This is a genomic window from Acinetobacter dispersus (assembly GCF_009884975.1).
Taxonomy (GTDB): domain Bacteria; phylum Pseudomonadota; class Gammaproteobacteria; order Pseudomonadales; family Moraxellaceae; genus Acinetobacter; species Acinetobacter dispersus.
In genome coordinates this window covers 1,728,898-1,785,742 of sequence record NZ_CP041970.1, presented here as the reverse complement: position 1 = coordinate 1,785,742, position 56,845 = coordinate 1,728,898, and the positions used below count along the sequence as shown (strand labels likewise).

Below are 56,845 nucleotides of genomic sequence, written 5' to 3'. Positions count from 1 at the left end.
GGGAGATATTCCAAATTTAGTATGTAAGTGGAATGCAGATCTACAGCAAATTATTTTTTATCGTAAGGATGATAGTATTACTCAAGCTGGGGATAAAATTTTTTGCAAATATACCATTACATTAATTTCAGATAGCAGTGTAAAATCGTCAGGACTAATCAAGGCTGAATTTACAAATATTGCACCTGTGGCAAAAGATACATCCTTAACGTTCAAGTATAAGGAAAAACAAAAGTTAAGTCTGAATTTATTGAACTTTGCTAACGATAATGGCGATACCGGTGAAGGTGGGGTTGGGCCAGAAAAAAATCCAAATAAATCTCAATTTTGGAAGAATCGGGAAGGGATCGAGTTACCAATTCGTTTGACGAATGTACCTAGAGATCTGAGTATCTCTGCTGATCGCCAAGGAGCCTGTCCTGAACCTGATCAAAAACTAACATGTTATGGCGGAAATATTTATGTGCAGGAAGTAAATGCATTTAACCCATTTAATTTCGATTTTAAATATCAGGTATATGATGCTGATGGTCTGTCATCAAATGTAGCGACCGTACGAACTATTAGTACGGCTACAACCACTGATGATACACGCTCTGCTAGCAGCGGTGGTGGTAGCTTTGGCTTTTATTCTGTATTTGGATTATTTGGATTATTAGCTTATCGTCGTTTTAGAAAATAAATATATCAAAGATAAAAATAGCGCCTAAATGGCGCTATTTTTATCTTAAATATGTATAGAAATAAAAAGTTAATGCTCAGCATATTTGGTGAGGTATTCTTCTCTAATATTTACACGTTCTTCAGTGCTGGCATTTTGCATACGTTTACGTAGTGTATTGCGCTCTTGAGTACTCATTTTTTGCCACACATCACGCATTTTCTGTTTTTCGTCTTCTGGTAGTTGTGTAAACCATTCCATGCGTTGTTGCAGTTGTGAGCTTTGATTGGTTGGAATTTCTTTTAAGGTTTGATAGCGTTTAATTAAAACGCGTTGCTCTTCAGGTGATAGGTCATCCCAAGCTTCTTCTGTTGCTGGTTTATTGGGCTTAGAAAATACCCAAAAGCGCTCAGAGCCAGCAAAACTGGTTTGTAATAAGCCGAGTGTACACACAACAAGTGCTAGTTTTTTAGCTGCCATGTGGAACTTTATCCTCACCCAAGACCAATAACATTTCCATATCTTCAACCATTTGTGGTGAAAGCTTTGGATTCACGACAACTTGGTTTTGTGGCTGATCTGCCAATTGCAAGGAACTCGGTAGAACAACAATGCCCATAATTGCAGCGGCAAATGCAAAACCTGTCATTTTCCAAACACTGTAATAAGAAGTTGGTTTCTTCTGGACAGTATCGAGAACATGATTCATCACCAGCATTTTGTTGTGATGCTGCTCTCTGGCAAGTTGGTCAAGTTTAGATGTTACTTGTTTGGTGAATTCATCTTTCTTCATCTGATGATCCTCCCGTATGTGGGTTTAAATGCTCTAGAGCAATTCTGAGTCCCTGAATTGCACGGTGGTAATGTGTTTTTACACTGCCTTCACTGCAATCCATAATTTGAGCTGTAGTCATCGTATCAAAGCCTTCCCATGCTCTTAGCATAAATGCTTGTTGTTGACGGACTGGTAGTTGATTGACTGCTGCTTGAATTTCTTCCATCGTCACTTCTTGATCAAGAAAATCAAAAGGGTTCGGGGTTGATTCATCTACAACATCAATAATTTCCTCGTCATCATCTAAACTAATCTTTTTGAATAATGAGAAGGGGCTCGCACGACGCGCTTCTTTACGTCTCCAGTCTTGGAGTTTGTTATTTAAAATGGTGTAGAACAGGGGGTACCATTCTTCTATATTTTTATCAGCATATGATTTATGTAAGGAAATAAAGGCTTCCTGTACTAAATCCATGGCAATGCCTTGTTGTCCTTGAGTTGCACTTTCCATCATAACCAAGGCACGACCTGTAACGTCTTGCATAAAAAAACGCAGACGTTGTTCAACCGTACTGCGATCAGTACTGGTTTCGGTTCGAGCCTGTTTCGGTGCTAAATCCATAGAGATGGAAAATCCTGTCATGGATACCCACCATTAATTCCAATTCATTAATCATATAACGTTGAAACTGGTGGGCGCGTTGACAACTTAAGCAATTATTTTTAGTAGTGTAATTGATTTTCTCAGTAAAAAAATCGTATTTAAAATAATTTAACGTTTTACTGACGTTGGCGAACCATTTCAAAAAAGCAAATTGATCCTGCAATTGCAACATTGAGCGACTCTTGCCCACCTGGTTGAGGGATGGCAACTGCTTTTGCATGCTCTAATGCATAATCACTTGCACCTTGACCTTCGTTACCTAAAATCCAAACACAAGGTTGTGTTAAATCTTGTGCATACAGACTGGTCGATTGATGTGAACTCGTCACTAAAACAGGAATTTGAAATTTTGGAAGAATGTCTGATAACTGAAAGTTTTCAAAACAATGCAAACTAAAATGGGCACCCATACCTGCTCTAAGTACACGCGGAGACCAGAGCGTTGCTGAGCCTTGCGTACAAATTACTTGTTTGATGTTTGCAGCGGCAGCTGAACGGAGTAATGTTCCAACATTACCTGGATCTTGAATATTTTCTAGGATTAAAGTATCTACATTAAAATCAATTGTCATTGATGTTTTGGGAAGATCAATAATGGCTAAGCAAGGTAAGGTGGTACCTAAAGTACTTAAATCTTTATATAGCACTTCACTAATAACGAAGACATGACCTTGGTGTAGTTCGATGACTTCTTGTAAATCAGGATGTTCTAATGCTTGTTCAGTGGTAAATAAAGAAAATAGTTTTTTCTGTTGTTGTAACCAAGCTAAACAAAGATGTGTACCTTCTAGAACAGTTTGTTGATGTTTCTTTCGAGCACTATTGAGCTCGATTAACCCACGCAAATGTTTAATTTTTGCATTGTCTTTTGATTCTAGAAAAATAACCGCCATAAGATAAACATCCAAAAGGGCATCATAGACTTATGATGCCCTGATTATAAAATTAATTAGTGGTAGCTTGTTACGCGTTCCACTTCGTTTTTAGAACCGATAATGACAGGAACACGTTGGTGTAGTTCTGTCGGTTGGATTTCCATGATACGAACACGGCCTGTTGTTGATGCACCACCAGCTTGTTCGATTAACATGCTCATTGGGTTTGCTTCATACATTAAACGTAAACGGCCTGCTTTTTTAGGATCTTTTAGGTCGTAAGGGTAAAGGAAAATACCACCACGACATAAGATGCGGTGAATGTCACCCACCATACATGCGACCCAACGCATATTGAAATCTTTTTCACGTACTGAAGTTTTTCCAGCTAAAAGCTCATCAATATAACGTTTTACAGGGTTTTCCCAATGACGTTGGTTAGATGAGTTGATAGCAAATTCTTGTGTATCCGCTGAAACTTGAACCTGCTCAGTTGTAAGTACGAAAGTTTGAGTAGTTGGATCAAAAGTAAAGAATACAACACCAGCACCCACCGTAAGTGCTAGCATGGTTGAAGGACCATAAAGTACATAGCCCGCAGCAACTTGTTCAGTACCTGCTTGCATAAAATCTGCAGATTGAGTCACAGCATTTTTAGCAGGAAGGATAGAGAAAATGGTACCAACACACATATTAATATCGATATTGCTTGAACCATCCAATGGATCAAATAATACGAGGTATTTCCCGTTTTCTTGAGCAGGGGTGAAGTCATCTAATTCTTCTGATGCCAAACCACCAACTTGTGGATGAACTTTTAAAGCATCAATCAGATAATCATTCGAGATAACGTCTAATTTTTTTTGTGTTTCACCTTGAACATTTTCATTGCCAGCGCTACCTAAAATCCCTGCCAAAGCACCTTTTTGTAATGCTTGGTCAATGGTTTGGCACGTTGCTGCAATTGTTTCGATAACTTGTGCCAACTCTGGAGTCAAATTCCCATTTTGTTGTTCTAAGTATTGGGTCAAAGTAAGGTTTGACATATTGAATAGCTCCGATTTAGCCGTGTCAAAAAATGATAAAAAAGAATGTGGCTATTCTAGATGAGATCACATAAAAATAAAAATTATCTTACTTTATTTATGTTGCTTTTATGATTACAAGCACGTGATTACATGCTATGTTGGACAGATACTAGACAGGATGTTTGGAGATTAAGATGTCAACCAAGAATTTTGAGGCAACCCCCACGCCAAGTGAACCGATTAGTCTCGACAAGATTTCTAAAGAAAATGTGAAGGATGCTTGGAAAGAGTATGAGGCAAAGCCAGAATATAAAGATTTTAATAAGCACGATATGATTGAGTCGATGCAGTCAGAATCTAAATCCCAATCATCATCTTAATTTAAGAAATAAAAAATGCCCACATGATGTGAGCATTTTTTATTTGAAGCTAAACCATTATTTTAGTAATGGTGGAACTGCTTCGTAATTGATCTCTACACGACGGTTTTCTTTCCATGCTGCTTCATCATGACCAGCATTTACTGGTGATTCTTTACCGTAGCTTACCGCTTCAAGTTGTTGAGGATTTACGCCATTGGTAATCAAGAAGCTCTCAACGGCTTTGGCACGACGCTCACCCAAGGCCATGTTGTATTCACGTGTACCGCGCTCATCGGTATGACCTGTTAAGGCAACACGAGAGTTCGCATTAGCTACGAGAAATTGGGCATGCGCTTGTAGGGTTTGATAATCTTCGTTTGATAAGTCGCTGCTGTCATAGTTGAAGTGCACAACGCGTTTCGCGAGGAAAGCTTTGTTTGCTGCAGTAACACCTTTTGAAGATGCACCCGCTAAGTTTTGTGCATTTAAAGCTGCATCTTCGCTTAGACCATCAGTACTTACAGTTGATGAACCACTTGGTGTATTGCCTGCAGTAATTTCAGCAGCAGGCTTACGGCTTGCACAACCTGTAAAAACAAGCGTTGCGGCAATCAGTGGAAGCGTTAGATATTTAATGTTCATATGATTCTCCAATCGATTAAACTTATTTTGGTGCCCAAGCTGGTTCGCGAACTTCGCCTTGTTCACTTGGTAAATTCATGCGGAAACGGCCATCAGTAGACATGACTGATAACAAACCACGGCTACCTTCACGCGTTGCGTAAACCACCATTTGTCCATTTGGTGAGAAGCTTGGTGATTCATCTAAACTGGTTGGTGTGAGAATATTGGTGATACCTGTATTGATATCTTGGATTGCAACTTTGTAGTTACTACCACTTGGACGATGTACTAGAGCAATCTTTTTACCATCAGCACTTAAAGTACCACGTGCATTGAATGCACCTTTGAAGGTGAGTCGCTTGACTGAACTGTCATCAAAACTATAGCGATAGATTTGTGGTGAACCACCACGATCCGAAGTAAAGATAAAGGATTTACCGTCTGGTGAGTAACGTGCTTCAGTATCAATCGCAGAGTCATTGGTCATGCGTTGTACTTGGCGGGTACTTAAATCCATTTGATACACTTCAGGATTGCCGTGCATAGAAGCGGTAAATAACATTGATTTACCATCTGGCGAAAAACTTGGTGCACCATTTAAACCACGGAAGCTTGCTAGAACTTCACGTTGGCCAGTGGCTAAGTCTTGCAGATAAATCGCAGGGCGTTTGGTTTCAAATGATACATAAGCAATTTTCTTTGCATCAGGTGTCCAAGCCGGAGAGAGGATTGGATCACGTGAAGAAAGTACGGTTTTAGGTTGCTCACCATCCGTATCTGCAATTTGCAAGGTATAGCGTTGAGCAGGTGTTGCCTGATTACGCAAGACATAAGCAATACGACCGCTAAAGTCACCTGCGATACCTGTCAAAGCTTGATAGATGGTATCACTGATCAAGTGTCCTGCTTGACGAACACGTGAACTTGGTACAGTTAGTACTTCATTCAATAAATATTGTTGTTTCTGTACATCATATAATTGGTAATGAATTTCGAATGTATTGGCATCAACGGCTTTCATTTGCCCGACGACGACATATGGTACACCAGCATTTTGCCAATCACCCGCTTGTACCTGATTTAGGCTAGCAGTCGCAGGTAAATTTTGAGATGCGCTGGTAAAACGGCCTGAGCGATTCAAGTCACTTTCCACAATTGGATAGATCGCATTGTCATTTGCAAATGGGATAATCGCAATTTTAGGTGCTTGTTCAGGTGCTTTGGCAATTTCGAGATGTAATTGTGCAAAAGTTGCTGTTGGAACAACTGTGCTAATTGCAGCGAAAACTGCCAACGAGAGGAGGTGTTTACGAGTCTTGTCCATAGTTACAATTACTTGCGTTCGTATTTTTGTGGCTGTTGATTATTTAACATAGTTACAGGCTTTGTGCTATTAAAAGCCTGTAACGTTAACTATTCATTACTATTTTGCAGTAAAACTTGAAGTAAAGCTTCTTGCTTCACGGCGAGCAACTGGATCATCTGGCATTGGATAAGGGGCGGCAGCACGAACAGCAGCTTCTACACTTGCCTTAACATCAGGGTCGCTTGCTGAAACAACAACAGATAAAACAGCACCGCTTTCACTTAAAGTTACACGAGCACTGGCTCGCTGGCCTGATGAACCTGACGGCATATTCCAAGCACGATAGATTTTTTGTTCAAAATCTCGCTTAGCTGTTGATGCAATCCGTTTAGCATCGGCTTTTTTCTGAGCAGCTTCTTGTTCAGCTTTTTTAGCTGCTGCAGCCTTAGATTCTGCTTCAGCTTCCGCTTTACGTTTCGCATCTGCCTCAGCTTTGGCTTTTGCATCAGCATCGGCCTTACGTTTTGCATCTGCCTCGGTTTTACGTTTCGCATCCGCGTCGGCTTTCGCTTTGGCATCTGCGTCAGCTTTACGTTTCGCATCCGCGTCGGCTTTCGCTTTGGCATCTGCGTCAGCTTTACGTTTTGCATCCGCATCAGCTTTGCGTTTTGCATCAGCATCGGCTTTTGCTTTGGCATCTGCATTTGCCTTACGTTTAGCGTCTGCTTCAGCTTTTGCCTTCGCATCAGCATCCGCTTTACGTTTGGCATCTGCCTCAGCTTTTGCTTTGGCATCTGCATTTGCCTTACGTTTAGCGTCTGCTTCAGCTTTTGCCTTCGCATCGGCATCCGCTTTACGTTTCGCGTCTGCGTTAGCTTTTGCTCTCGCATCAGCATCGGCTTTACGTTTTGCATCTGCTTCGGCACGCGCCTTTGCGTCTGCCTCAGCTTTGCGTTTAGCATCCTGTTGTGCTTGAAGTTTTGCGTTTTCGGCCGCTTTTTGCTGTCTTAATTTCGCATCTTGTTCAGCTTTTTGGCGTGCCTTCGCTTCAGCCTCAGCTTTTGCATTTTGTTCAGTTCTACGCTTCGCGTCAGCTTCTGTCTTTGCCTCAGCTTGACGTTTAGCTTCGGCATCAGCACGTTGTTTTTGTGCTTGAGCTTCTGCAAGTTTACGTTGTTCTTCCACTTGCTTGGCACGAGCAGCTTCATCGGCTTTACGTTTTTGTTCAGCTAATTTTGCCTGCTGAACCTGTTCGACTTTTTGCTTTTCAGCTGCAAGTTGTTGTGCGGTTGGTGGTGGAGGCGCTACAGGAATATTTTCAGGTAAGGTCGGATCCACATTTGGACTGACCACTTCTGGTGCTTGTTTGTCAGCCGTGACTTGCTTTTCAGGCTGCTGAAGCGATTGAGGTAAATCTTCTGGCTTCACCAAAATAGTGGTGAGTTTTTTAGGCTCTTCTGGTGGTTTACTCAAGCCTAAAAACAGTAAGCCAACAATTGCGATCGCATGAACGCCGAGTGTAAAACCCAGTGCAATCGCATTTTGTTTAAAAGGTGGCTCTTGAAATTTTTTCATAGCTTATTTTAACGGCTCTGTCAGTAAGCCAACTTGAGTGAGGCCAGCTTCTTGTAGACTCGCCATCAGTGAAACCACTTCACCATATGGACGAGATTTATCACCATTCACCAGAACAGTTAGTTGTTTATTTTCTTGTTCAGCTTGTGTTTGAGCTTCACTTAAAATAGTTTCAAGTTGTTCAAGCGAAAGGGGGTCACTACCTTTATGTTCTTGATATTCAAGTGAGAAATTACCATCTTTACTGATTGTGACCAAGGCTGGCATATCTTTAGATTCAATAGGGTGATTATTGGCTTGAGGCAAATCCACTTTGATACCACTGGTAATCATGGGTGCAGTCACCATAAAAATAACCAGTAGTACTAACATAACGTCGATATAGGGAACGACGTTCATGTCGCTTTTCAGTGGTTTTTTAATCCGCTCAAAACGTCCAGATCGTTGAATCGCCATTATGCATCATCCTGTGTCGTTCCAATCGCTTGACGCTGTAAAAGAGCAACCATTTCTTCTGCAAATAAAGCACGATCTGAATAAGTTGATTCACCTTTAGCAGTAAAATGGTTAAATGCAAGTACAGCAGGAATTGCTGCAAATAAACCAATTGCTGTTGCAATCAGAGCTTCTGCAATACCAGGAGCAACTGTTGCTAATGTGACTTGATCAACTGCAGCAAGGCCAATAAAGGCATTCATGATGCCCCAAACTGTACCAAATAAACCGATATAAGGTGCTACAGAGCCAATACTAGCAAGCGCACCTAAGCCAACTTCTAAACCACTTTGGTCACGGCTTAAACCGACACGAAGAATACGTTCAGTTCCTTCGATGGTTTGGTTGGTATCTGCTTTACGTTTCTGTAGTTTAAAAAACTCACCTAAGCCTTGGTAGAAAATATCTTCAAGGCCACGACGTTTAGAGTTAAGTTGTGCATTATTAAAAAGCGTATTTAATTCGGCACCAGACCAAAACATCTTTTGAAAATGCTCATCATCTTGCTCTGCTTTTTTAAAGCCCATGTGTAATTTAGCGATCAGGTACCAGCTATAAATTGAAGCAAATAGTAAGATCAGCATGACCAGTTGTACAACAGGACTTGCTTGTAAAATTAGGTCAGAAATGTGCAGGGAAGATTCTAAGTTAGTTGCCATAAGTTACGGTGCCAAAAGTTTATTTTAGTCCTGTGCTAATTCTTTTTGAATCAGATCACGAATTTCATCAGGAAGTCTACGTGGCATTAGATCTTTGTTTAAACATGCCAACACAACCTCACCTGAAGCCAGCAAGATTTCACCACGATAAATATTTTGTTGCAACACAAAAGATGCGGCTTTACACGAAATAACACGTGCTGTAACGGTAATTAAATCATCCATTAATATTGGGCGTACATATTTAACCTGAATCTGATGTACCACGAAGCTGTAGTCTTTTTGGTGCCAGTAGTGATCTACACCTGCTGCACGTAACCATTCGGTCCGAGCACGCTCCATAAAACGGATATGATTGGCATGGTAAACGATACCGCCAGCATCTGTATCTTCGATATAAACGCGAATTTTGAACTCAAAATGATTTGCCATGTCTTTATTACCTATTCTTGCGTACTGTGAGCAAGCACGAATGATATTGCGTCAAACGGGCTAAGGAAATAGTAATAAATAACATATTGTTGAGCTAGATAAAAAATAAGCCCTACAAAGAGGGCTTATTTGGGTAAAACTATAATTAATTGCTTAAAACTCGTTCCAGTCTTGAGAAAAAGTTTGTACGAGTTTTCCATCAGCATAAGTATTAACTAATGCGGCGCCATTAGTTGCCTGATGAATTGAGATCGTATTTTTTTGATTATATTGGTCGGTAATTTCGACATTGGCTGAATTAGGCTTAAAATCAAAAAGATCTTCAGCCGTTGAGAAATTGAAGTTAGAAGCAAAATTGACTGAAAAGACCTTACCATTGAACTCTCCGTTTATTTTTCCTTTTGCAAAATCTTCTATACGATCATTTAATATATAGTACTTAGAAATAAATTGATAATTATTTAGGGTGTATAGATAATAATCTTTATTATTATTTTTTTCTACGTATTTGAGCGTGGACTGTTCCGTTTCATATGTGTCACTGAGAAGGTCGCTATTTGGTAATGTGGAAGTATGTATTATTTTCCCATTAAAAAGGAGTGTATCTTCAGTCAAATCAATATTGAGGTTCGACAAGTTTAATTCATTTTTCTTTACAGCAGTCGTGTTATTGTTGTTAGATTGAACCGTACCCGAAATTATACCTGAGAACTGTGTTCCCTGAGAGGGAATCTTGAAGTTTTTACAGTTATTAAGTGTGACACTCTTGTCACTATTAATTTTTACTGTTCCTGTTTCACACAAAAAATCAGAGTTGCTGGTACTTTCATAAATACCTTGTGCCAGCATACCTATATAAAATAATAGATTTTCTGACGAATTTGACAAGTTGACGACAGGCTCGGTAATAATGTGAGTCGTTTCTGTTTTTTTATAATCTAGTTTCTCTTTACCATCAAAGCTGGGCTGGCTGTCATCTCCACCACCTCCACAGGCTGTTAATAATAGTGTCCCAGAGCATATAGTAGAAATTAATAATTTGTTTGACATTTCTTTCACCCTTGATATTAAATTTTGGTTGGTTTGAATGTGTGGTTTAATTTTAAGATGAAAAATTATAACAGGAAATTTTATTTTTAATATCCAGATATTTTATTTTTAAAATATTGAAGTGGTTTTAGAATAAATATCGCATTAATACGATATTTATTCTATTCAGTATTTATTCAGGTGGTGTCATACCAAACTGTAAATACGCCATATTGGTTGCAATTCGACCACGTGCTGTGCGCATCACATAACCTTGCTGAATCAAATACGGTTCAATCACATCTTCAAGTGTTCCACTATCTTCTGCCATTGCAGCAGCTAATGCTTCAACACCTGTTGGTCGCCCTTCAAAGCGTTCCAGTAACATACTGAGATAACGACGATCCAGCGTATCTAAACCTGCTTTATCCACGTTAAGCATGTCTAAAGCACGTTGAGCCATATCTTGAGTCACTTCACCCGTACCTTTGACTTGCGCATAGTCACGTACACGACGTAATAAGCGGTTGGCAATACGTGGTGTGCCGCGAGCACGACGGGCGATTTCAGTCGAACCTTCTTTGGTAATCGGAACATCCATTAAATTGGCAGAACGTGTCACGATATGGGTCAAATCTTCAACCGAATAAAACTCTAAGCGCTGCACAATCCCGAAACGATCACGTAAAGGAGAGGTGAGTAAGCCAGCTCTTGTTGTTGCAGCAACTAAAGTAAAGGGGGGAAGATCGAGCTTAATTGAACGAGCTGCAGGGCCTTCACCAATCATAATATCTAATTGGTAATCTTCCATTGCAGGATAAAGAATTTCTTCAATCACGGGTGAAAGACGGTGAATTTCGTCAATAAACAGAACATCACCTTCTTCTAAATTGGTCAGCATGGCAGCCAAATCGCCAGCACGTTCCAATACAGGACCAGAAGTAGACTTTAAATTACCACCCATTTCTCTTGCAATAATATTGGCAAGGGTTGTTTTACCTAAACCTGGTGGACCAAAAATCAAAGTATGATCAAGTGCTTCACCGCGGCCACGCGCTGCACCGATGAAGATTTCCATTTGCTCGCGCACCACTGGCTGACCAATATAGTCCACCAATGAGGTAGGACGAATCGCGCGATCAAATTGATCTTCAGGTTTTTCTGTTCCGCTTATAAGACGATCTTGCATATATCTATTACTTCATCATTGATTTAAGCGCAGCACGAATAATGTCAGCAGATTCAGTATAGTCTGCTTTAACTGCCGCCACGGCTTTTTGTGCTTCTGTTGGTTTATAACCAAGAGATTGTAATGCGGCTTCTGCTTCTGCAACAGGTGAATTTGACATAAATTGGATTTGCGTTGCTGCTGTAGTGCTTATACTGCCAGTTGATTGTGCTAAGGCTTTGAAACGATCTCTTAATTCAATCATTAAACGTTCAGCTGTTTTCTTGCCCACACCTGGAACTTTAATCAGGGTATTAATATCATCATGTTCAATGGTATGAATCAGCAATTCAATACTTAAGGTAGACAGGATACCTAAAGCCATTTTAGGACCTACACCATTTACTTTAAGTAAAGTACGGAAAATGGTTTTTTCTTGAGCATCGCTAAAGCCATAAAGTTGTTGAGCATCTTCACGAACGACTAAGTGAGTCCATAAAGTAACTTTCTGTCCTTTTTGTAATTGGCAAAATGTCGAAAGTGGTGTGTCTATTTCATAACCCACACCATTCACATTGAGTAATACGGTTGGGGCTTCTAGGGCAAACACTTCGCCAATTAAACATCCGATCATGAGTTAAATTTCACTATTTTAAAAAATTTAGTTTGAGCTTGAAAAAAGTCTTGGTCTAATTTCAACTGTTAAAAGAATCCAATTTTATTGCCTTGCAGCTCTTGCGCCAAGCTATAGGCTTGGTGGTCAGAAAACTTACTAATAATATCCAAGACTTGCATAATATTATTATAGTGGTTGTTTTGTAGATTTACCCCTGAATGTTGCAAAATCGACATTAAACGCTGTTCTTTAAAGCTTAATGTCTTATGCGGCATGGTTAAAGGGATAAAAGCATCTAATATAGTTTGCAAACTTTGATGCGCAATAATCTCTAAACCTGATTTTTGAGGATGTTCAAAAATACGATCTCTGGCAAGATTTTTCGCCGTTTGAATACCTGCTTCAATATCTGGTGAGCAATATTGTAATAAGCTACCTTTGAGTTGGCCGGTTAAAATTTCATACTGATGTTTGGCAAATGCAGTGGTCACTTCATCGACTAAACGTTTCATCACACGACCGCGTAAGGCCGCAATTTTTTGCTGCCATGTGGTATGTGGTAAATGTAATTCTTCTGGATAACCATAATCTGCAATCAGATTCAGAAAAATTGGCTCAACTTCGGCATAGTTCAACATGTTCAGAATAATGCCATCTTCTAAATCAATGAGCGCATAACAAATATCATCAGCTGCTTCTAATAAATAGGTCAGTGGATGACGGCAATAATGATAGTCGCCGAGTTGAATAAGACCGAGTTGTTCTGCCAGTTGTTTTAATATTTCTTTTTCAGATTGATAACAACCAAATTTCGCCCGTTGATGAGATGGCATATCGCCTTGTTCTTCGATGGTTTTGGATAACCACGGATATTTTAAATAAGCACCCAGTGTGGCACAGGTGAGGCGCATACCACCATCATCGGGATGGTAATCAATACGGCTGAGTAGGCGAAGTCCTTGTGCATTGCCTTCAAACTGGCGTACATCGGCTGCTTCTTCAGGTGTAAGTCTGGTCAAGAAGTCACGATGCGATGCATCATCAAACCATTCACGAATCGCATATTCGCCAGCATGACCAAAAGGTGGATTACCAATATCATGCGCCAGACAGGCTGCTTGGATAATCGCACCAACATCTGCTGGGGAAATCCACATCGGTAATTCATCTTTGATTTTTTCTGCGGCCAACATGCCGAGTGAACGCCCAATACAGGACACTTCTAGCGAGTGCGTGAGGCGGGTATGGATACCATCATGTTGTGTAAGCGGGTGAACCTGTGTTTTTCTATTCAGTTGGCGAAAGCTTTGCGAAAATATAATTCTGTCATAATCTTTGTGGAATGGGCTTCGAGCCAATTCAGTACTGCTTTTTTTACTACCTAAACGAATTGCAGATAGCAATTCTACCCAACGCATTTGTTCCATTCATCATTATTCACTATGAGTTCAGGATCATCATGCCAAAAAAAAGATTAAAGCACTAGGGTAGAGCGACACAAGTTGTCTTAATAAGGTAAATAGAGAAATTTCAGGATAAAGTAATGGTAGGTAGAGAAGAGGGAAAGTCTGTCGTGCAGGGATACATTGTGATTTCGATAGCAGAAAAGAAATAAGAGTAATGAGCTATAAATATGAAATGTGATTGCTGTATCAGCTTAAATGAATTGTTACGAATAAAGTAAAATGGATAAAGCTATAAGAAATTAAGCCATTTGCAGTAGAAAACTCTGATTTTTAAGATGGATATAGCTAGCTGAAATGAGCCTTTCACAGTAGAATATGCGCTCTTTCATAAGTCACATTGTGGTAGGTTCGTTAGACCCACCCGTGGAGCCAAAGTCAACATGTTTATCGTGGCCGGTGCATCAGCACATTCTTCTTTCAAGAAAGCTCAACTCTTAAACCGATTAACGTCAATGAGTTCTGTTCAATCTTTTGACAGCCAGTGGGTTTATTTGTTTGATCAAGCGCTCAACGAGCAGCAACATCAATCGGCATTACAACTTTTAAACGATGGTCAATCTTTCGAACTTCGCCAAGCTGCAAGTGATGAAATCCAGATTTTAGTGACACCACGTGTGGGGACAATTTCTCCGTGGTCATCTAAAGCAACTGATATTTTCCAAAACTGTAATACACCTATTCACCGTTTAGAGCGTGGTCTGTTATTTACACTGAAAGGTGTGAAAGAGATTTCGAACGAAGTGAAATTGGCATTACATGACCGTATGACAGAGAGTGTTTTTGCTCAAATTGATGATGCAAAAGCTCTATTCTCAGAAACAGCACCGAAGCCATTGAACTCAATCGATATTTTGGGTCAAGGAAAAGAAGCCTTAGTCAAAGCCAACAATGAGTTTGGCTTTGCTTTATCTGAGCAAGAAATTGATTACTTAACCGAAGCATTTACCAAGCTAGGTCGTAATCCAAACGATATCGAATTGATGATGTTTGCACAAGCAAACTCTGAACACTGTCGTCATAAAATCTTTGGTTCTGAATGGACAATTGATGGTGAAAAACAACCATTATCATTGTTCCAAATGATTAAAAATACCTATAAAGAATCTCCAACAGATGTGTTGTCGGCATATAAAGATAACGCGTCTGTGATCGTGGGTTATGACACGATGCGTTTTTATCCGAAAGCGGATGAAAATGGTCACTTCGTTTATAAATATAAGAGCCAAGCTGCTCATATTTTAATGAAGGTTGAAACACACAACCATCCAACTGCAATTGCTCCATTTGCAGGTGCTGCAACAGGTTCGGGCGGTGAAATCCGTGATGAAGGTGCAACAGGTCGTGGTGGTAAACCAAAAGCAGGTCTAACAGGCTTTACTGTTTCAAACTTAAATATCCCTGGTTTTGAACAACCTTGGGAAGATAACTACGGTAAACCTTCACGTATGGCATCGCCATTACAAATCATGATCGAAGGTCCATTGGGTGGTGCTGCGTTTAACAACGAATTTGGTCGCCCAGCTTTAAATGGTTATTTCCGTACTTTTGAACAGAATGTCAATGGTGACGTGAAAGGCTTCCATAAGCCAATCATGATTGCAGGTGGTTACGGTAACATTCGTCCTGACCATGTTGAAAAAGATGCGATTCAACCGGGTGACTTGCTCATTGTATTGGGTGGCCCTGCAATGTTGATCGGTCTTGGCGGTGGTGCAGCGTCTTCTGTAGACAGCGGTACTATGGGCGAGAGCTTGGACTTTGCTTCTGTTCAACGTGAAAACCCAGAAATGGAACGCCGTTGCCAAGAAGTCATCGATACCTGCTGGCGCTTAGAAGACTTTAACCCAATCGTGTCTGTACATGATGTGGGTGCAGGTGGTGTATCTAATGCTATGCCAGAACTTGTGAATGATCATGAGTTGGGTGCAGTGCTTAACCTGCGTAAAATTCCATCATTAGAGCCAGGTATGAGCCCGATGGAAATCTGGTCAAATGAAGCGCAAGAGCGTTATGTGCTTGCCATTCGCCCAGAGTCTTTAGAGCAATTTGAAGAAATTTGTGCACGTGAGCGTTGTCCGTTTGCGGTATTGGGTGAAGCGACTGAAGCGCGTCACTTAACTGTTGAAGATCCTTTGTTTGAGAACAAGCCTGTCGATATTCCAATGCAGGTGATTTTAGGCGGTACACCGCGTATGCAACGTTCGTATGAAACGATTGAGCGTACGGGTAACGACTTTGATGCTGCGAAAGTTGATTTAAAAGATGCGATTTTCCGTGTATTGAAAAATCCAACAGTTGCATCTAAATCATTCTTGATCACCATTGGTGACCGTTCGATTACAGGTATGGTTGCACGTGATCAGATGGTGGGTCGCTGGCAGGTTCCTGTAGCAGATGCAGCAGTAACGACTACAAGCTTGCAAGGTTTCACTGGTGAAGCAATGGCAATGGGCGAACGTCCACCTGTTGCATTGTTAAATCCAGCTGCATCTGCACGTTTAGCGGTTGCAGAAGCGATTACCAACATTGCTTGTGCCAACATCGAACAAATTAGTGATATCAAACTTTCAGCAAACTGGATGGCAGCGGCAGGTCAAAAAGGTGAAGATCAAGCCTTGTTTGAAGGTGTAAAAGCGATTGGTATGGAAATGTGTCCTGCATTAGGCATCGCAATTCCAGTGGGTAAAGATTCACTTTCAATGCGTACCACTTGGAACGATGGTGAAGACAAAGCAGTGACTTCACCAATGACCGGTGTGATCACAGCATTTGCACCTGTTCTAGATGTTCGTAAAACATTGACACCAGAATTGAAGAACTTAGCAGATTCAGTATTGGTTCGTATTGACCTATCTAAAGGCCAGTTCCGTCTAGGTGGTTCGATCCTTGCGCAGGTATATAAAGCCATTGGTTCTGTTACACCTGATGTCGATAGTTTTGATGACTTCAAAGCATTCTTTGCCTTGATTCAAGACTGGAACAATCGTGGTGTGATTAAGGCTTACCATGATATCGGTGATGGTGGTTTACTGGCGACTGTTGCTGAAATGATGTTTGCTTCGCGCTTAGGTGTTGCTTTAGAAAATCAATCAACTGAAAGTTTATTCGCTGAAGAAATTGGTGCTGTACTTCAAATCACAGCGGCGGATTGGGCTCAGTTAGAAGTTGAAGTTGCAGCATCTAGCCTGAAAGATGCCATTGCAGTTGTGGGCCGTGTCAATACAACCGATCAATTGGCTGTGAATGGTTTAACTTTAGAGCGTGCTGAATTGCAACAAGCATGGGCAGAAGTATCGCATCAGATCCAACGCTTACGTGATAACGTTGAGACTGCTGATCAAGAGTTTGCATTAATCGCAGACAAAAACCACAAAGGTTTGATTGCACAAGCAACTTATGACTTGAATGAACCTGTTGAAGCGCCGTTTATCAATACACGTCGTCCTAATATGGCCATCTTGCGTGAGCAGGGTGTTAACGGTCATGTTGAAATGGCCGCTGCTTTTGACAAAGTTGGCTTCAATACCATTGACGTACACATGAGTGACTTACTAGCAGGTCGTGTCAGCTTGAGCGACTTCGAAGGTTTAGTGGCGTGTGGTGGTTTCTCATACGGTGACGTGATGGGTGCTGGTGGTGGCTGGGCGAAATCAGTCTTGTTCAATGCGAAATTACGTGACCAGTTTGAGCAGTTCTTCCATCGTCAAAATACATTCAGCTTAGGCGTATGTAATGGTTGTCAAATGATGTCGCAACTTGCACCACTGATTCCAGGTGCAGAGCATTGGGGCCGTTTCCACCGTAACACTTCAGAAGTATTTGAAGCGCGTGCCGTGAACGTTCGTGTAGAAAAATCAGTTTCTGTATTACTTGAAGATATGCAAGGTTCGATTTTACCAATCGCTGTTGCGCATGGTGAAGGTCGTCTGGTTGCAACTGAACAGCAAATTGCTGCTTTAAATGCTGAGAACCAAGTGATCTTACGCTATGTGGATAGTTTGGGTAATCCAACTCAACACTATCCATTGAACCCGAATGGTTCACCTGAGGCGATTACAGGTTTAACCTCTAAAGATGGTCGTGCAACCGTGATGATGCCGCATCCAGAACGTAACTTCCGTGCTTTACAGCATTCTTGGAAGCCAGAAGACTGGGCTGAAGATGGTGCTTGGTTACGTATGTTCCGTAACGCACGTAAATTTATTGGTTAATTAAAATATAAATGCTTGAAAATGCCACTCTCGAGTGGCATTTTCTTTATCTCGATGCATGAATAAAATCATGGGATATTAAAAGAAAAAGACAACAGGACACTCAGAAAAATGAATCAGCTTAAAGAATTAGAGAAACTCAATAACCCAAGTTTTAAGTTGTTAATTTTCCTACCATTGATCAGTTTTATTGGAAGCTTGCTATTGGCTAAATCTGGATTCGACTTTAAGGTAATTTATATTTTTTATCTGGCTGTGGTCGTCTTACAAATTATTATTTTTATACAAGATAGAAAATTTTTGAAGGAAAAACATGCCTTTTGTCCCGCATGGGAGTGGTTTATCTTGCTCCCTATCTATGTATACAAAAGACAAAGAAATAATTTTTTAAACTTAACTTATTTTTATATTAGCCTGCTATTTTTTATACTGAATGCTGTCATAAGCGCCTATGTCAAAACCTTATAGTATTATTCAGTCGGATGAAGTGCCTGCTCGATCATTCTTTTCTGGGAACGACAAACATAAGCACTGATCCCAAAAGAGAAAATGATATATAACGATTTATGTGATTTTCTGCTCTAACTCATCATGCCCAGCAACTGGAAGTACAATGAAATCAAAAATCCATTTCCGCGAATTCGCACTGCTGATGGCATTACTCATGTCCATCGTCTCATTTTCAATTGATGCTGTTTTACCTGCACTGGGTGAAATTGGTCGTGTTTTTACTTTGCAAAATAGCAATCAGGCGCAATGGGTCATCATCAGTATTTTCTCAGGAATGACAATCGGTCAATTGATTGCAGGACCATTGTCAGATGCGATTGGGCGAAAACGGATTTTATTTACAGGCATCGTGATCTACTTTTTGGGCAGTTTATTATGCTATTCCACCCAGAGTTTTGAATGGTTTCTGCTGGGGCGTTTTATTCAGGGTGTTGGTGTTTCAGGGCCTTATGTGGCTTCGATTTCCATCGTTCGAGATAAATACAGTGGTGCCCAAATGGCACGCATTATGTCATTGATCATGATGGTGTTTATGGTCGCACCTGCAGTTGCACCGAGCTTGGGACAGTTGATCATCCATTTCTTTGGCTGGCGCGATATTTTTGTATTGTATATGGTCTATGCCATCGCTGTTGGCACGTGGGTCGCTTTAAGGCTAGAAGAAACTTTAGTGCCTGAAAATCGTTTGCCGATGCGTGTACAAGCATTTAAAGATGGCTTCAAAGAAGTGGTGAGCAATAAAACCACCATGAGTTATTTGCTATGTGCAGGTTTTTGTTTTGGCGGTTTTATTGGATATCTTGGGACTTCACAACAAATCTTTATGCAGCAATTTGGCAAAACAGGGCAGGAATTTAGTGCTTACTTTGCGCTATTAGCAGGTGTGATGGGGATTGCATCTTTTACTAATTCTAGAATTGTCATGAAGTTTGGGATGCGCCCCATCTGTATTTATGGCTTTCTTGGTCTATGTTTAATTTCATTGCTGTTCCTCATTATTCAGCTCGCTGGTGTCGCCGTTTCATTCTGGATGTTTATGCTGTATGCCTGCATTTTATTTTTGTTGTTTGGAACACTGTTTGGCAATCTCAATGCGATTGCAATGGAACCGATGGGGCATGTGGCAGGTATGGCTTCGGCGATTATTGGGGCATCTTCATCCGTACTGTCTTTAATACTCGCTTCGATTATTGGGCAGCTTTATAACGGTACCTTGATTCCGATGACCAGTGGCTTTGTGATTTTGTGTGGGTTAGCCTTTGCGATGACACTATACGAGAGAAGGCAGTTAAAAATATTAAGTTCTGATAGTTAAGTCGTTGATGCTCGGAAGATAAGAAAATATGAAAAAAGTTGTTCCAGTAATTTTAAGACATCAAAAGCATGGCTTGGAAATATTGGCTTTTCGGCATCCACTTGCAGGGATTCAATTAGTTAAAGGGACAATAGAGTATGATGAAAAATATGATGAAGCTGCAATCCGTGAATTATTTGAAGAAGCCGGATTGATTGCTGAACCAAATCCCAAGTTTATTGGAAATTTTAAACTCAAATCTAATCAGCAAGATTGGTATTTCTATTTATGTGAGGTCAGCGCAGATTTAGCTGAAACTTGGATACATCATTGTCAGGATGACGGTGGCTTAGATTTTGAGTTCTTTTGGTTCCCTTTAAATCAAAAGCCAAATGAGAGTTGGCATCAGAGTTTTCAAGAAGCATTGGCATTTTTGAGAGAAGCTAATTATTTAATATGATTACAGAGCATCGATTCTTTATATTGGTATTGCATCTTTTCTAATTGGCTCAATTCTTGCTTATCATATTTCAATAATAAATAAGATATGAGAGAGCAACATGATGAAAAATGAAAACTATTTGAGAGTAAGCCATTCAAAAGACAAAGGCTGGTTTTGGTTTGGCTTAACTGTGTTTATCCAACTGCTTTTTATCGTCGTGAGTTATCTCATCATCAATATTTCACTTTGATTGTTCAACTTTTATAACGTTATGATTGAAGTCTAATTGATTTCGATTTGAGCCATTTTAAGATGTTAAAGCTGATTTATTACGTTCCAGAATCTCATCTGGAAGCTACCAAACAAGCGGTTTTTGAAGCAGGTGCGGGCGGTATTGGTAATTACGAACATTGTGCTTGGCAAGTCAAAGGCATTGGGCAATTTAAGCCCGTAAAAGGTGCAAATCCTTTCTTAGGACAATTAGATGAATTAGAGCAGCTCGAAGAATGGCGAGTTGAAACTATTGTCTCTGAAGAAAAGGCCAGTGCTGTGGCAAAAGCTTTAAAGGCAAGCCATCCTTATGAAGAACCTGCTTTTGAGTTTATCCAGATTTTAGATATTCAATAAACTCTATTCTTTTCTAAGCATACTGCTTTGAATCAATCGAGCAATATCCGTTGTTCGTGCGCTCACCAGTTCTGCTGCACTGGTACAAGCTTCTTCTAGGCTGATTGGGCCTGAGGTTAATGAAAAAGCAGCCGTAATACCGTGGGCGTAAAGTGCTTGGTAATTCTCTCCAAGCGTTCCTGCAATCACAATGACAGGGATATTGGCTGCTTGTGCAATTTTAGCGACGCCAAACGGTGTTTTGCCATTTAAGGTCTGCTCATCAAACTTTCCTTCACCTGTAATTACCCAATCAGCGCCTTGGATTTTGGCAGCAAGTTGATTCAGTTCTGCAATGACTTCAACTCCAGATCGAAACTCAGCCTTTAAGAAGGTTTTAGCGGCAAAACCAAGTCCGCCTGCGGCTCCTGCACCAGCTTCATTACGTTGATCGACGCCAAGCAATTGAGCAGTAACGTCGGCAAAATGGGAGAGAGCTTGATCTAACTCCAACACTTGTTGAGGCGAAGCGCCTTTTTGTGGCCCAAAAATATGTGAAGCACCATTTGGGCCGCAAAGTGGATTGGTCACATCAGCAGCCAATAAAAATTGGGTTTGTTGAATCCGTGGATCGAAATTTTCTAGATTGATCTGTGCCAAGTTTTGCAGAGCAAGACCACCAGCAGGCAAGACTCGATGATCTGCATCTAAAAACTTAGCACCTAATGCAGATAAAAGCCCTGTACCAGCATCATTGGTTGCACTGCCACCCACAGTCAGTACTATTTCTTTTGCACCTGCATCTAAAGCAGCCAGGATCAGCTCACCTGTACCAAATGTACTGCTGATACATGCATCACGATCAGCAGGTTGCACCAACTGGATACCACTGGCTTGAGCCATTTCAATGATGGCGATCTTTTTAGTATCTAACCAGCCCCATTTTGCCAGTACAGGTTGTCCAAGTGGACCTTGTACCATCTGCTCACGCCATTGACCTGAACAAGCCGCTAAAACAGTTTCAATTGATCCTTCACCACCATCTGCCATTGGGCATTGAATGATTTCTGCATTAGGAAAGACTTGTTGCCAACCTAAAGCAATCGCCTGAGCAATATCATGTGCAGATAGGCTATCCTTAAATGAATCTGGGGCTATCACAACTTTCATAAATTCTTTGCAATCTAATTTTAATCTAACTTGAGCTTAGTCTGTCCGATGTTGAATATCTAGATAAATGACGAAAATAAAAAAGCCACTAAGTTGAGTAACTCAGTGGCTTGGTTTAATCAACGACTGTCGCATTAATTAAACTGAGAAAAATCAGGTTTACGCTTTTGCATAAAGGCTTGAACAGCTTCCATCATTTCAGGAGAACGTACACGTTGCATAAAGATTTCAGCTTCATCATCAACACACTGAATGATTTCAGCTAAGTCTTGTTTCATCAGTGCCTTACTTTGTTTGATCGACGCCAATGGCAATGCAGCTAAATGTTGAGCCGTTTGTTGTGCAGTGGCATAGACATCTTCAACCACATCATTGACTAGATTTGCTTTTACTGCAGTTGCTGCATCAAATTTTTTCGCCGTGAATAATAACTCGGCTGCTTTTTGATAACCTGCCTGTTTCACCAATAAACGACTTGCAGCACCTTCCGGAGACAGGCCAAGGCTGACAAATGGAATTTGGAACAGGGCAGTATTGTCTGCGAAAACGAGGTCAGCATGTAATAGCAGCGTTACACCAATACCAATTGCTACACCTTTGACCGCAATGATCAATGGCTTAGATAACCGTGCAGCAGCTTTTAACAATACAAATGGAGGTTGATCGCCAGCTTTACCTTCATGTGGCTTTTGGATAAAGCCCATAAAGTCTTTCATGTCATTACCCGCAGTAAAGTCTTGTTCTGCACCACGGAAGATCACCACACGAACGTCTTTATCCGCATCTGCTTCATCCAAAGCTTTTGCGATCCAAAGATAAAGTTCGCCATAGAGTGCATTTTTTGCTTCTGAACGGTTAATGGCTAAGGTGAGTACGCCATCTTCTAAATTTGCTTGCAAATGTTGATGAGGTTGTTGAATACAGCTAAGTGTCATCGTACTATCCTTGCTTTAATCCAGATTGATTTTTAAGTGCCCTCATTATGTCGCATATTTATCTGAATGACACAACTGATGAGTTCACAAAAAGTGAAATTACGCCTATGTACACATTTGACTATCTTGTTTTTATTGGACGTTTTCAGCCTTTTCATTTGGCGCATATGCAAACCATTGAAATTGCATTACAACAAAGTCAGAACGTGATCTTGGCTTTGGGCTCGGCTCAATCTGAACGGAATATCAAAAATCCCTTTTTAGCATCTGAACGTGAGCAAATGATTTTGTCGAACTTTTCTGACGAAGATCAAAAGCGGATTTATTTTGTGCATGTCGTTGATGTCTATAACGATGAAAAATGGGTTAAGCAGGTTAAAGATTTGGTCAATGCGGTCATTCAGCCCAATGCAAAAGTCGGGTTAATTGGTCACTTTAAGGATGAATCTTCGTATTATTTACGTTTATTTCCTGAGTGGCAGATGGTGGAACTGGATAGTTTGAAAGATTCAATTTCAGCAACACCAATGCGTGAAGCTTATTATCGTGGTGAGATTCAAACTAAATTTTTTCCTGAAGGGACAATCCAGTTTCTGAGTGAATTTCAAAAATCATCGATGTATCAACAATTGCAGCAAAAATTTAAGCACAATGACCGCTCCAATATCGATGAGTCTTAATACAAAGGGAAGATTAGGCATCTTCCCAAAAGATAATTCGATTTGAAAATGGATCGGTGATACTCAGCTCCAATGTTTCCCAATCGGTCTTCTCAATGTGAGGTTTGGCAAATTTATAATCTTTTGCATCCAATTCTGCATGAAGCAAACTGAGATTCTCCCAATAAATACGAATCGCACTATGCGGGCTAGCATCACCGAAATGCTCAGTTAAATGAATGATGCAATCCTCTTTGGAAATCTGTAGATAAAGCGGGAAGTTATCCCCAAAAGTATGTTGCCATTCCAATTGGAAGCCCAAATACTCAAGATAAAATGCTTGCGCAAGTGCAATATCAAAAATACGGAAAATCGGGGTAATAGAGCCAGATTGCATGCTTATTCCTTTTTATCGAACACCAAATTGTTGAGTCCAATAACTTTTTTGCTTGGTTGAGGCATCGACTGTACAGGCTAGCGCATAATCTGTAAATTTTGGATGCATTAAATTATGACAATGCACTGGACTGGCAAGCCATGTGGCCATCACATCATTTAAATTTTTTTGTCCACGTGCTACGTTTTCACCGCCGCCTCGCCCTTTAAATGATGTTTGTTTTAGACGGGTTCTAAAATCTTGACCTGTGCTACTCACATGTCCAAGCACACTGGACTGCGCCATATCTTCGGCATGCGCCAAGGCACTTTGATATAAGTGATTGTTCCATCGAAGTGGTGCAACTGCGGGAAAATACTGTCCACCACATTGACGTGGATGTTGCCGAATTTCATTAATTGCATCAAGAAGCACTTGTTGATATGCAGGGTTTTGTAGGTCTTGGCAACGTATTTCGGTCGCTGATTTTTGAATTTGTGCGACTATGGGAGCAGAGTCTTGAGAAGTCGTAGGTGCATTGGAATTGCATGCAGATACAAACATAAGTAAGGGTAATGATAAGAACACATTGAGATAATTCATTTTTGAAGTCTTTAGCTTATTCTTTTAATCTGTTTATCATACGCCAAGCGCGAAGCTGACAGCAATTTGCTTGAATAAAAAAAGCGAGTTTAGAACCCGCTTTTTTGTTATTACATGTGATTAAGCAGTTTGTAGTGCTTTAAGGTCTTCAAGCACTTGCTCAGCGTGTCCAGCAGCTTTGACTTTGCGATAGCTTTTGACCAATTGCTGGTTATGGAAAATAAAAGTTGAGCGTTCGATGCCCATCACTTGTTTGCCATACATATTTTTTTCTTTGATCACATCGAAATGTTTGCATAACACTTCTTCTTTATCACTGATTAAGTCAATCGTGAGTGCTTGTTTTTCAGTGAAGTTCTGATGCGCTTTGACCGAGTCGCGTGATACGCCAATAATTTGACAGTTTAACGCATCAAATTGGTCTTTTAAGCAAGAAAAGCCCACTGCTTGAGTGGTACAACCAGGGGTTGAGTCTTTAGGATAGAAATAGAGTACCAACCATTCACTGCTAGTCTCAGCCAAATTGATTTCACCTTGTGTGGTTGGGAAAGTGTGATCCGGTAATTGAATATTCTCAGACATTGTTTATCCTTCGATAAAGTTAATTTTGTTCAAGCTCAAGGGGTAAAAAAGCATATTCCTCATGATAAACAATATCGCCATGACGTACAGGAATAGCTTTGTTAAAAATTGGTCCATCAATCACGGTAGTGTGGAATTCACCACCTTCACCACATGGGTCAATGCCACGACTTTCTAATTCCTGAATATAGTCTAGGGTTAAAATTTTACCTAGATCCTCGACTTTCATACCGAGTTTAAGATTGACCGTTACAATGACACTTTTAAATCCTAGATTGATAAACTCTTCTACCACTTCTTTATGTGGGCGTAACCACAGCGGCATGCCTAATTTTAGACCCACTTGCTGAGTCACCTGATCATGCCAACAGCCATGTTGAGGCATATCCAAATCACCTGTTACCAGTACTTCAGCACCGTGTTGTTTGGCTTGATTGAGTAGCGCGATAAACTTTGTTTCATAATCAGCCCAACTTGATGACGTCATATACACAGGTAAACCAATTGCATCTGCTTGCGCACGGATAATATCCAGTGGCATTGCATGTGACCGCGAGCGTTGTCCTTGCTCTTCCAGCATCACAATCAGTCCGATCACTGTACCTGTTTGCATGGCATGGTATAAGGCGAGGGAACTGTCTTTACCACCACTAAAAGAGACGATTGACTGCCTTTGATCCGCATTGGTTTTCCACTGGTCTTGCATGCTGTTATTCAACTTATTCATGATAAAAGAGATTTTAACAAACCCTATAAACAAAGCCTGCATAAATGCAGGCTTTGTTCTGAGCAAGACAAGCTTATTTTTTCGGTGCTTGTTGCTGCTGTTGTTGAGCAGCTTTCATTGCTTCTTCAGTTAGTTTTTCAAGCTTAGTTACAAGCGGCGCACCTAGGCAAGCTTGTAAGTCTTTATTTTGCTGTTGTACAAAACCTAAAGAACTTGGGCTTTTCTTCGCGTTGATTGCACTTTGGATTTCCCATTTTTGTGCTTCAGTTACTTTACCTTGTGCATCAATTTGGCAACCACAGAACTTGCTTACTTCTGCCGCTGTTAATTTGCCGCCTTTCGCAGTTTGGTCTTTACATACATTGACCAACGCTGCTTTTACATTGGTACTTTTATACGCAGTTTGTAATGGGTTATCAGCTGCGTGAGTTGCTGTTGCAAATAATGCAGCAGCTGACATCATTGTAGAAAGAATAAGATTTGATTTAGAAAACTTCATATAATGTACCTAATTTTTTACCCTATATCGGTTATTCAGCGTAACGCGTTGGATCCGCAATACCTGCTTCGATAAAACCTTGTTGACGTAAACGACAGCTGTCGCATTTGCCACATGCACGTCCTTGAGCATCTGCCTGATAGCAGGATACCGTTTGACTATAGTCTACGCCATGTTCGATGCCTAAGCGTATAATATTCGCTTTAGATAAATGTAACAAAGGTGTTTCAATTTTAAGGGGTTTTCCTTCAACACCAGCTTTTGTTGCCAAACGGGCAAGATTGGCAAAAGCGTCAATAAATTCAGGGCGACAGTCAGGATATCCTGAATAATCAACAGCATTGATCCCAATCACGATGGCAGATGCGTCAAAAACTTCGGCTGCAGCAAGTGCATAAGATAAGAAAATAGTGTTACGTGCTGGAACATAAGTTACAGGAATGCCTTCTTGTAATTGTTCTGGGACTTCAATGTTATGATCTGTAAGTGCAGAACCGCCCAAATTGCCCAAATCAATATTAATGACACGGTGTTCTACGCCTGCACGTTGTGCAAGTGCCTTGGCTGCATCAAGTTCAGTCGTTGAACGTTGACCATACATAAAGCTTAAGGCGATACATTCATAATTTGCCTGTGCCCAAGCAAGACACGTTGTTGAGTCTAAGCCGCCAGACAATAATACGATGGCACGAGAACGCATATTATTTTCCATGATTCAACCTAAAAATAAATTTGATAAAAGCCGATCTATTTTGCAGAACGGAGATGGTAAGTATTTTAACGACCAGATTCATCATTCCATAACAGCTTATGCAACTGTAATTGGAAACGAACAGGGAGATGGTCTTCTAGAATCCATTGGGCTAAGTCACGTGCCAAAGCAGGCAGGGCAACAGCACCTTTTTCAACTGCAAAAGCAGGCGAGAACCATACTGTACTCACTTTATCTTGCAACTGGAATTGTTCAAGTTGTTGTTTAGACCACTCATAGTCCGCACGATTACAAATCACAAATTTAATCTGATCATGTGGCGTTAAATAGTCAAGATTGCTGTATAGGTTTCGATGATCTTCTTTAGAGGTCGGTGTTTTTAAATCCAGTACTTTAGAAACACGTGGATCAACTTTAGACACATCTAAGGCACCACTGGTTTCTAGAGATACTTCAAAACCGAGGTCACATAGGCGCTGTAATAAAATCAGGCAATTCGGCTGAGCAAGAGGCTCGCCGCCTGTGACGCAAATATAAGGTGTTTTATGTTGGCTTGCAGTTTCGATAATCTGTTCAAGCGATAAGCGCTCACCACCTTCAAAAGAGTAGGTCGTATCGCAATAACTACAACGTAAAGGGCAACCTGTTAAACGAATAAACACGGTCGGTAGACCAAACGTATTCGCTTCGCCTTGCAAAGAGTAAAAAATCTCTGTGATGCGTAAACCTGCCGCAGGATCTGAGACAGGAATTGCAGAAGAACGTAAGGAAGCCATAAACAGTTACCACAAAACAGTTGCTACACAAGCAGCATGTACATAAAAAACAAAATCTCTACGACCATGACTGATCGTAGAGACGGGGAACGACCAAGTTCCGCAATAAATATTATAAATTAGTCTGCACGCAATAAATCGTTTAGGCTCGTTTTTGCACGTGTTTTCGCATCAACTTTTTTCACGATGATTGCAGCGTAAAGGCTGTAAGTACCGCATTTAGATGGAAGGCTACCCGCAACAACCACAGAACCTGCTGGTACGCGGCCATAATGAACTTCACCAGTCTCACGATCGAAGATCTTGGTTGATTGACCAATGAAAACGCCCATTGAGATGACAGAACCTTCTTCAACAATCACACCTTCAACGATTTCAGAACGTGCACCGATGAAACAGTTATCTTCAATAATGGTTGGGTTTGCTTGTAATGGCTCTAAAACACCACCGATACCAACGCCACCAGATAAGTGAACATTTTTACCGATTTGCGCACATGAACCTACAGTAGCCCATGTATCAACCATGGTACCTTCATCTACATAAGCACCGATGTTGACATATGAAGGCATCAAAATCACATTTTTCGCTTGGAAACTACCACGACGAGCTACAGCAGGCGGTACAACACGTACACCCGCAGCTTTGAACTGTTCTTCAGTCCAACCTGCGTATTTAGTATCTACTTTGTCATAGAAACGAAGATCACAAGCTTCAATTGGCTTGTTGTCATTGAGTTTGAATGAAAGTAAAACTGCTTTTTTTAACCATTGGTGAACAACCCACTCACCATCGATTTTTTCCGCTACGCGAAGTGTACCGTTGTCTAAAGCAGTCAATGCTTCTTCTACAGCTTGACGGATTTCTGTTGGGCAGTCCGTTGCGCTATAGTTGGCACGGTCTTCAAATGCTTGCTCAATGATTGTAGAAAGCTGAGACATGATCTTCGTTCTTCCAAAAAAATTTTGAAGATTTTACACTAATTTGTGGCAAGAATCTTTGAAAAAAGTAGTTACAATATATTGTTTTAAATTTGCGCAACAAAACTGTAATAAAAATGGAGTCCATTGTTTTTTATCTATAATTTAGAAATACATAATTCATTCGAATTTGTATCAAAAAATAACAAAAAGTAATCAGTTTCTGTATAAAAAGTTAGCGAGCATTCTTTTATGCTTAGTCCACAAGCAACAATTATATATTTATTTAAATAAAAGCGTTTTGTGAGGAGACTTCAATGAAAGCTTTGCGTGTTATGTTAGCAGCAGGTGCATTAACAGCGATTGCAGGTACTGCATTTGCAGCAGATGAGCAAGTTGTGAAGGAATCAGTTTATGCATTCCCTTCATACTTAGATCCAGTTTCAGTTCGTGCTGAAGTAGGTACGACAGGCTACGGTGGTGCAATTTCATATAAAGTCAATCCATACGTGAGCTTAAGCCTTGGTTATAATGGTGGCGATATTTCTTGGTCAGACAGTTTGAAAGTTGATGGCACGAAATATGATATGGACATGGATAATAAAACAGCATATTTAAATGCTGAAATTTACCCATGGGGTACTAACCAAAATGCATTTGCTCGTGCTCTTTATGTAGCAGCAGGTGTTGGTTATCTTGACAATACCTATGATTTGAAAAAACGTGTTGGTGGCAACAGTTTGGTTCGGGTTAATGGTGAGCGCTTTACAACAACCAATAGTCAGAGTGCACAAATTGATGGTACGATGAATTATGATAATGATATCGCACCATACGTAGGTTTTGGTTTAAATGCCCCTGTGTATAAAAATATCGGTTTATTTGGTGAAGTTGGTGCTTATTATACAGGTAACCCAACCGTTAACTTAAAAACTTCTGGCGATGATCAAATCATCGGTAGTAACGGTAATACTTTAGAAAGCGCTGTTGATAAAGAACAACGTAATATTGAAAACAAAAGTAAATATGAGTGGATGCCAGTTGCAAAAGTGGGTGTGAGCTTCAAGTTCTAATCCATGCATTCAGCATAAAAAAACGAGCTTAATGCTCGTTTTTTTATGCTCTTTAATTAAGTAAAACAAAAGGCTCATATGAGCCTTTTGTTTTTTTGGATAATTTATTCTTCTGGATAAGCCACTTTTTTTAGTGCTTTAATATCCGTCTCTGGTGAGCAGAGCGAGATAAATTCATAACCATAGCCACGGAGCAGGTGTCCTTTACGTACCGCAATCCATGTCGTATTAACACCAAATATATCTGTTTTGATTTGCTGTAAACGATAATCACGCTCTGCATCATAAGCGACATCGTTGACAATTCCGACGCCCATATTCAGTTCAACATAGGTTTTGATGACATCGGCATCGAGGGCTGACATTACAATGTCGGCATGCAATTGTGCATCTTCAAAAGCCTTATCGATTTTAGAACGTCCTGTGAAACCGCCGTGGTAGGTAATCAGAGGATATTCAGCTAACACATCTAGGCTGATTTTATCGAGCTTTGCTAATGGATGATCTTTCGGTGTAATGATACTGTGATGCCATTCATAATAAGGCACGCTGGCCAAATTATCTTCTGTTGTTAATGATTCGGTTGCAATACCAATATCTGCTTCACCTTGGAGTAGCATTTCTGCAATCTCAACAGGGCTAGCCTGTTGTAAAACCAAATGTACTTTTGGAAATAATTTTTTAAATTGATTCACAATCGGTGGCAGTACATAACGTGCTTGAGTATGTGTGGTTGCAATAGTCAATGTGCCTTCATCAACTTTATTAAAATCATCGGCTAGACGTTTAATATTGTCAGCATCGACTAGCATGCGCTCTACAATGCTTAATAATGATTGACCTGGTTCGGTGAGGCCTAATAAGCGTTTACCTTTACGTACAAATAGCTGTACACCTAATTCATCTTCTAAATCTTTAATGTGTTTACTGACACCAGATTGGGAGGTATAAAGTGCCGCAGATGCTTCAGTTAAATTAAAGTTTTGGCGAACAGTTTCTCGAATAATTCTGAGTTGTTGGAAGTTCATAAAAGTTTTTCCTCATAAGAGGATGGGGCGTGTTTTACCCCATCAATATTATTTTAAGCAACTTGCGTTGTTTGATCTGCGAATAAATGAAGTTGAGCTGCACTGATCCAAACGTTTTGATTTGGTTTGAATTGATGTAAGTTCGCTTCTTCTACACTTAATAAAATTTCGATAGTACGTCCACTACGATCTTGTAATTCCGCTACAACTCTACCTGCAATCCACACTTCACGTAAGAATGTTGCCTCAATGGTATTGGCTTGAGGTTGGGTATGAATATGTAATTCATTTGGTCGTGCAAATGCAATGACTTTCCCTTGTGGCGCATCTAATAGTGTTGGTAGCTGAATACGATCATCGCCGATACGGATAATACCGCCAGTATGCTCACCTTCAAAACGATTTGCTTGACCAAGGAAATCAAAAACAAATGGGGTTGCAGGTTTTTCATACACTTCACGTGGTGAACCAATCTGTTCGACATCACCTTTGTTCATCACGATGATCTGGTCAGCCACTTCTAAAGCTTCTTCTTGATCGTGAGTCACAAAAATTGAAGTGATATGCAACTCATCATGTAAGGTACGTAACCAACGGCGTAATTCTTTACGCACTTTAGCATCAAGTGCACCAAATGGTTCATCAAGTAACAAAACTCGTGGTTCAACTGCGAGCGCGCGGGCTAATGCAATACGTTGACGCTGACCACCAGAAAGCTGAGCAGGGTAACGATCTGCCAAGAAGCCGAGCTGTACCAAATCCAATAAGCGCGTTACGCGTTTTTTGATTTCAGCTTCTGAAGGACGTGTTGCACGTGGGCGAACGCGTAAACCAAAGGCAATATTGTCAAAAACAGTCATGTGGCGGAATAGGGCATAATGTTGGAAAACAAAACCAACCTGACGCTCACGAACATGAATGTCTGTTGCATCTTCACCTTCAAGTAAAACCTGACCGCCATCTGCAGATTCTAAGCCTGCAATGATGCGTAATAAGGTTGTTTTTCCGCAGCCTGAAGGACCAAGTAGGGCAACCAATTCACCTTCAGGAAAGTCCAAAGAGATATTTTTCAGCGCATGGAATGCACCAAAGTGTTTTTCAATATTTTTAACTTGAATACTCATGTGTTTATTCCTTAGTGATTGGGCTGATGTTTATTTGCTTGCTCTTGGCGTATTTCTAGCCATGTTTTCAAAATCAATGTGATGATCGCTAAAAATGCCAGTAATGAAGACACAGCAAATGCAGCACTAAAGGTATATTCGTTATAAAGAATCTCGACGTGTAACGGTAAGGTATTGGTTTGACCGCGAATATGACCGGAAACCACGGATACCGCACCGAACTCACCCATTGCACGGGCATTACACAGAATCACGCCGTAAATCAGACCCCATTTGATATTCGGTAAAGTCACTCTCCAGAAGGTTTGCCAGCCTGAAGCACCGAGTACAATCGCAGCTTCTTCTTCCTCAGTCCCTTGTGCTTCCATTAAAGGAATTAACTCACGGGCAACGAATGGAACAGTAATAAAAATGGTGGCTAATACAATCGCAGGTACGGCGTACAAGATTTTGATGTCATGATCCATTAACCAACTGCCCATCCAACCTTGCGTACCAAAAATCAGGACCAACATTAAACCCGCAATAACTGGCGATACCGAGAAAGGCATATCAATAATGGTGGTTAAAATGGCTTTTCCTCGGAACTGGAATTTTGCAACTGCCCATGCTGCTGCAACACCAAACACCACATTAATTGGCACTGCAATCGCGGCAGTGAGTAAGGTCAGTTTGACGGCAGATAAAGTATCTGAATCGGTTAATGCATTGATATAAACAGTCAGACCTTGTTTAAATGCTTCAACAAAAACTAAAATCAGCGGTAGGATTAAGCAGCTTAGGAAAAAGATCAGTGCAACCCCAATCAAGGTATAGCGAACCCAAGTTGGTTCTCGGGTTGCATCTCTGGCTTGTAATTTAACTGCTAAAGCATTGCTATTGGTATTTAAGCTCATTGTGCAACTCTCCCTGTACGACGACTAGCCCATGCTTGCACCAAGTTAATTAAAAATAAGATGCCGAAAGAGAGGATGAGCATAACCACAGCGATGGTGGTTGCACCTGCGTAATCGTATTCCTCTAAGCGAGAAATGATCATCAATGGTGCAATTTCTGTTTTATAAGGTTGGTTGCCTGCAATGAAGATAACAGAGCCATACTCGCCAACGCCACGCGCAAAAGCTAAGGCAAAACCTGTTAGCAAAGCAGGGAATAAAATCGGCAAAATGATTTTAGTAATGGTTTGCCAACGATTCGCTCCAAGTGCTGAAGCAGCCTCTTCTAGTTCAGTTTCAATGTCACTGAGTACAGGTTGTACAGTACGAACCACGAAGGGGAGACCAATGAAGATTAAAGCAAGTGTGATCCCAATCGGGGTATACGCCACTTCAATCCCAAGAGGGGAAAGATATTGTCCAATCCAGCCTGTTGGGGCATATAAAGAGGTTAATGCAATACCTGCAACAGCAGTCGGTAATGCAAAAGGTAAGTCCACCAAAGCATCGACGATTCGTTTGCCAGGGAAGTTGTAACGAACCAAGCACCACGCGAGCAATAAGCCAAAGACTACATTTACCAAAGCGGCAATCAATGCAGCGCTAAAGCTCAGTTGTAAGGACTTTAAAATTCGTTCTGAAGTTAAGATTTCCCATAAGCCATCCCACCCAATCCCTAAAGATTTGATAAATACAGCAGATAAAGGAATAAGCACAATCAAAGACACGTAAGCGAGGGTGAAGCCTAATGAGAGACCAAACCCAGGCAGCACTCGGGAACGCTGCAACATGATATTTCCTCAAAGAGAAATGTTTGCTAAAACAAGCAAATAAATAATGCGAATACTAAAATTACGGAAAGCTGGGGTTAGGCAAATTTCAAATTAAAATTTGCCTGACTCATTCGGGCAACCAACTGCGTCTTTTTTTCAGGCAGCAGATAGTTCAGGATCTCGGGGAAAGGACCAAATCCAGAAGCAACATTGATATGGCCAACTGGACCTAAATTGATTGGTGTTAATTTCCATGCTTGAGCAAGTTGTAGTGCATCGACATAACCCAACCAAGGGTCATTTTCACTAATCAATAACGTGGTCGGCACGTCAATTTTCAGCTGCTGAAAATACTGTTTATAGTCAGTCAAGCTATGACGAGCGAAGCCTGCTTCACCAAAACGTTCTGGATTCGCGGGTGCAACCAAAATCAGATTTTTAACTTTTGCTCTGAGTTCTGGGTGTTCAGCAAGCGCAGCAACACTGGTTAAGCAGCCAAAGCTATGTGCAACGATTTGAACAGGCGCTGGAGCTGCAACAACAGTTTTGACAAATTGAGCAACCCATTCGTTTAACACAGGACGATCCCAATATTTCTGTTGAACGCGAGAGCTAGACACGAGTTGCTGTTGTAACCAAGACTGCCAATGCTGCGCTTCGCTACCGCCTACACCTGGAACAATTACGGTATGAATCATGTCTATTCTCCTTAACCCCTTAGAATCCCTCCCAACCTCCCTTTAAGAAAGGGAGGAGTAACAAGAATTTAGTAACTAAACTAAAATCTGTGTAATTCCCCTCTTTCAAAAGAGGTGAGCTGCGTTTATAGCAGCGCAAGGGAGATTTTTATTTGCCTGTGCTGTTGAGCTTGACGATTTGGTCAAACACACCGCCATTATCAAAGTGAGTTTTTTGTACTTTGGTCCAGCCACCAAATTCTTGATCAATCGTCACTAATTTAAGTGGTTTAAATACATTGCTGTATTTCTTTAACACTGCCGCATTACGTGGACGGTAGAAGTTTCGTGCAGCAATCTCTTGACCTGCTGGTGAATACAAGTAATTCAAATAACCACGAGCGATTTGTAGATTGCCTTTTTTCTCAGCATTCTTTTCAACGACAGCAACTGGCGGTTCTGCAAGAATCGAAAGAGAAGGTGTGACAATTTCGAATTTGCCTGGTTGCTCACGTACCGCAAGATAAGCTTCATTTTCCCAAGCCAGCAATACGTCACCAATACCGCGTTCAGCAAATGTTGTGGTTGCACCACGTGCACCTGAATCAAGTACTTTGGTTTGTTTATAAATTTGACGAACAAATTCTTGAGCTTTAGCGTCGTTACCACCTTTTTGATGTTTCGCCCAAGCCCAAGCACCTAAGTAGTTCCAACGTGCACCACCCGATGTTTTTGGATTTGGTGTAATGATTTCTACACCTGGCTTAACGAGATCACCCCAATCTTTGATTTGTTTTGGGTTGCCTTTACGAACTAGGAATACAATTGTTGAGGTATATGGCGTAGAGTTGTTCGGTAATTTCTTTTGCCAGTCTGCTGGAAGGAGTTTTGCATTTTCTGCAATTTCATCGATATCTGCTGCAAGTGCAAGTGTGACTACATCTGCATTCAAGCCATCAATCACGGCACGGGCTTGTTTACCTGAACCGCCGTGTGATTGTTTAAAGTCGATGTCCTGACCTGTACGTTGTTTCCAGAACGTACCGAATTGTTTATTGAAATCTGTATACAGTTCACGTGTGGGGTCATAAGAAACGTTTAAGAATTCTTGTGCCGCGAATGAAGAAACTGAGAGTAATGCGGCAATTACGCCGACTTTAACTTGAGAAAAACGCATGGAAAACCCCTTAAAATCTAAATCACTGTTTGGAATATGTACGCAGCATAACGCCAGTTTTTTTGCAAAAAAAATAATTAAAATCGAATTTGTTATGAAAAAAATAGAAATAGATAAAACAGATAAGCTTTGCTGAATTATTGATATATAAGTGATTTTTAATTTTAGGTTTTAATTGTTATACTTGTTTAAAATCAATGGTTTGTTGGTTTTTGATGGTGCTGGTTTGTAAAGTGGGAAGGTATCTAGATTATGCAGTGTTATAAAAATGGACAATTAATTGATTCCATCCCTTTATTAGATCGAGCTTTTCATTATGGTGATGGCTGCTTTACGACAGCTCGTATTTTTCACGGAATTTTTGAACTAAAAGAACTACACTTTGCACGTTTAAAATTGGCATGTCAGTCCTTGCAGCTGGATGCAGATTTATCTTATGTAGAAAAGTCACTTGTACAATTACAGCAGCAATATTCAAAGCTCAATGGCACATTAAAAGTTGTGATTAGCCGTGGTGAAGGTGATCGTGGCTATAGTCTTCCTTTACATGCGGCTGATGTATATGTCTGGTATTACCCAAGAGTGACACAGGCTTTTCAGCCTGAGTGGATTGAAAGTGGCATGTTAAATCATGCTTTGGGTTTGAATATGCCTCATTTGGTGGGTTTAAAAACGCTGAACAGATTAGAACAGGTCTTACTCAAGCAAGAAGCTGATCAGCGTGGTTGGTTAGAAGCCCTCGTCAGTGATGTACAAGGTTATATTGTTGAAGGGGTGAGCAGTAATTGTTTTATTCGTATAAATGATCGATGGATTACGCCTGAACTTCGTTATAATGGCGTCCACGGTGTGATGAGAGCCAAAATCTTGTCGAGAATGCAGCAATATCAGATTGAATGTGAGCAGCGCTGTATCGATATGAATGAGATTGGCCATATCCAAAGTTTATTTTTTTGCAATGCGTTACATCCAATGAAAGCGGTTGTTCGATTTAATGATCGAGCCTTAGCGCAGCAACCCTATCTTGATTTATTTGAAACTTTAAAACTTAGCCAGATTGATTAATATGCCAAAGCCGCCAAATTCCAGCAAAAGTAAGAAAAAGCCCAAAGCGAAACCGAAATCTAGATTTTCTTTTTTTAAAGCCTTTTTGATCGCCATTGTTATTTTTGTATTGGCGATCTTTGGCATTGTATGGTCTAGTTTATTTAAAAATTACCCTGTAGACAGTAAAAAACAGCTTTTGGTGATTTCTTCTGGTGATACCTATTCACGCTTTATTGATCGTTTAGCCAAAGAAAATAAGGTGAATTTTCCAATAGTTTTAAAGCTGTATCAGAAGTTTATGATTCATGACACCATGAAAGCGGGTGTTTATGAAATTACAGAAGGCATGAGTATTCGTCAGGTGATGGATATGTTGTCTGATGCAGATAATGCACAGATGAACCGTATTCTAGTGATTGAAGGAACAACTTTTTCACAGTTGATTCAGAGTCTAAGAAAAGACCCAAATGTCACCAATACTTTGCTTGATCTTCCACACAGTGAATTATTAAAGCAATTAAATATCTCATATACGCATCCAGAAGGCCTATTTGCGCCTGATACTTATTTCTTTGCCAAAGGTGAGACCGATAAAAAAATCTTAACTGATTTGTATCGCCGTCAAATGAAATCGTTGGATGAGGCTTGGGCCAAGAAAGCACCAAACTTACCCTATAAAGATAAGTATGAAGCGTTGATCATGGCTTCAATTATCGAGAAAGAAACCAGTTTAGACAGTGAGTTGGAACAGGTTTCAGGTGTATTTGTCCGTCGTTTGAAAATGGGTATGCGCTTACAAACAGATCCAACTGTGATTTATGGTATGGGCGATAACTATAAAGGCAATATCACCCGTAATGACCTGCGCACGCCAACGGCCTATAACACCTATACCATCAATGGTTTACCGCCAACACCAATTGCTTTGCCAAGTAAAAAAGCGATTGAAGCAGCGATGCATCCTGATGATGCCAAAAATATTTACTTCGTTGCTACGGGCAATGGCGGGCATAAATTTACAGCGTCTTTAGAAGACCATAATCGTGCAGTGCAAGAATATTTAACTGTGCTACGTTCAAAGAAAAAGCAGGGCGAATAATGTTTATTAGTTTTGAAGGTACAGAAGGTGTTGGTAAGACTACGCTGATTCGTAAAATTCATCAGTACTTTGAACAGCAAGGTAAAGAAGTGGTGTTGACCCGTGAACCGGGTGGAACACCATTGGCTGAGCAGATTCGTTCATTATTATTGGCTGTGAATCATGAAGAGCAAATGAGTCATGATACTGAGCTGTTGTTGATTTATGCAGCACGTGCACAGCATTTACAGCAAGTGATTTTACCCGCTTTAGAAGCAGGTAAAATTGTGCTGAGTGATCGTTTTACTGATGCTAGCTTTGCTTATCAGTGTTCTGGACGTGGTTTAAGTCAGGAAAAGTTGCAACTGTTAAATCAAACCTTTGTGGCGAAAATGCCGAATATCACCTTTTGGCTGGATGCCCCAATTGAATTGGGCATGACTCGTGCGCGAGAGCGTGGGGCATTGGACCGTTTTGAGCAAGAGAAATTAAGTTTCTTTGCTAAGGTGCGTGCAGGTTATGAGACCTTGTGGCAAGCAGAACCTGAACGGATGAAGCGTTTAGATGCGACACAGAATGCGGATGTAGTGTTTGAAGAGGCGCTGCAATATTTGAAATAAAAGCAGCTATATACTCAATCTGCATCATCTAAAAAGTTTGTGTGATGCTTTGGTTTTATTCCTTATGCCTTACTTTTCAGGGATGAAAAGTAACAAAAATCCTTTGTTGAGCTGACGGTACATCCTTGATACCGCAGCTCAACGGGCGACATCCCTGTCGCCTACCGCGATAGTAAATATTAACTAAGAGTCTTCTTTGAAAGTATCACTCATTCACCAACGGCTGTTCCACTTTAAAATTCGGTGGTGTTAACACTGTCTTGCGAATTTCATTTGAGAGTTCTGGATAATCCAGTGTGTAATGTAAACCACGTGATTCCTTACGCTCCATCGCACAGCGTACAATCATTTCCGAAACCAGAACTAGGTTACGCAATTCAATCAAGTTTTTGCTGACACGATAATCCTGATAATACTCAGTGATTTCACGCTTCAGCATTTCAATGCGGTGTAAGGCACGTTGTAAACGTTTGGTGGTACGAACAATACCGACATAGTTCCACATGGTGGAACGAAGCTCATCCCAGTTTTGCAGGATCACCACATCTTCATCGGCATCGGTGACTTGCGTTTCATCCCACGAAGGAACGTCTGGTAGTTTAAAGTCTGCATCAAACTTCTGTTCAATATCTTCTGCTGCGCTCATGCCATAAACGAAACATTCAAGCAATGAGTTACTTGCCATACGGTTGGCACCGTGTAAACCTGTATATGAGGTTTCACCAATGGCATATAAACCGTCTAAATCGGTTTGGCTATGTTCATCCACCACCACACCGCCACAGGTGTAATGCGCTGCTGGTACCACAGGGATCATATCTTTGGTGATATCAATACCGAGTTCAAGCAAACGCGCATATAGTGTCGGGAAGTGTTCAGTAATAAATTCGGGTGATTTATGGGTGATGTCTAACCAAACATGACGAATACCTAAACGCTTGATTTCATGGTCGATGGTACGTGCCACAATATCACGTGGCGCAAGTTCAGCACGTTCATCAAAACGCAGCATAAAACGTTCGCCGTCTGGTAGGCGCAAATAAGCACCTTCGCCACGCATCGCTTCGGTAATTAAGAAAGAACGCGCTTTCGGATGATATAAACAGGTCGGATGGAATTGGTTAAATTCCATATTGGCTACGCGACAACCTGCACGATAGGCCATGGCAATTCCATCGCCAGTCGCAATATCAGGATTAGATGTGTAGAGATAGGCTTTCATTGCACCGCCACAAGCAAGTGCAGTAAATGGAGCCAAGAAAGTATGAACCTGTTCGCTGGCTTCATCTAAAGCATAGAGGCCGATCGCACGATTGACTTGGTTTTGATGCCCAAGCTTGTGTAGGGTGATCAGATCAATCGCAATATAATTTTCAAAAATCGTAATATTTTTTCGTTCTTTAGCACGTTCAACCAATGTCGTTGAAATAGCTTTGCCGGTTGCATCGGCAGAGTGAATGATGCGACGTTGAGAATGACCGCCTTCACGGGTGAGATGAAGTTGTTCATCATCATCTAACGTAAATTGCACGCCTTGCTTGAGCAGGAAATCAACTGATGGTTTACCACCTTCGACAGTATGTTTGACAGCATCCAACTCACAAAGATGACCGCCTGCAATCATAGTGTCATTAATGTGTTGTTGAATAGAATCAGTTTCGTCTAATACTGCAGCAACACCGCCTTGCGCATAGAAGGTACTGGCTTCTGTCAGAGCTGCCTTGGCTAAAATTGCAATGTTGTAATGACTAGGTAAAGAGAGTGCAAGGCTTAAACCTGCACCGCCACTGCCCACAATAATCACATCAAAATGGTGAATTGTTTTTAAATCAGGCATGTCGTCGATCTGCTTCAGTTTTAAACGTTCGTTAATGACACCGCTTTTTTATCAAAAAGGCAAGGGCCAATCTGCCTAGAATTGAGTGAATTTTTAGCGAATGCGACTTATTTGCCGATTATTTTTTGCCTCATCTGTATGAATGAGAAAATGATTACGTTTCAGTACATTGTTTTAATCTATCGTTAAGCTGTTCAGGATAAAACCATTTCTATAGGGTAGATTATGGCGTATTTCTCCACAGTTTATTCACATTTCATCATTCTAGATCGTTGTATGCATTGAAAATATAAACATATTTTTACGAAAAGAATGATAGGGGTGTGCTAGAAATATAGACCTAAATTTCATTTTAATTATCAGTATGTAGGTTCTTGCTTCATGAAAAGTCGCTATTTACAACAAGGAATGTATGCTGCGGTATTTACGATAGCAGCGTCTCAAGTCAATGCTGCTGCGCCAGTAGATTTTTCAAACCTCGTTGAGCAGGTCAGTCCTGCTGTTGTGAGTGTCAATGTTGTAAAGAAAATGACTCAGGAAGAGTTATTGCAACAACAAGTCCCTGAAATTTTAAGACGTTTTTTTGGTAATCAAGTGATTATCCCGCAACAACAGGGCCCGCAAGAAAAAACTGCATTCGGAAGTGCATTCTTTATCGGGAAAGATGGTTATTTGCTTACCAACCGACATGTGATTGCAGATGCGTCACGTATCAGTATCACGCTGAATGACCGTCGTGAGCTTGATGCGACGCTTGTGGGGAGTGATGAACGTACCGATATCGCCTTGCTGAAAGTGAATGGCAGTAATTTCCCTGAGTTGAAAGTAGGTGATGTGAATCAACTTCGAGTAGGTGAGCCTGTACTTGCAATTGGTTCACCATTTGGTTTTGATTACTCGGCTTCGGCAGGGATCGTCAGTGCAAAATCACGAAATATGAGTGGGGAAACTTCGGTTCCATTTATTCAAACTGATGCGGCTTTAAACCCAGGTAACTCGGGTGGTCCATTGTTTAACCAACGTGGTGAAGTGGTGGGTGTTAACTCACGTATCTTCAGTGGTACGGGTGGTTATATGGGCTTATCATTCTCGATTCCAATTGATGTGGCGATGGATGTCGTACAACAATTGAAGACAACAGGTAAAGTTACCCGTTCTTATCTTGGTATTATGATGCAAGATATTGATCGTAACTTGGCGGAAGCCTATAAGTTGCCGAAACCTGAAGGTTCGTTGATTACTCAAGTAGCGCCAAAGTCTCCAGCTGAAAAAGCAGGTTTAAAATCAGGGGATGTGATTTTAAAAGCGAATGGTGCGCCAATTTCACGTACCAGCGACTTATTGTATTCACTAAACCGTATTGCGCCGAACCAAACGGTTCAACTAGAAATTCTTCGTGATGATAAGACACGTACGATTTCTGCAATTCTGGGTACTGCACCGGATGATACTGCTGCTGATGCTGAGAAAAATAATCCAACCAGTGGGTTAGGCATGAGTATCCGTGATTTAAGCGCAGCTGAACAAGCACGTTTAGAAGTTCGTGGTGGTATCTTGATTCAAGATGTGAAGCGTGGTGGTACTGCGTCTTTATCAAATCTGATTGCGGGTGATGTGATTGTACAAGTGAATGGCACACCGATTACCAATAGCCAGCAGTTTGCAAAAACTGTTTCTGCTTTGCCAAAAAATAGCGTTGCGCGTGTGACGATTATTCGTCAAGGTCAACGTGCAATCCTTGGGTTACGCCTACCTTAAGTTTTAATTGACATGCTGTAGAAGACTAAATAAAACCACTCTAAAATAGGGTGGTTTTTGTTTTGTAATGCCATTGTGTTTAGATTAGTGTAGCTAGCTGAACTTTGATGAATGAAATACCTGAGATTATGAGTACGATTTTTGATTTGAAAATACAAGTTCAGCCTGAGCATATTGATGTACTGGGGCATGTCAATAACGTCATATATGTCCAGTGGATGCAAGATGTTGCGGCAGCTCATATTGAAACTTTGGGTTTGGGGCTGGCTCAATACTTAGAACTGAAACATGCAATGGTGGCAGTTGAACATCATGTTCAATATCGTAAAGCTGCGCTTGAAGGTGAAGAGGTCATTTTGCGGACATGGTTGGATGATATTAATGCGCTTTACTCATTTCGCCAGTATGCTTTTTATCGACCTAAAGATCAGAGCATACTCTTTGTCGGCAATACCAAATGGGCCTGTATCGAAATTGAAACAGGAAGGCCGAAACGGATGTCACCAAGTTTTACGCAAGCTTATCAGCCGATTGCTGCTGATTTAAACCCAATGGATTTCTCCATTTCATATGAAGCAGTTTAATTGGTTTAAATATAGATAAATTGTTCAGTTGATCCTATTAAAGCTTTTATTATTTTGAATACTTTGAAAGCCTGTTCTGTTATAATCGCGAGCAATTTTATTAAACCATTTGGCCCACTACTTTTTTAAAGTACAGGGCGTTCTATTTTGTTAAGGTAACCCATGGCGCAAGCTAAAAAATCCTTAGATATCAAAAATATACGTAATTTCTTGATTATTGCTCATATAGCTAATGGGATTGATTCAATTGGTATTGATTTTTACGTAACTCTAAAACTTGCTCATCAAGCAATGCGAGCTTATTAGTAATTTTTTTATTCAATACCTCGTTTTCTTCTTTCAGCTTTTTATTTTCATCTTGAATCGTAGTTAAACTATCATTCAATTTTTTATATGAGCTTTGATCACTATGGTTAAATAAAAAATACATTAATAAACCAGAGAGGAGTACGCAACATACGGTTGTAATGAATTCAATTGTTTTATGGATTTTTGTATTAATATTTTTATTAAGAAAAAGAAAAAAAAGAGATATAAAACCAACAATACAGAGCCAAAATGAAAGCATAAAAATAAGTGATTGAGTTACATTTTCAGCTTTTGTAAAAATATTGACATTTACAGAAACAAATGTAAAAAAAGCAGCAAATAATGCAATAGTACCTAAAACAGAATTCCGCGTTTCTTTAAGCTCACTATTGGTATCAGATTTATGTTTATCAATATCTGTAGTTGCATCACTTAATTTTTTTTCAATAGCATCAAGAGCTATTTTCTGCTTGTTAAGTAAATTCTGTTCAATTCTCTCAGTTTTATTTTTTAATATTTCATCTATACCATCAATTTTTGAGAAAGTTTTTTTATTGTAATTTGTTGAAAGATCAGAATTCTTTAAATTGTCAATAATAGTATTGATGGTTGAGTTATTTCTTTCATGTATGGTTGAAAAAGCGTGTTGGAAATCAATTGGCTTTACTTCTTTATTATAAGTAATAGAAGAATTAGAAGTCTTAATTTTTGAAGCTATTCTATCAATTAAATCTTTATTGTATGCAGTTTTAGTATCAATGGTTGAATTCGTGACAGAATTATTATGGGTCGTAGAATTTTTTGAAACACTAGATGAGATTGAAGAATTATTTTTAGGATAAATAACTTCATTCTCATCTGTGTTTTTAACTTTATTACTTTTATTTTCAGACATTTTTATTCACTAATTAAATTAAAGTAATTATTTAGTCTGTCGTGAGGGATGTTATCCATAAATGATTCTAAGAATTCCTTATTTAAAACAGAATTATTTTCTGGAATAGTGTTGAAATCTTGAGTGAGTAATAAAATATTATCTTCTGTTGCTGTTTTAAAGTTTCTTTGTTGAGCTACTTCAATTTGGTAGTTTTCATTGCACATGGTTCCATTAAAATCAGTCTTAAAAACAAATCTTATGTTAGGTTCTTGTAAGTCAGGATCATTAATTTTTAGAAATTTTTCTCTGATTATTAATCCTGGATTTTCAGTTTTAGTGAAATATCTTGTCACATAACCAATTCTATTAATTTCAATTTTTTCTTGTGCGAATAATTCAATAATTTCTAATAAAATACTTTTGAATGTGGTGACGGAGCTATTTAGCTTATTTTTTACAATTACGTCACATCTAGCACCAGAAATAGTTAGATCAAAAATTTGATCTACTGATGTAATTTGGCATCTAGGAAAATCAGCAGGAATTTCAGCAGGGACAGGATAGATAAAAGTGTTTAAATCTAAATCATTGTCTATAAAAATTTGTTTTTTTCTCAAATTAACAGAAAACTCATCGAATCTTAGGTTAATTGGTGGATTTGCAAAAAAGAAAGCAAATTGCAGATCAAGAATTGGCATTTTTTGTTCCGTAGTCATTTGACTGTTTTAAACAAAGAGAGTGTACGTAAATGTTTAAACACTTTAACTAAATTAAGGTGTGAATTTCAATCCCTAATTGAACTAATCTAGTTATAGTTACGACTGCTGAGCTTTAAAGTCAAGATTCATATCTTAGTTTGTGTTCTATACCCAACCAATGGATGGATTTATTCGCCCAAGCAAGCAAAGTCAATCTATTGGCGGCTTCTACATCTAAGGTTTTTATCAAACCCTTACTATATTTTTAACATTGTTGTGCTTATACTGTGCCGAACTTTTCGTACATTTTTCTCCACAGCAATAAGCAATTTTTTAATTGAGTACATTGTTGTGTACATATTATTAAGGTAACCCATGGCGCAAGCTAAAAAATCCGTAGATATCAAAAATATACGCAATTTCTCGATCATTGCTCATATTGACCATGGTAAGTCAACTTTGGCTGACCGTTTCATTCAAATGTGCGGTGGTTTGCAAGATCGCGAGATGCAAGCTCAAGTATTAGACTCTATGGAGCTTGAGCGTGAACGTGGGATTACCATCAAAGCCGCGTCAGTCACCTTGTATTACACGCACCCAAATGGTCAAGAATATCAATTGAACTTCATTGATACTCCAGGACACGTTGACTTCTCTTATGAGGTATCCCGTTCTTTGGCTGCATGTGAAGGCGCGTTGTTGGTGGTTGATGCTGCTCAAGGTGTAGAAGCGCAGTCAGTTGCAAACTGTTATACCGCGATTGAGCAGGGCTTAGAAGTTTTACCAATCTTGAACAAGATTGATTTACCTCAAGCTGAGCCTGAACGTGTGATTCACGAAATTGAAGAAATTATCGGGATTGAAGCGACAGATGCACCTACTTGTTCTGCAAAAACTGGTTTAGGTGTCGAAGGTGTTCTAGAGCGTTTGGTCGATGTCATTCCTGCGCCAGAAGGTGATCGTGATGCACCATTACAAGCCTTAATTATCGACTCATGGTTCGATAACTACCTTGGTGTTGTATCGCTTGTTCGTATTAAACAAGGTCGTATCCGTAAGGGCGACAAGATGTTGGTGAAATCAACAGGGCAAACACATCCTGTGACTTCTGTGGGTGTGTTCAATCCGAAGCATACTGAAACTGACATTCTTGAAGCAGGTGAAGTTGGCTTTGTAATTGCAGGGATTAAAGACATTTTTGGTGCACCAGTCGGTGATACCATTACACTTTCGAATACCCCTGATGTTGCGACTTTACCGGGTTTTAAAAAGGTTAAACCACAGGTTTATGCAGGTCTGTTCCCTATTGATTCAAGTGACTTTGAACCCTTCCGTGAAGCGCTGCAAAAATTACAGATCAATGACTCTGCTTTATTCTTCGAACCTGAGAGTTCAGATGCTTTAGGTTTTGGTTTCCGTTGTGGCTTCTTGGGAATGCTGCACATGGAGATCGTACAAGAGCGTTTAGAGCGTGAATACGATCTTGATCTGATCAGCTCTGCACCGACTGTTATTTACGAAGCGTTAACCAAGAAAGGCGATATCATTTATATCGACAGCCCGTCAAAAATGCCAGATGGCTCGACAGTTGAAGATCTACGTGAACCGATTGCGGAATGTCATATCCTTGTGCCGCAAGAATACTTGGGTAATGTGATGACCTTGTGTATCGAGCGTCGCGGTATTCAAAAAGATATGAAATTCTTGGGTAACCAAGTATCAATCACTTTTGAAATTCCAATGGCAGAAGTGGTCATGGATTTCTTTGATAAATTGAAATCATGTTCACGTGGTTTTGCCTCACTGGATTATAACTTCGTTCGTTTCGAGAGTTCAGCTCTGGTTAAGGTTGATGTATTAATTAATAGCGAAAAGGTTGATGCCTTGGCAATGATCTGCCACCGTCAAGATGCTCGCCATCGTGGTATTGCATTGGTTGAGAAGATGAAAGATCTGATTCCACGCCAAATGTATGATGTTGCGATTCAAGCTGCGATTGGTGCGCAAATCATTGCACGTTCTACTGTAAAAGCAATGCGTAAAAACGTATTGGCAAAATGTTATGGTGGTGACGTTTCGCGTAAGAAGAAACTTCTTTCGAAGCAGAAAGAAGGTAAGAAGCGCATGAAGCAAGTGGGAAGTGTTGAGATCCCGCAAGAAGCATTCTTAGCCGTATTGAAAGTTGATAGATAAAGAATGATGAGGCTGGGGAAACGTTGGTTTTACCCAGTCAAAATACGAGCAGTTACACTGCAAGAGAGGGTTTGTGGATTTTGATTTTAACTTGATTCTGGTGCCAGCAACACTGATTTTCTTTTTGGTGTGGTTACTGGATAAGTTGGTATTGAAACAGCGTGCAACACGTGGGCGTAATCAAGAAAACTTTTTGATCACATGGGCATATGATTTCTGGCCAGTGTTAGCTGTTGTACTTGTATTACGTTCTTTCTTGTATGAGCCATTTAATATTCCATCAGATTCTATGGTTCCGACCTTAGAAACCGGTGATTTTATTCTGGTGAATAAGTTTGATTATGGTGTTCGTTTACCGATTGTAAATTCGAAAATCATTAACGTTGGTGAACCGAAACGTGGTGAAGTGATTGTATTCCGTTATCCACCACAACCAACCATTAGCTACATTAAACGTGTGGTTGGTTTGCCGGGTGATCATATTCAGTTTAAAGCGGGCGAGTTGACAATCAATGGTCAGCAGATTGCAAAAGTTGCAACGCAATTTACGCGTGCAAAAGATCAGCAGGATACGCCGACTGCACTTTATTTCAAGGAAACTTTGGGTGAACATCAGCACTTAATCCGTTACTTGGAAGGACGCAATCCACTTGCTGAACAATTCCAATTTGCGCAATTAAGAGGTGCTGAAGCTTTGGTACCATTTGTTGCAAAAGCGAATGATGTATTTATCCAAAGCAATGGTCAAGATTGGGAAGTAACCGTGCCAAAGGGGCAATACTTCGCAATGGGTGATAACCGCGATCAAAGTGCAGATAGTCGTTTTTGGGGCTTTGTACCTGAAGCGAACCTAACAGGTCGTGCTTTTTATGTATGGATGCATAAAGAACCTGGTTTTAATCTTCCAAGTTTCAACCGAAATGGTAAGATTGACTAATAAAAATATATAGGAAATAGACAGATGCGTAAATCTCAACAAGGGACTTCGTATATTGCAATTTTATTTGGGGTGGTTTTATTTGCAGTTGCTGTGAAAGCGGCAATTGCGATTTGGCCAGCATACTGGGATGACAAACTGATTAATACTCAAATTGAGGGGCTATTAAAAGATAGTCCTGCAAATATCACACCGAGTAAGTTTGCATCTCAGATGGATCAACGTTTCGATATGAACGGGATTCGCGATCTACATTTTAAAGATATTGCGCAAGTGACTTATAAAGACGATCTTGTGGTGATGAAGAAGTATGAAATACGTAAGCCTTTCATGCTGAATATCAGTTTAGTGATGACCTTTGAGAAGACTTTTGACCAAAAATCTGCAAAACAAGCTCAATGATACACGGCTGCAAGGGCGAATAGGTCACCAGTTTAAACAGTTTGACTTGTTAAAACTGGCTTTGACCCATCGCTCAGTCAGCCATAAACATAATTATGAACGCCTAGAATTTCTAGGCGATGCATTATTAGGGATGATCGTTGCAAATTATTTGTATAATGCCTATCCCCTAGAAAATGAAGGTCGTTTAACACGTATGCGTGCGACTTTGGTTCGACAGGAAGCATTGGGGAAAATTGCAAATGACTTACAATTGAGTCGGTCATTAATTTTAAGCACAGGCGAGTTAAAATCGGGTGGACATCACCGTGAATCGATTTTGGCTGATACGGTTGAAGCCATTATTGGTGCTATTTATTTAGACAGTAATGATCTCAACTTGCTAGAGCGCATTGTGTTAAAATGGTATGAACCATATCTTGATCATATCGAACCGACAGATCAACTGAAAGACCCTAAATCACGTTTGCAAGAGTATTTACAAGCACGTAAAAAACCTCTCCCAGTTTACGAGGTTGTAGATATTCAGGGTGATGCCCCTAATCAACATTTCAAAGTGGAATGTGATGTAGCGGGATTGCCAAAAATTATAGGCGAGGGCTCAAGTCGTCGTTTTGCCGAACAAACGGCAGCGGCAGAGATTTTAAAATTATTGGAGCAATAACCTGATGTCTCATTCAGAAGAAAATAAGCCAGAAGCAACTGAACAGCAAGATGGCAATAATGTAGTTGATCAATTTTTTAGTTCTCAAGGAAGTACAATTCCTTCAGATTTCAAAAGCGGTTTTGTTGCGATCGTTGGCCGTCCAAATGTGGGCAAGTCAACTTTGATGAATCACATCCTAGGTCAAAAACTATCGATTACTTCACGTAAGCCACAAACCACACGTCATAAGATCGTGGGGATTGATTCACGTGAGAAATCTCAGGCTGTATTCGTGGATACCCCTGGGATGCATAAAAAAGAAGTACGTGCCATCAATAAGATGATGAACCGTGCTGCACACTCAGCATTGCGCGATGTGAATCTGGTTTTATTTGTGGTTGATGCACAAAAGTGGACTCAAAACGATGAATTGGTTTTGGAAAAACTTAAAAATGCAGATATGCCTGTGATCCTTGTGATCAATAAGCTAGATACCTTCGAAAATAAAAATGAAGCTTTACCGCTGATTCGAGAGCGTGCTAAGTTAATGAACTTTGCTGAAATTGTTCCAGTTTCAGCGTTACGTGGTGCGAACCTAGATCATTTACGTGACACGATTGAAAAATATCTGCCGTATCAACCACCTTTGTATTCATTAGATCAGATTACCGATCGTTCTGAACGTTTCCTTGCGAGTGAAATCATTCGTGAGAAGATTATGCGTCAGTTGGGTGAAGAGCTTCCGTACGATTTAACGGTTCAGATTGAATCATTCAAAACTGAAGAAGCAGCTGTAAATGAAAAAACAGGTCGTTTAAAACCACCTTGTACCTATATTGATGCGACTATCTTTGTAGAGCGTCAAGGTCAAAAAGCGATTGTGATTGGCGACAAAGGTGCGAAGCTGAAAAGTATTGGTATGGATGCACGTGCAGACATGGAAAAAATGTTTGAGCAAAAAATCATGCTGACGCTTTGGGTGAAAGTTAAAGGCGGTTGGTCTGATGATGAGCGTGCACTTAAAAGCTTAGGTTATAGCGATATTTAACTGTCTCGTTGACAATGGAAACAGGTATGAAAACAACAATCCGTTTACTCGCAATCGTGACATGTGTATTCATGTTACAGGGCTGTATTCATAAGCTTGTGACTGTACCTGTGAAAGTTGCTTATAAGACCACTAAAGGTGTTGTTAAAGGGACTGCTGCGGTTGTTGGTGCAGTGATTCCTGATGGCGATGATGAAGAAAAGGATGAGAAAAAGAAGGACTAGTATCGTTCTATGATGCGTAATGAAGTCCTGCATGGCTATTTGATTCATCACCGTAAATATCGTGAAAAAAGCCATATTGTGCATTTATTTACCCAAGAATATGGTCGGGTGGATGGGATTCTAAGGCAGATCCCACCGCCGCAATACCAACCTATTCGTCTGCAAGCTTCGGGTAAATCGGAACTTAAAAATTTCACCAAATTAGAAATCCTGAATCAACCTGTGTTCTTTCATGGTGATGCATTTTTTGCTGGTTTTTATTTAAATGAAATTCTATTGCGACTGTGTCCTTTAGAAGAGATGATGCCGCAAACATTCGAACAATATCAGTTGATTCTCGCGCTGTTACAGCAATTGGCTACACATGAGCAAGCGGCTTTGTTTCTTCGACAAATTTTACGTCAATTTGAGCATGTATTATTACCTGAACTTGGTTATGCCATTGATTTCTCAGTAGATGCGAGCCAAAAAGACATTCAGGTCACGCAGCACTATCAATTTCAGCTCAATGATGGCTTTCTACCAGTTTCACAAGCTTCGCGTTCAACACTTGATGGTGCATTGATTACCTCCATGCAAAGTTACGAAGATGGGCAGGATTTTTCTCACGAACAGCTGCAATTATTGGGTAAACTATACCGTCAAATGATTAGCTCTTTGCTGGGCGATCGGCCGCTGAAGAGTCGGCAACTTTGGATTCAAAGTACACAAAATTGATATTCCTGATGTATTGAAAATAATGATTCAGGGCTAAACCGATAGGATATTTTTATGGCTGCAATCTTGGGTGTAAACATTGATCATGTTGCGACATTAAGACAAGCACGTGGTACAACTTACCCTGATCCAGTTCAGGCTGCTTTGGTCTGTGAACAGGCAGGTGCTGAGGGGATTACTTTGCACTTGCGTGAAGATCGCCGCCATATACAAGATGATGATGTACGTCGCATGCGTCCATTGTTAAAAACACGTATGAATCTTGAATTGGCTGTGACTGATGAAATGGTTGCATTTGCCAAAGAGATTCAGCCGCAACATGTGTGCTTTGTACCTGAACGTCGTCAAGAGGTGACAACCGAAGGTGGCTTGGATGTAGTTGGGCATTTTGAAAAAGTTAAAGCAGCGACCCAAGCACTCAAAGCCATTGGTAGTAATGTGTCTTTGTTTATCGATGCAGATTTGGCACAAATTGATGCTGCTGTAGCATGTGGTGCACCCGCCATTGAGATCCATACGGGTGCTTATGCAGATGCGGAAACGGATGAGCAACAGCAAGCTGAATTAGCTCGTATTATCAAAGGTGCTGAATATGCAGCGGCAAAAGGTTTGGTTGTGAATGCTGGGCATGGATTGAATTTGGATAATGTTGCCGCGATTGCAGCAATTCCACAAATTCATGAATTAAACATCGGACACTCAATTATTGCCGATAGTGTATTTGTTGGTTTGGCTCAAGCAGTAACAGATATGAAAGCAGCGATTCAGGCTGCTGCGAGATAAGTTGATGAGTAGTGTAAATTATGATGAGTTGATGCAACCTGTCATCGCATTTTTGGGTTGTACGACTCCTCGGGCGTGGTTAGATGAAGCCATTAATAATCTGGACATCTTAATGCAAGACCATGCTAACTGTGAGAAAAAAGCAGCGAGTACAGCAATGAACTTGATGTTCCGCTATAGTTTCTTTACGGACCTGCAAGTGAAATTGGCGCAATTGGTGCGTGAAGAAATGCTGCATTATGAGCAGGTTTTGGAATTCATGAACAAACGCGGCCAAGAGTGGAAGGGTTTGAGTGCAGGGCGCTATGCAGGTGGATTGCGGAAAGAGATCCGTACTTATGAGCCTGAGGCTCTAATTGATGTGATGATTATTGGTGCATTTGTCGAAGCACGCTCGTGTGAGCGTTTCTATGCGCTAGCACCGATTGTGGACGATGAGCTGGGGCGTTACTACCGCTACTTGCTTAAGTCTGAATCTCGTCATTTTGAGGATTATCTGGCTTTAGCTTTGGATGTTGCAAAAACAGCGAAGCTTAAAGATCCAGAAGAGACGATCCAGCACCGCATCGAGCATATTCGTGAAGTGGAAAAAAATCTGATTTTAAGTCCAGATGATACGTTCCGCTTTCATAGTGGCGTGCCAGCTCAGGTCGCTATCTCATCGTAATGAGATAGCGAATTGGGGATATAAAAATAACAACTTTGAGAATTATAAATGAGATTTTTATCAAAAATAATAGTTGTATTATTGTGCATTTGGTCCGAGGGTATTCATGCTAAGAGCATTGAATTTATTAATATTGATCGTCATGTCTTAAAATGGAAAAAAATACCGCAAATATTAGTTAATCCTTCTTTATTAAAAGGTAAAGATAGGGATCTGAATATTTTGATATATGTAAATGAGAAAGGGGAAGTAGTTGCATCAAAAATTAAAAAAAGTAGTGGTATTGTTGAGTTAGATACTTTGGTGATGGCTGAAATTAAGAAATCTAGTCTTTATCCGTATCAGTTAAATGGTAAATATTATCCTGTTAGAGTCGAGCAACCCTTCGAATTTTATATTAATGATAATCAGGTGGATGATCCAGCTTTAACAGAAAGTGATAGAAGTAAATTAATAGAAGAGAAAGTTCATAAAGAAATAATGGGCTTATGGGAAGTTCCTACTGGTAGTGCAAATTTAAGTAATATCGTGAGATTTAATATATCAAGAAATAACACAATTGACTCTATACAGGCCCTTCAGAGTAGTGGGAATAGAATTTTTGATCTATCTGCGAGACAAGCAGTTCGTCATTCAACAATTGTAAGAAATTTAACGAATGCTGAGAAGAATGATTTTTTTGGTGGGTTGGAATCAAGGGTAATAACCATAGTATTCCGATCAAACTAAATATTAATTTGTGCGTATAAAAAAAGCCCTGATTAATGATCAGGGCTTTTTAGAATCTTGGCTCTCCCACCTGGGCTCGAACCAGGGACCTGCGGATTAACAGTCCGTCGCTCTACCGACTGAGCTATGGGAGATTAGTAGATTGGCTCTCCAACCTGGGCTCGAACCAGGGACCTGCGGATTAACAGTCCGTCGCTCTACCGACTGAGCTATTGGAGAATCTGATGCGCATTTTAGGCATGAAAAGCAGATGCGTCAACAACAATAGTAAATAAAATTAATCGTTTGCTTGATTAATAATCTTTTTGGTACATCGATAAGACAAACTGTATAAAAAAGACTTAATTTACTTAAAAATTAATCAGTTATTGTGCAACTCTTTAAACTTAGCTAGTGCTTCAATGCGATACTGAATCAGCATTTCACCAATTTCTGGACCAGTGACATGTTCAGGTAAATCTTGCGCGCGAATATTTCTGACAATTTGCATCGCATCTAACATGTATTGCGCTTGCGGGTACGGGCGTTGCTCTAAGCCTAAACGACCTTTGGCATCACATTCACAGGCCTGAACAAAAGCTTCCACTTTTTCAGGTCGACGTAATACATCTAAGCGTTGTAAAAGACGCCATAAAGTGCCAGGTTTCAGATTCTTTACTTGATGGCACTTCAAATGTTCTTTACACACAATTAAAGCTAAGCTTTTTAAATGGGTGGGTACTTTTAAACGATCACAGAGATCTGTCACAGGCTTTATGCCACGTTCTTCATGCATGATATGGCGTGGTAATTCGTCCACTGGGGTGAGTGCCTTGCCAAGATCATGAACAAGCACAGCAAAACGCACATCTAGCGCATATTTTGCTAAACAGGCTTGTTTGAGTGCCATGAGCGTGTGAATACCACAATCAATCTCAGGATGATATTCAGGACGTTGTGGTACACCAAATAGCGCGTCAATCTCAGGGAATAAAATTTTTAGGGCATCACACGCTTTGAGTGTTTGAAAGTAGACATCTGCGTGATCTTCAAGCAATGCACGCGAGGTTTCTTTCCAGACGCGTTCAGGTGTTAATGCATCAAGCTCACCTGATTTGGCAATTTCCTGCATTAATTCTAGAGTTTCATCTGCGATTTTAAAGCCGTAGCTTGCATAACGAGCAGCAAAACGCGCTACACGGAGTACGCGTAGTGGATCTTCGGTAAATGCATCCGATACGTGACGTAGAATTTTTTGATCTAAATCTTGCTGACCGCCATAGGGGTCATATACTGTACCATCATCATCCATCGCCATTGCGTTAATGGTTAAATCACGACGAATCAGATCTTCTTCTAACTTAACTGTAGTGTCGGTAAAAAATTGAAAGCCGTGATAACCCACACCAGATTTACGCTCTGTACGAGCAAGCGCGTATTCTTCTTTTGTTTTTGGATGTAAAAATACAGGAAAATCTTTGCCAACGGGTTGATAACCTTCAGCCAATAGTTGCTCGGGCGTTGCTCCAACCACCACATAATCTTTTTCGTGATAGGGATGGCCGAGCAAATGATCTCGAACTGCACCGCCTACTAAATAAACTTGCATGAAAAAACCTCTATTCTTCACACAATCATGCTACAGAATAGAGGTTTTCTCAAGCGTTAAGCGAAGCTTTTCAAGAAAAGCCAGGCTTAAGTCGACTTAGTTTTGACTTTGCTGAATTTCAGCAACTGTTAATGCTGTCATATTCACCAAACGACGAGTCGTTGCTGTAGGTGTAAGAATATGAACAGGTTTTGCAGCACCTAATAAAATAGGACCAATAGTCACATTATTACCAGAAGTTGCTTTTAACAAGTTGAATGAAATGTTCGCTGAATCAAGGTTAGGCATAATCAACAAGTTTGCTGAACCTTTGAAACGTGAGTTCGGGAATGCGAAGTGACGAATATTTTCATCTAATGCTGCATCACCATGCATTTCACCTTCCACTTCTAACTCAGGTGCTTGTTCTGAAAGCAAACGATAGACTTCGCGCATTTTTTGTGCGCTTGCATCAGTTTGGTCGCTACCGAAGCTTGAATGAGAAAGCAGGGCAACACGTGGTGTAATCCCGAAACGACGAACTTCTTCAGCTGCTAAAATCGTCATTTCAGCAAGTTGTGCCGCTGTTGGATTGGTATTTACATAAGTATCAGCAATAAATAAATTGCGATCTTCAAGCATTAAGGCATTCAATGTAAAGAATGTGCTGCGACCTTCTTTTAAGCCAATGACGTTTTTTACGAAATCTAAATGAATGTCGTAACTTGAGTAGGTACCACACAACATACCATCAGCTTTGCCAAATTTAACCAACATCGCTGCGATAAGTGTAGAACGACGACGTGCTTCACGTTGCGCATATTCAACAGTAACGCCTTTGCGTTGCATGATTTGATGGTATTCTTTCCAGAAATCATCGTACGAAGGATTCTTTTCCTGATCGACGATTTCAATGTTTACACCATGTTGCAAGCGTAAACCTAGTTTTTTGATATTGTCTTCAATTACCGCAGTACGACCAATCAGGATTGGTTTCGCTAAGCCTTCATCAACTACAATCTGAACAGCACGTAATACACGTTGGTCTTCACCTTCAGCATATGCAATACGTTTAGGATCAGTCTTCGCTTGCGAGAAGATTGGTTTCATCAAGAATGCTGAGTTATAAACAAACTCAGAAAGACGTTGACGGTATGCAGAGAAATCCTCAATAGGGCGTGTTGCTACACCAGAATCCATTGCAGCTTTCGCTACAGCAGGCGCGATTTCTAAAATCAAACGTTGATCAAGTGGGCGAGGGATTAGGTAATCACGGCCAAATGATGCAGATTTTTCACCATAGGTTGCAGCATCAGCTTCAACATGTGCCATGCGTGCAATTGCGTGTACGCATGCAATCTTCATTTCTTCATTAATTGTAGTTGCACCAACATCAAGTGCACCACGGAAGATGTAAGGGAAGCAAAGTGCATTGTTTACTTGGTTTGGATAATCAGAACGTCCTGTTGCCATGATCACATCTGGGCGAACTTCATGTGCATGTTCAGGTAAAATCTCAGGATCTGGGTTTGCAAGTGCAAAAATAATTGGATTTTCAGCCATTTCTTTAACCATTTCTTTGGTTAAGATACCTGCAGCTGAAAGACCCAAGAACATATCAGCACCTGCCATAACTTCATGTAATTGGCTGGCTTGAATGTCTTGCACATAACGTTTTTTCGAATCATCCAATCCTTCACGTGATGTTGTGAGAAGACCGCGAGAGTCGGCAACGAAGATATTTGCTTTGTTCACACCTAAAGCGCAAAGTAAATCTAAGCATGAAAGTGCGGCAGCACCTGCACCTGATGCAACGATTTTAATTTCGTCAATTTTTTTATTTACCAGTTGCAAAGCATTGAGCAATGCTGAACCGACAATAATACTGGTACCATGTTGGTCATCATGGAACACTGGAATTTTCATGCGTTCGCGAAGTTTCTTCTCGATATAGAAACATTCTGGCGCCTTGATATCTTCTAAGTTGATACCACCAAAAGTTGGCTCTAATGCAGCAACGATATCAACGATCTTGTCTGGATCATTTTCATCAATTTCGATATCAAATACATCAACACCAGCGAACTTCTTGAACAGAACGCCTTTACCTTCCATCACAGGTTTAGAAGCGAGCGGACCAATATTTCCTAAACCAAGCACGGCTGTACCATTACTCACGACGGCAACCAGATTACCGCGCGCTGTATATTTTGCAGCGGCAGAAGGGTCACGTTCGATTTCCAAACATGGAGCAGCAACACCTGGTGAGTAGGCAAGCGCTAAATCTCGTTGGTTAACGAGCTGCTTGCTAGGTGTCACACTGATTTTTCCTGGTGTTGGAAATTCATGGTAATACAAAGCGGCTTGTTTTAAAGATTGATCGTCCATCTGAGTCTCGTTTGTTCCGATAATAATCAGACATATAGCTGTCTAATTACGATATTAAGATAAGTGCACAAGAATATAGCACTAGTTCATGCTTTCGCACAGTCAAAAAAGCTTATTTTCACTGAACTTCAAGCTTATTGACAATCGATGCTGTGTGTAAAATAAACTGCCAAAAAGCTCAAAATTAGTTGT

At 40.3% G+C, this 56,845-nt stretch carries 61 protein-coding genes, 2 tRNA genes and 1 pseudogene (2 of these 64 running past the window's edge); 25 read left to right on the top strand and 39 right to left on the bottom strand.

Annotated features, from left to right (window positions below):
- Positions 1–682: the 3' portion of a CSLREA domain-containing protein gene (locus tag FPL17_RS08265; RefSeq protein ID WP_159884421.1), read on the top strand. Its footprint begins 1,844 nt before the window's first position; the window shows 682 of its 2,526 coding nt (coding positions 1,845–2,526); its start codon lies beyond the left edge, outside the window; the stop codon is at positions 680–682.
- Positions 683–751: 69 nt separating this feature from the next.
- Here the strand turns inward: FPL17_RS08265 and FPL17_RS08260 are convergent, their stop codons facing one another.
- The 5 genes from FPL17_RS08260 to FPL17_RS08240 all read right to left on the bottom strand — a co-directional run bounded on the left by FPL17_RS08260 (position 752) and on the right by FPL17_RS08240 (position 4,021).
- Complete coding sequence (locus FPL17_RS08260) at positions 752–1,141, bottom strand: DUF3106 domain-containing protein (protein WP_005211466.1); 390 nt, start codon at positions 1,139–1,141, stop codon at positions 752–754.
- Positions 1,131–1,454 carry a hypothetical protein gene (locus tag FPL17_RS08255; RefSeq protein WP_005190010.1) on the bottom strand — a complete coding sequence of 108 codons (324 nt, stop codon included), beginning with the start codon at positions 1,452–1,454 and terminating at the stop codon, positions 1,131–1,133. Before FPL17_RS08255 ends, FPL17_RS08260 begins: the two co-directional genes overlap by 11 nt.
- Positions 1,441–2,058, bottom strand: coding sequence for an RNA polymerase sigma factor (locus FPL17_RS08250; RefSeq protein ID WP_005190009.1), 618 nt, complete (start codon positions 2,056–2,058; stop codon positions 1,441–1,443). The genes FPL17_RS08255 and FPL17_RS08250 overlap by 14 nt, the downstream gene beginning before the upstream one ends.
- 158 nt (positions 2,059–2,216) lie before the next feature.
- Complete coding sequence (locus FPL17_RS08245) at positions 2,217–2,993, bottom strand: TrmH family RNA methyltransferase (protein ID WP_005211471.1); 777 nt, start codon at positions 2,991–2,993, stop codon at positions 2,217–2,219.
- A 56-nt stretch (positions 2,994–3,049) separates the two neighbouring features.
- Complete coding sequence (locus FPL17_RS08240; RefSeq protein WP_151714760.1) at positions 3,050–4,021, bottom strand: class 1 fructose-bisphosphatase; 972 nt, start codon at positions 4,019–4,021, stop codon at positions 3,050–3,052.
- Between the two features lie 176 nt (positions 4,022–4,197).
- On the opposite strand from FPL17_RS08240, the gene FPL17_RS08235 reads away from it, so the two are divergent.
- Positions 4,198–4,383, top strand: a complete 186-nt coding sequence (locus tag FPL17_RS08235; RefSeq protein WP_151714759.1) for an NF038105 family protein — start codon at positions 4,198–4,200, stop codon at positions 4,381–4,383.
- Positions 4,384–4,440: 57 nt separating this feature from the next.
- Here FPL17_RS08235 and pal read toward each other — a convergent pair whose 3' ends face one another.
- The 10 genes from pal to FPL17_RS08185 form a co-directional block, all read right to left on the bottom strand.
- Positions 4,441–5,007 (bottom strand): peptidoglycan-associated lipoprotein Pal, encoded by a 567-nt coding sequence (gene pal, locus FPL17_RS08230; RefSeq protein ID WP_159884419.1) that lies wholly within the window; start codon positions 5,005–5,007, stop codon positions 4,441–4,443.
- A 22-nt stretch (positions 5,008–5,029) separates the two neighbouring features.
- Positions 5,030–6,313 (bottom strand): Tol-Pal system beta propeller repeat protein TolB, encoded by a 1,284-nt coding sequence (tolB, locus tag FPL17_RS08225; RefSeq protein WP_005189999.1) that lies wholly within the window; start codon positions 6,311–6,313, stop codon positions 5,030–5,032.
- Between the two features lie 99 nt (positions 6,314–6,412).
- Positions 6,413–7,870: a cell envelope integrity protein TolA gene (tolA, locus tag FPL17_RS08220; protein ID WP_159884417.1), complete on the bottom strand. Its 1,458-nt coding sequence runs from the start codon at positions 7,868–7,870 to the stop codon at positions 6,413–6,415.
- A gap of 3 nt (positions 7,871–7,873) precedes the next feature.
- Positions 7,874–8,326 carry a protein TolR gene (gene tolR, locus FPL17_RS08215; RefSeq protein ID WP_005189995.1) on the bottom strand — a complete coding sequence of 151 codons (453 nt, stop codon included), beginning with the start codon at positions 8,324–8,326 and terminating at the stop codon, positions 7,874–7,876.
- Positions 8,326–9,024, bottom strand: coding sequence for a protein TolQ (gene tolQ, locus FPL17_RS08210; RefSeq protein ID WP_005189993.1), 699 nt, complete (start codon positions 9,022–9,024; stop codon positions 8,326–8,328). Before tolQ ends, tolR begins: the two co-directional genes overlap by 1 nt.
- 24 nt (positions 9,025–9,048) lie before the next feature.
- Complete coding sequence (gene ybgC / locus FPL17_RS08205) at positions 9,049–9,456, bottom strand: tol-pal system-associated acyl-CoA thioesterase (protein WP_005151801.1); 408 nt, start codon at positions 9,454–9,456, stop codon at positions 9,049–9,051.
- A gap of 153 nt (positions 9,457–9,609) precedes the next feature.
- Positions 9,610–10,506, bottom strand: coding sequence for a hypothetical protein (locus FPL17_RS08200; protein ID WP_159884415.1), 897 nt, complete (start codon positions 10,504–10,506; stop codon positions 9,610–9,612).
- 172 nt (positions 10,507–10,678) lie between these two features.
- Positions 10,679–11,674, bottom strand: a complete 996-nt coding sequence (gene ruvB, locus FPL17_RS08195) for a Holliday junction branch migration DNA helicase RuvB (RefSeq protein WP_005211486.1) — start codon at positions 11,672–11,674, stop codon at positions 10,679–10,681.
- Positions 11,675–11,681: 7 nt separating this feature from the next.
- Positions 11,682–12,287, bottom strand: coding sequence for a Holliday junction branch migration protein RuvA (ruvA, locus tag FPL17_RS08190; RefSeq protein WP_159884413.1), 606 nt, complete (start codon positions 12,285–12,287; stop codon positions 11,682–11,684).
- 68 nt (positions 12,288–12,355) lie between these two features.
- On the bottom strand, positions 12,356–13,696 hold the full coding sequence (locus tag FPL17_RS08185; RefSeq protein ID WP_005189988.1) for a deoxyguanosinetriphosphate triphosphohydrolase: 1,341 nt from the start codon (positions 13,694–13,696) through the stop codon (positions 12,356–12,358).
- A 419-nt stretch (positions 13,697–14,115) separates the two neighbouring features.
- On the opposite strand from FPL17_RS08185, the gene purL reads away from it, so the two are divergent.
- The 5 genes from purL to FPL17_RS08165 all read left to right on the top strand — a co-directional run bounded on the left by purL (position 14,116) and on the right by FPL17_RS08165 (position 20,819).
- Complete coding sequence (gene purL, locus FPL17_RS08180; protein WP_159884411.1) at positions 14,116–17,946, top strand: phosphoribosylformylglycinamidine synthase; 3,831 nt, start codon at positions 14,116–14,118, stop codon at positions 17,944–17,946.
- A gap of 613 nt (positions 17,947–18,559) precedes the next feature.
- Positions 18,560–19,771 (top strand): multidrug effflux MFS transporter, encoded by a 1,212-nt coding sequence (locus tag FPL17_RS08175; RefSeq protein ID WP_159884409.1) that lies wholly within the window; start codon positions 18,560–18,562, stop codon positions 19,769–19,771.
- A gap of 28 nt (positions 19,772–19,799) precedes the next feature.
- Complete coding sequence (locus FPL17_RS08170; protein ID WP_159884407.1) at positions 19,800–20,210, top strand: NUDIX hydrolase; 411 nt, start codon at positions 19,800–19,802, stop codon at positions 20,208–20,210.
- A gap of 100 nt (positions 20,211–20,310) precedes the next feature.
- A complete protein-coding gene (locus FPL17_RS19070) occupies positions 20,311–20,442 on the top strand; it encodes a KGW motif small protein (RefSeq protein WP_266095745.1) in 132 nt (43 codons plus the stop codon).
- A gap of 62 nt (positions 20,443–20,504) precedes the next feature.
- Positions 20,505–20,819 carry a YqfO family protein gene (locus FPL17_RS08165; RefSeq protein ID WP_005204878.1) on the top strand — a complete coding sequence of 105 codons (315 nt, stop codon included), beginning with the start codon at positions 20,505–20,507 and terminating at the stop codon, positions 20,817–20,819.
- Positions 20,820–20,822: 3 nt separating this feature from the next.
- Here FPL17_RS08165 and FPL17_RS08160 read toward each other — a convergent pair whose 3' ends face one another.
- Together FPL17_RS08160 and FPL17_RS08155 are read right to left on the bottom strand one after the other, a co-directional pair.
- On the bottom strand, positions 20,823–21,968 hold the full coding sequence (locus FPL17_RS08160; RefSeq protein WP_159884405.1) for a glycerate kinase: 1,146 nt from the start codon (positions 21,966–21,968) through the stop codon (positions 20,823–20,825).
- 134 nt (positions 21,969–22,102) lie between these two features.
- On the bottom strand, positions 22,103–22,903 hold the full coding sequence (locus tag FPL17_RS08155; RefSeq protein ID WP_005322055.1) for an enoyl-CoA hydratase-related protein: 801 nt from the start codon (positions 22,901–22,903) through the stop codon (positions 22,103–22,105).
- A gap of 107 nt (positions 22,904–23,010) precedes the next feature.
- On the opposite strand from FPL17_RS08155, the gene FPL17_RS08150 reads away from it, so the two are divergent.
- Complete coding sequence (locus FPL17_RS08150) at positions 23,011–23,583, top strand: nicotinate-nicotinamide nucleotide adenylyltransferase (RefSeq protein ID WP_167515403.1); 573 nt, start codon at positions 23,011–23,013, stop codon at positions 23,581–23,583.
- A 13-nt stretch (positions 23,584–23,596) separates the two neighbouring features.
- Here the strand turns inward: FPL17_RS08150 and FPL17_RS08145 are convergent, their stop codons facing one another.
- The 8 genes from FPL17_RS08145 to dapD form a co-directional block, all read right to left on the bottom strand.
- Entirely contained in the window at positions 23,597–23,959 is a 363-nt protein-coding gene (locus FPL17_RS08145) for a glyoxalase superfamily protein (protein ID WP_159884401.1), read from the bottom strand.
- Positions 23,960–23,971: 12 nt separating this feature from the next.
- Positions 23,972–24,541, bottom strand: a complete 570-nt coding sequence (locus tag FPL17_RS08140; RefSeq protein WP_159884399.1) for a CAP domain-containing protein — start codon at positions 24,539–24,541, stop codon at positions 23,972–23,974.
- 120 nt (positions 24,542–24,661) lie between these two features.
- Positions 24,662–25,123, bottom strand: coding sequence for a peroxiredoxin (locus FPL17_RS08135; RefSeq protein ID WP_159884397.1), 462 nt, complete (start codon positions 25,121–25,123; stop codon positions 24,662–24,664).
- Positions 25,124–25,142: 19 nt separating this feature from the next.
- Complete coding sequence (locus FPL17_RS08130) at positions 25,143–25,829, bottom strand: Dph6-related ATP pyrophosphatase (RefSeq protein WP_159884395.1); 687 nt, start codon at positions 25,827–25,829, stop codon at positions 25,143–25,145.
- 94 nt (positions 25,830–25,923) lie between these two features.
- Positions 25,924–26,349, bottom strand: a complete 426-nt coding sequence (locus tag FPL17_RS08125; protein WP_005151830.1) for a hypothetical protein — start codon at positions 26,347–26,349, stop codon at positions 25,924–25,926.
- Positions 26,350–26,380: 31 nt separating this feature from the next.
- A complete protein-coding gene (gene queC / locus FPL17_RS08120; RefSeq protein WP_216070856.1) occupies positions 26,381–27,049 on the bottom strand; it encodes a 7-cyano-7-deazaguanine synthase QueC in 669 nt (222 codons plus the stop codon).
- Positions 27,050–27,126: 77 nt separating this feature from the next.
- Positions 27,127–27,837 carry a 7-carboxy-7-deazaguanine synthase QueE gene (queE, locus tag FPL17_RS08115; RefSeq protein ID WP_005204859.1) on the bottom strand — a complete coding sequence of 237 codons (711 nt, stop codon included), beginning with the start codon at positions 27,835–27,837 and terminating at the stop codon, positions 27,127–27,129.
- Positions 27,838–27,956: 119 nt separating this feature from the next.
- Positions 27,957–28,778, bottom strand: a complete 822-nt coding sequence (gene dapD, locus FPL17_RS08110) for a 2,3,4,5-tetrahydropyridine-2,6-dicarboxylate N-succinyltransferase (RefSeq protein ID WP_004805724.1) — start codon at positions 28,776–28,778, stop codon at positions 27,957–27,959.
- Positions 28,779–29,074: 296 nt separating this feature from the next.
- Here dapD and carO point away from each other — a divergent pair, with 296 nt between their 5' ends.
- The gene (gene carO, locus FPL17_RS08105; RefSeq protein WP_159884391.1) at positions 29,075–29,830 is read left to right on the top strand and encodes an ornithine uptake porin CarO type 5; all 756 of its coding nucleotides are present in this window, start codon (positions 29,075–29,077) and stop codon (positions 29,828–29,830) included.
- A gap of 104 nt (positions 29,831–29,934) precedes the next feature.
- On the opposite strand, the gene FPL17_RS08100 is transcribed toward carO, so the two are convergent.
- From FPL17_RS08100 to FPL17_RS08075, 6 genes are all read right to left on the bottom strand, one after another.
- Positions 29,935–30,858: a CysB family HTH-type transcriptional regulator gene (locus FPL17_RS08100; protein ID WP_005189937.1), complete on the bottom strand. Its 924-nt coding sequence runs from the start codon at positions 30,856–30,858 to the stop codon at positions 29,935–29,937.
- Between the two features lie 53 nt (positions 30,859–30,911).
- Positions 30,912–31,982 carry a sulfate/molybdate ABC transporter ATP-binding protein gene (locus FPL17_RS08095; protein WP_159884389.1) on the bottom strand — a complete coding sequence of 357 codons (1,071 nt, stop codon included), beginning with the start codon at positions 31,980–31,982 and terminating at the stop codon, positions 30,912–30,914.
- An 11-nt stretch (positions 31,983–31,993) separates the two neighbouring features.
- Positions 31,994–32,878, bottom strand: a complete 885-nt coding sequence (cysW, locus tag FPL17_RS08090) for a sulfate ABC transporter permease subunit CysW (protein ID WP_005211524.1) — start codon at positions 32,876–32,878, stop codon at positions 31,994–31,996.
- Positions 32,875–33,708, bottom strand: coding sequence for a sulfate ABC transporter permease subunit CysT (cysT, locus tag FPL17_RS08085; RefSeq protein WP_159884386.1), 834 nt, complete (start codon positions 33,706–33,708; stop codon positions 32,875–32,877). Before cysT ends, cysW begins: the two co-directional genes overlap by 4 nt.
- Before the next feature lie 77 nt (positions 33,709–33,785).
- Complete coding sequence (locus tag FPL17_RS08080) at positions 33,786–34,388, bottom strand: RBBP9/YdeN family alpha/beta hydrolase (RefSeq protein ID WP_159884384.1); 603 nt, start codon at positions 34,386–34,388, stop codon at positions 33,786–33,788.
- 148 nt (positions 34,389–34,536) lie between these two features.
- The gene (locus FPL17_RS08075) at positions 34,537–35,544 is read right to left on the bottom strand and encodes a sulfate ABC transporter substrate-binding protein (protein ID WP_159884382.1); all 1,008 of its coding nucleotides are present in this window, start codon (positions 35,542–35,544) and stop codon (positions 34,537–34,539) included.
- 252 nt (positions 35,545–35,796) lie between these two features.
- On the opposite strand from FPL17_RS08075, the gene pabC reads away from it, so the two are divergent.
- The 3 genes from pabC to tmk are packed head-to-tail and all read left to right on the top strand — an operon-like array spanning position 35,797 to position 38,289.
- Positions 35,797–36,609: an aminodeoxychorismate lyase gene (gene pabC, locus FPL17_RS08070; RefSeq protein ID WP_005189920.1), complete on the top strand. Its 813-nt coding sequence runs from the start codon at positions 35,797–35,799 to the stop codon at positions 36,607–36,609.
- Between the two features lies 1 nt (position 36,610).
- Positions 36,611–37,690 (top strand): endolytic transglycosylase MltG, encoded by a 1,080-nt coding sequence (gene mltG, locus FPL17_RS08065; RefSeq protein ID WP_005322091.1) that lies wholly within the window; start codon positions 36,611–36,613, stop codon positions 37,688–37,690.
- On the top strand, positions 37,690–38,289 hold the full coding sequence (gene tmk, locus FPL17_RS08060; protein WP_033133637.1) for a dTMP kinase: 600 nt from the start codon (positions 37,690–37,692) through the stop codon (positions 38,287–38,289). The genes mltG and tmk overlap by 1 nt, the downstream gene beginning before the upstream one ends.
- Positions 38,290–38,494: 205 nt before the next feature.
- Here tmk and nadB read toward each other — a convergent pair whose 3' ends face one another.
- A complete protein-coding gene (gene nadB, locus FPL17_RS08055; protein ID WP_159884380.1) occupies positions 38,495–40,126 on the bottom strand; it encodes an L-aspartate oxidase in 1,632 nt (543 codons plus the stop codon).
- A gap of 381 nt (positions 40,127–40,507) precedes the next feature.
- Between nadB and FPL17_RS08050 the strand changes: the two genes are divergently transcribed.
- From FPL17_RS08050 to FPL17_RS19100, 3 genes and pseudogenes are all read left to right on the top strand, one after another.
- Positions 40,508–41,884 (top strand): Do family serine endopeptidase, encoded by a 1,377-nt coding sequence (locus tag FPL17_RS08050; protein WP_159884378.1) that lies wholly within the window; start codon positions 40,508–40,510, stop codon positions 41,882–41,884.
- 128 nt (positions 41,885–42,012) lie between these two features.
- A complete protein-coding gene (locus FPL17_RS08045; RefSeq protein ID WP_032862807.1) occupies positions 42,013–42,468 on the top strand; it encodes an acyl-CoA thioesterase in 456 nt (151 codons plus the stop codon).
- 162 nt (positions 42,469–42,630) lie between these two features.
- Positions 42,631–42,729, top strand: a pseudogene (locus tag FPL17_RS19100) (hypothetical protein); the annotation flags it as partial.
- On the opposite strand, the gene FPL17_RS08040 reads toward FPL17_RS19100, so the two are convergent.
- Both FPL17_RS08040 and FPL17_RS08035 read right to left on the bottom strand, forming a co-directional pair.
- On the bottom strand, positions 42,698–43,672 hold the full coding sequence (locus tag FPL17_RS08040; protein ID WP_159884376.1) for a hypothetical protein: 975 nt from the start codon (positions 43,670–43,672) through the stop codon (positions 42,698–42,700). The pseudogene FPL17_RS19100 and the gene FPL17_RS08040 sit on opposite strands and share 32 nt — an antisense overlap.
- Positions 43,673–43,674: 2 nt before the next feature.
- Positions 43,675–44,352, bottom strand: a complete 678-nt coding sequence (locus FPL17_RS08035; RefSeq protein ID WP_159884375.1) for a hypothetical protein — start codon at positions 44,350–44,352, stop codon at positions 43,675–43,677.
- A 375-nt stretch (positions 44,353–44,727) separates the two neighbouring features.
- Here FPL17_RS08035 and lepA point away from each other — a divergent pair, with 375 nt between their 5' ends.
- The 10 genes from lepA to FPL17_RS07985 all read left to right on the top strand — a co-directional run bounded on the left by lepA (position 44,728) and on the right by FPL17_RS07985 (position 52,698).
- Positions 44,728–46,545: a translation elongation factor 4 gene (gene lepA / locus FPL17_RS08030; protein ID WP_005189899.1), complete on the top strand. Its 1,818-nt coding sequence runs from the start codon at positions 44,728–44,730 to the stop codon at positions 46,543–46,545.
- Between the two features lie 73 nt (positions 46,546–46,618).
- Positions 46,619–47,482 carry a signal peptidase I gene (lepB, locus tag FPL17_RS08025; RefSeq protein WP_159884373.1) on the top strand — a complete coding sequence of 288 codons (864 nt, stop codon included), beginning with the start codon at positions 46,619–46,621 and terminating at the stop codon, positions 47,480–47,482.
- 24 nt (positions 47,483–47,506) lie between these two features.
- Positions 47,507–47,884: a DUF4845 domain-containing protein gene (locus FPL17_RS08020; protein ID WP_004654518.1), complete on the top strand. Its 378-nt coding sequence runs from the start codon at positions 47,507–47,509 to the stop codon at positions 47,882–47,884.
- Positions 47,853–48,548, top strand: a complete 696-nt coding sequence (rnc, locus tag FPL17_RS08015) for a ribonuclease III (RefSeq protein WP_004805889.1) — start codon at positions 47,853–47,855, stop codon at positions 48,546–48,548. Before FPL17_RS08020 ends, rnc begins: the two co-directional genes overlap by 32 nt.
- A gap of 4 nt (positions 48,549–48,552) precedes the next feature.
- Positions 48,553–49,578, top strand: coding sequence for a GTPase Era (gene era, locus FPL17_RS08010; protein ID WP_005189893.1), 1,026 nt, complete (start codon positions 48,553–48,555; stop codon positions 49,576–49,578).
- Positions 49,579–49,604: 26 nt separating this feature from the next.
- The gene (locus FPL17_RS08005) at positions 49,605–49,802 is read left to right on the top strand and encodes an NF038104 family lipoprotein (RefSeq protein WP_005189888.1); all 198 of its coding nucleotides are present in this window, start codon (positions 49,605–49,607) and stop codon (positions 49,800–49,802) included.
- Positions 49,803–49,811: 9 nt separating this feature from the next.
- Positions 49,812–50,519, top strand: coding sequence for a DNA repair protein RecO (gene recO / locus FPL17_RS08000; RefSeq protein ID WP_005189885.1), 708 nt, complete (start codon positions 49,812–49,814; stop codon positions 50,517–50,519).
- A gap of 54 nt (positions 50,520–50,573) precedes the next feature.
- The gene (gene pdxJ / locus FPL17_RS07995) at positions 50,574–51,302 is read left to right on the top strand and encodes a pyridoxine 5'-phosphate synthase (protein ID WP_159884371.1); all 729 of its coding nucleotides are present in this window, start codon (positions 50,574–50,576) and stop codon (positions 51,300–51,302) included.
- 4 nt (positions 51,303–51,306) lie between these two features.
- A complete protein-coding gene (locus FPL17_RS07990; RefSeq protein ID WP_159884369.1) occupies positions 51,307–51,969 on the top strand; it encodes a MiaE family protein in 663 nt (220 codons plus the stop codon).
- Positions 51,970–52,017: 48 nt separating this feature from the next.
- Positions 52,018–52,698: an energy transducer TonB family protein gene (locus FPL17_RS07985; protein WP_159884367.1), complete on the top strand. Its 681-nt coding sequence runs from the start codon at positions 52,018–52,020 to the stop codon at positions 52,696–52,698.
- A 58-nt stretch (positions 52,699–52,756) separates the two neighbouring features.
- Here FPL17_RS07985 and FPL17_RS07980 read toward each other — a convergent pair.
- The 5 genes from FPL17_RS07980 to FPL17_RS07960 form a co-directional block, all read right to left on the bottom strand.
- Positions 52,757–52,832 (bottom strand) — tRNA-Asn (locus FPL17_RS07980).
- Between the two features lie 9 nt (positions 52,833–52,841).
- Positions 52,842–52,917 (bottom strand) — tRNA-Asn (locus tag FPL17_RS07975).
- Positions 52,918–53,059: 142 nt separating this feature from the next.
- Positions 53,060–54,286 (bottom strand): multifunctional CCA addition/repair protein, encoded by a 1,227-nt coding sequence (locus FPL17_RS07970; protein ID WP_151714728.1) that lies wholly within the window; start codon positions 54,284–54,286, stop codon positions 53,060–53,062.
- Between the two features lie 96 nt (positions 54,287–54,382).
- Entirely contained in the window at positions 54,383–56,653 is a 2,271-nt protein-coding gene (locus tag FPL17_RS07965) for an NADP-dependent malic enzyme (RefSeq protein WP_005189872.1), read from the bottom strand.
- A 191-nt stretch (positions 56,654–56,844) separates the two neighbouring features.
- Position 56,845, bottom strand: a 1-nt sliver of a protein-coding gene (locus FPL17_RS07960; RefSeq protein ID WP_159884365.1) for a bifunctional diguanylate cyclase/phosphodiesterase. The gene runs 2,876 nt beyond the window's last position; just 1 of its 2,877 coding nucleotides falls inside the window; the start codon falls outside the window, past its right edge — the gene reads right to left on this strand; the stop codon is cut by the window's right edge — 1 of its three bases falls inside, at position 56,845.

Coding starts and splice junctions, on each gene's coding strand:
- FPL17_RS08095 (WP_159884389.1), bottom strand. CDS start 31,982: ATGAGTATTCAAGTTAAAAATATTGAAAAACACTTTGGTGCATTCCAT.
- pdxJ (WP_159884371.1), top strand. CDS start 50,574: ATGGCTGCAATCTTGGGTGTAAACATTGATCATGTTGCGACATTAAGA.
- ruvA (WP_159884413.1), bottom strand. CDS start 12,287: ATGATCGGATGTTTAATTGGCGAAGTGTTTGCCCTAGAAGCCCCAACC.
- FPL17_RS08175 (WP_159884409.1), top strand. CDS start 18,560: ATGAAATCAAAAATCCATTTCCGCGAATTCGCACTGCTGATGGCATTA.
- FPL17_RS08020 (WP_004654518.1), top strand. CDS start 47,507: ATGCGTAAATCTCAACAAGGGACTTCGTATATTGCAATTTTATTTGGG.
- FPL17_RS07990 (WP_159884369.1), top strand. CDS start 51,307: ATGAGTAGTGTAAATTATGATGAGTTGATGCAACCTGTCATCGCATTT.
- FPL17_RS08150 (WP_167515403.1), top strand. CDS start 23,011: ATGTACACATTTGACTATCTTGTTTTTATTGGACGTTTTCAGCCTTTT.
- FPL17_RS08170 (WP_159884407.1), top strand. CDS start 19,800: ATGAAAAAAGTTGTTCCAGTAATTTTAAGACATCAAAAGCATGGCTTG.
- FPL17_RS08155 (WP_005322055.1), bottom strand. CDS start 22,903: ATGACACTTAGCTGTATTCAACAACCTCATCAACATTTGCAAGCAAAT.
- FPL17_RS08135 (WP_159884397.1), bottom strand. CDS start 25,123: ATGTCTGAGAATATTCAATTACCGGATCACACTTTCCCAACCACACAA.
- purL (WP_159884411.1), top strand. CDS start 14,116: ATGTTTATCGTGGCCGGTGCATCAGCACATTCTTCTTTCAAGAAAGCT.
- queE (WP_005204859.1), bottom strand. CDS start 27,837: ATGGCTTCCTTACGTTCTTCTGCAATTCCTGTCTCAGATCCTGCGGCA.
- FPL17_RS08130 (WP_159884395.1), bottom strand. CDS start 25,829: ATGCAAGACCAGTGGAAAACCAATGCGGATCAAAGGCAGTCAATCGTC.
- pal (WP_159884419.1), bottom strand. CDS start 5,007: ATGAACATTAAATATCTAACGCTTCCACTGATTGCCGCAACGCTTGTT.
- FPL17_RS08125 (WP_005151830.1), bottom strand. CDS start 26,349: ATGAAGTTTTCTAAATCAAATCTTATTCTTTCTACAATGATGTCAGCT.
- tmk (WP_033133637.1), top strand. CDS start 37,690: ATGTTTATTAGTTTTGAAGGTACAGAAGGTGTTGGTAAGACTACGCTG.
- recO (WP_005189885.1), top strand. CDS start 49,812: ATGATGCGTAATGAAGTCCTGCATGGCTATTTGATTCATCACCGTAAA.
- era (WP_005189893.1), top strand. CDS start 48,553: ATGTCTCATTCAGAAGAAAATAAGCCAGAAGCAACTGAACAGCAAGAT.
- FPL17_RS08050 (WP_159884378.1), top strand. CDS start 40,508: ATGAAAAGTCGCTATTTACAACAAGGAATGTATGCTGCGGTATTTACG.
- pabC (WP_005189920.1), top strand. CDS start 35,797: ATGCAGTGTTATAAAAATGGACAATTAATTGATTCCATCCCTTTATTA.
- FPL17_RS08080 (WP_159884384.1), bottom strand. CDS start 34,388: ATGATTCATACCGTAATTGTTCCAGGTGTAGGCGGTAGCGAAGCGCAG.
- ruvB (WP_005211486.1), bottom strand. CDS start 11,674: ATGCAAGATCGTCTTATAAGCGGAACAGAAAAACCTGAAGATCAATTT.
- FPL17_RS08250 (WP_005190009.1), bottom strand. CDS start 2,058: ATGGATTTAGCACCGAAACAGGCTCGAACCGAAACCAGTACTGATCGC.
- FPL17_RS08040 (WP_159884376.1), bottom strand. CDS start 43,672: ATGTCTGAAAATAAAAGTAATAAAGTTAAAAACACAGATGAGAATGAA.
- tolQ (WP_005189993.1), bottom strand. CDS start 9,024: ATGGCAACTAACTTAGAATCTTCCCTGCACATTTCTGACCTAATTTTA.
- FPL17_RS08100 (WP_005189937.1), bottom strand. CDS start 30,858: ATGAACTTCCAACAACTCAGAATTATTCGAGAAACTGTTCGCCAAAAC.
- cysT (WP_159884386.1), bottom strand. CDS start 33,708: ATGTTGCAGCGTTCCCGAGTGCTGCCTGGGTTTGGTCTCTCATTAGGC.
- FPL17_RS07970 (WP_151714728.1), bottom strand. CDS start 54,286: ATGCAAGTTTATTTAGTAGGCGGTGCAGTTCGAGATCATTTGCTCGGC.
- FPL17_RS08240 (WP_151714760.1), bottom strand. CDS start 4,021: ATGTCAAACCTTACTTTGACCCAATACTTAGAACAACAAAATGGGAAT.
- FPL17_RS08140 (WP_159884399.1), bottom strand. CDS start 24,541: ATGAATTATCTCAATGTGTTCTTATCATTACCCTTACTTATGTTTGTA.
- FPL17_RS07965 (WP_005189872.1), bottom strand. CDS start 56,653: ATGGACGATCAATCTTTAAAACAAGCCGCTTTGTATTACCATGAATTT.
- FPL17_RS08260 (WP_005211466.1), bottom strand. CDS start 1,141: ATGGCAGCTAAAAAACTAGCACTTGTTGTGTGTACACTCGGCTTATTA.
- FPL17_RS08255 (WP_005190010.1), bottom strand. CDS start 1,454: ATGAAGAAAGATGAATTCACCAAACAAGTAACATCTAAACTTGACCAA.
- tolA (WP_159884417.1), bottom strand. CDS start 7,870: ATGAAAAAATTTCAAGAGCCACCTTTTAAACAAAATGCGATTGCACTG.
- lepA (WP_005189899.1), top strand. CDS start 44,728: ATGGCGCAAGCTAAAAAATCCGTAGATATCAAAAATATACGCAATTTC.
- FPL17_RS08185 (WP_005189988.1), bottom strand. CDS start 13,696: ATGGAACAAATGCGTTGGGTAGAATTGCTATCTGCAATTCGTTTAGGT.
- FPL17_RS08075 (WP_159884382.1), bottom strand. CDS start 35,544: ATGCGTTTTTCTCAAGTTAAAGTCGGCGTAATTGCCGCATTACTCTCA.
- FPL17_RS08200 (WP_159884415.1), bottom strand. CDS start 10,506: ATGTCAAACAAATTATTAATTTCTACTATATGCTCTGGGACACTATTA.
- carO (WP_159884391.1), top strand. CDS start 29,075: ATGAAAGCTTTGCGTGTTATGTTAGCAGCAGGTGCATTAACAGCGATT.
- FPL17_RS08145 (WP_159884401.1), bottom strand. CDS start 23,959: ATGCAATCTGGCTCTATTACCCCGATTTTCCGTATTTTTGATATTGCA.
- FPL17_RS08160 (WP_159884405.1), bottom strand. CDS start 21,968: ATGAAAGTTGTGATAGCCCCAGATTCATTTAAGGATAGCCTATCTGCA.
- FPL17_RS08035 (WP_159884375.1), bottom strand. CDS start 44,352: ATGCCAATTCTTGATCTGCAATTTGCTTTCTTTTTTGCAAATCCACCA.
- FPL17_RS08245 (WP_005211471.1), bottom strand. CDS start 2,993: ATGGCGGTTATTTTTCTAGAATCAAAAGACAATGCAAAAATTAAACAT.
- dapD (WP_004805724.1), bottom strand. CDS start 28,778: ATGTCTCAGCTTTCTACAATCATTGAGCAAGCATTTGAAGACCGTGCC.
- FPL17_RS08165 (WP_005204878.1), top strand. CDS start 20,505: ATGTTAAAGCTGATTTATTACGTTCCAGAATCTCATCTGGAAGCTACC.
- tolB (WP_005189999.1), bottom strand. CDS start 6,313: ATGGACAAGACTCGTAAACACCTCCTCTCGTTGGCAGTTTTCGCTGCA.
- tolR (WP_005189995.1), bottom strand. CDS start 8,326: ATGGCGATTCAACGATCTGGACGTTTTGAGCGGATTAAAAAACCACTG.
- FPL17_RS19070 (WP_266095745.1), top strand. CDS start 20,311: ATGATGAAAAATGAAAACTATTTGAGAGTAAGCCATTCAAAAGACAAA.
- FPL17_RS08045 (WP_032862807.1), top strand. CDS start 42,013: ATGAGTACGATTTTTGATTTGAAAATACAAGTTCAGCCTGAGCATATT.
- queC (WP_216070856.1), bottom strand. CDS start 27,049: ATGCGTTCTCGTGCCATCGTATTATTGTCTGGCGGCTTAGACTCAACA.
- FPL17_RS08235 (WP_151714759.1), top strand. CDS start 4,198: ATGTCAACCAAGAATTTTGAGGCAACCCCCACGCCAAGTGAACCGATT.
- ybgC (WP_005151801.1), bottom strand. CDS start 9,456: ATGGCAAATCATTTTGAGTTCAAAATTCGCGTTTATATCGAAGATACA.
- FPL17_RS07985 (WP_159884367.1), top strand. CDS start 52,018: ATGAGATTTTTATCAAAAATAATAGTTGTATTATTGTGCATTTGGTCC.
- cysW (WP_005211524.1), bottom strand. CDS start 32,878: ATGAGCTTAAATACCAATAGCAATGCTTTAGCAGTTAAATTACAAGCC.
- nadB (WP_159884380.1), bottom strand. CDS start 40,126: ATGCCTGATTTAAAAACAATTCACCATTTTGATGTGATTATTGTGGGC.
- mltG (WP_005322091.1), top strand. CDS start 36,611: ATGCCAAAGCCGCCAAATTCCAGCAAAAGTAAGAAAAAGCCCAAAGCG.
- FPL17_RS08005 (WP_005189888.1), top strand. CDS start 49,605: ATGAAAACAACAATCCGTTTACTCGCAATCGTGACATGTGTATTCATG.